Source organism: Phocaeicola plebeius, assembly GCF_003437535.1.
Lineage (GTDB): Bacteria > Bacteroidota > Bacteroidia > Bacteroidales > Bacteroidaceae > Phocaeicola > Phocaeicola plebeius_A.
In genome coordinates, this window is sequence record NZ_QSQT01000004.1 from 1 (window position 1) to 57,671 (window position 57,671).

Genomic DNA, 57,671 nt, shown 5'->3' on the forward strand with positions numbered 1-57,671 from the left:
TTCATAAAAAACACCCCAAAAGTTTTGTGTCTAACTTTTGGGGTGCAGTACATATCGGGGTGGCTTCTTTTTCTTATTTTTTACTTATAACCTAATACTATATTTATGAGGCATCTATATTTGGGTATAGTGACATTGTTTTTGGTTATTCTAAAGACCTATTCACAAAATCCTATTATCAGTCATTCTTTTACAGCTGACCCTACAGCCCGTGTATTTGACGGGAAAGTTTATTTATATCCGTCACATGATATAAAAAGTCCGGTTGAACGTCTTAAAGATTGGTTTTGTATGGAAGATTATCATATATATTCCTCTCAAAATCTGGTAGACTGGACAGATCATGGGGTAATTCTTTCACAAAACAATGTCCCATGGGTGGATTCGGAGTCCTATTCCATGTGGGCTCCTGACTGTGTGTACAAAAATGGAAAATATTATTTTTATTTTCCTGCAAAACCTAAAAATATGAAAGTCTTTTCCGTGGGAGTTGCAGTGTCGGATACTCCTTATGGCCCATTCATGCCAGACTGGAAGCCCATAGAAGGCATACAGGGAATTGATCCGTGTGTGTTGATTGATAAACAGGGAAGTGCATATATTTATTGGGCTGGGAATGGTCTGCGTATGGCAAGGTTGAAAGATAATATGAAGGAGTTGGCTTCTGCTCCAGTTCTGATAGAAGGGCTTCCTGAGGGATTTAAGGAAGGCCCGTTTGTATTTGAAAGAAACGGAAAGTATTACCTTACTTTTCCCTGGGTGAAGGATAAGATGGAGACATTGGCATACGCAATGGGAAATTCACCTTCAGGCCCATTTGAATTTAAAGGCATTATTATGGATGAGTCTCCCACTGGATGTTGGACAAATCATCATTCAATTGTGGAATATAATGGACAGTGGTATCTTTTTTATCATCATAATGACTTTTCTCCTGAAGCTGATAAGCGGCGTTCTGTTCGTATTGATTCCTTAACTTTTAATTCTGATGGAACGATTGTGAAAGTAAAGCCTACTTTACGCGGAGTCGGGATTACGGATGCGCGTATGAAAATACAGATAGATCGGTATAGTGCAATCAGTAAAGAAGGAGTGTCTGTTTCCTTTGTCAATGATGAAAATAAGTTCGAAGGTTGGAAGTGCCGATTGGAAAAAATAAAATCATGGATTCAGTACAACCGTGTGGATTTTGGTTCTCAGCCTGTGCAAGAAGTGAAAATGCGTGTGAAATCGGATAAAGGTGGGGTGGTGAAAATTGTAGCGGATGATGAAGATATAGCTACTGTAAAGATTCCTGCAGGCAAAGACTGGTGTGTGGTAAAGGCATGTGTGGAAAAGGCTCCGGTGGGAGTCTGCGATATACGGGTCTCTCTGCAGAAGGGGGCTTCCGTGGAAATTGACTGGATAGGTTTTGATGCTGTTCCATGGTCAGCGGGTGCTTTCGAAACGCGTAAGTATAGAAACTTTTTTGCCGAAATGGGTTATTCTCAGGCCGAAATAGATGCGAAACTGGAAAAAGTGTTTAATGATGTATTCTATGGGGTCAATAAAGTCTATTTTGAGGTCGGTGATTCCATGGCTTATATTAGTGACTTGAAGAATCATGATGTACGTACAGAAGGTCTGTCTTATGGAATGATGATTGCCGTGCAGTTTGACCGGAAGGATATATTTGACCGCTTGTGGCGATGGTGTAAGAAGTACATGCAGCACCAGAAAGGCATGTTTGAAGGTTATTTTGCCTGGAGTTGTCAGACGGACGGAACTCGTAATTCCGAAGGACCTGCTTCTGATGGTGAACTATATTATGTGACTTCACTTATTTTTGCGTCGAACAGATGGGGAAATGAATCTGGCATAAATTATTTAGCTGAAGCACAAAATATTTTAGATTGTTCGATGAAAAAGGTTGGAAAAGATGCGGTAACCCCATTTATAAATATAGAACATCAGCTGATTACATTTACTCCGACCCGCTTCGGTGCGAAATTTACTGATCCTTCTTATCATTTGCCTGCTTTTTATGAAGTGTGGGCCAGATGGGCTTATGATGGAAGGAGCCGTTTTTGGAGGGAATGCGCCGAGAGAAGTCGTGAGTACCTGCATAAGAGTATTCATCCGGTGACTGGCTTAAATCCTGATTATAATAACTATGACGGTTCTTTGTTGCATTCAGATGGGATAATAGGAGATGCCTTCCGTTTTGATTCATGGCGGGTGCCTATGAATATTGCTCTGGATTATTCTTGGGCATGTGCAGACAGAGAATGGCAGCAGGAGTATGGAAATAAAATACAGAATTTTCTGTATGGTCAGGGACTTTATGATTTTAAAGACCAGTATAATGTAGATGGAAGTCCGGTGAAGGAAGTCTTGCAGGCGGGTGAATATAAACAGTTGCGTCATTCATTGGGTCTTGTGGCTACAGCTGCGGCGGTGTCATTGGTTTGTACGGATGTGAAATGCGAAGAATTTGTCAAACAGCTGTGGGAAGCAAAACATGTACCTTATGAAGACGGATATCTGGATAAATATTATGACGGGTTGTTGCGTTTGTTTGCGTTTATGCATTTGAGTGGTCGCTATCAGATTATTTTTCCTCAATAGTTTGATTTCAACTTAACCTTGACACAAAAAGACTGTTTCAAACTGGAACAGTCTTTTTGTGTTTTAAGAAACAGAGTGATATTATTTAAATATACTGATTTAAGGTTATACTTCCTACTTGTCAAAGATGTATTTATAAAAAAGGTATAGGATGAAAATTTGTAAGTCATTTATTAAAGTAGATTGTAATGTTTGGTGATGATAAGAAATGAGGTCTTATTGAAAAGTGAAATTTATTATGAATTTATAAAAGATAGATATGAGATTTCATTGGAAATATTATTAATCCTAAAAATAAAACCTTCAATATTATGCTAAATATTGTAAATAGACAAGCGGCTTTGTTTTATCTATTAGCAGAATTTTGAAAATCTGATTCCTTTCATTTTTTAATTCCTTTGTGTTTTTAATTAAAATGTTTTGTTTATTGAATTGGACGTTAAAATGCATCAGAACACAATGAATGCGGGATATTTTGCCTTCAATTTTATGTTGTACAGCCTAAATGTATCGTAGAATAAAGAAAATGTTACACACGGGATAATGATGTAACATGTAATATAGGTGTTGGTAATGTGGTATAATTCCTTTTATTTATTAAGATTTACATTTGCATTGTGTTAAATGATTTATAATTGTGTAATCTTAAATGAAATGCGTATGGTTGTTAATAAAAAAGACGGAGGATAACGAAAGGATACTATTAGGTAACTCTTTGTAATTTTTTTATTTTTAATTATTTGGTATAATGAAAAACATAAGACAAAAGTTTCTCGAGAATAGTTCTTCTAACCAGAAGCTATTTCTCACGCGAAGCCGTATTTTCTTTTTACTTCTTTTTTTCTGTAGCGTTTCTTTAATGGCTCAGAATGGTGTTGTAGTGAAAGGAAAGGTGCTTGATGCAAATGATGAACCTTTGATTGGTGCAGCAATCGTATTAAAAGGTAATACGAATGTAGGAACAGTTGCCGATTTTGATGGTAATTTTACCCTTGAAGTTCCCAATAGAAATTCAGTCTTGACAGTCTCTTATTTGGGAATGACTCCACAAGATGTAAAGGTTAACGGAAGAACGATGATTGTAGTCGTGCTGCGTGAAGATACAGAAGTTTTGGACGAGGTTGTAGTAGTAGGTTATGGACAACAGAAAAAAGCATCTGTCGTTGGAGCTATTACACAGACTTCTTCAAAAGTACTGGAACGTGCCGGTGGAGTTTCTGATTTGGGATCTGCGTTGACTGGTAACTTGCCAGGTGTTGTTACTACAGCTTCAACAGGTATGCCGGGTGAGGAAGATCCGCAAATTGTCATTCGTGGTGCAAGTTCATGGAACAATAGCGCTCCGTTGATTTTGGTCGATGGAATTGAACGTCCGATGTCAGGTATCGATGTAAACTCTGTAGAATCTATTTCAGTGTTGAAAGATGCGTCAGCAACTGCTGTCTATGGTGTAAAGGGTGCTAACGGTGTCATCTTGATTACTACTAAACGTGGTAAGGAAGGTAAGGCAACTATTAATGCAGGTGGTAGTATGGCATTAAAGATGCCTTCCAAATTGCCTAACAAACTTGATTCATACGATGCATTCCAATTGCGTAATGATGCAGTAGAATATGAATTAGGTTTGACTCCTGATTCTTGGATGTACATGATGTCACAGGAACAAATGAATAAATATCGTAATCCTGCAAATCAGGCAGAAGCAGAACGCTATCCTAATATTGACTGGGCAGATTGGATGTTTAAGGATTATGCATTTTCTGAAAATGCCAATGTCAGTGTGAGTGGTGGTACACGTTTTGTGAAATATTATGCAGCCATTGACTATCAGCACGAAGGTGACTTGTTTAAGGAATATGATAATGGACGTGGTTATCAGACTACTTATGGTTATAACCGTGTGAATATGCGTAGTAACCTTGACTTCCAGCTTACCAAGACAACATTGTTAAAGACGAACCTTTCAGGTTCACATGGGGTAAAACAAGGACCTCGTACTAGTTATGAATATAACATCTGGGGTAGTGCTTATAGTACACCTCCTAATGTATTTTATCCTCAATATTCAGATGGTACATGGGGATATGACCCGATAAACAATGCCAATAACTCAGTTGCTCAATTGGCCTTGGCCGGACAGAATACACGTACAACTACTCGTTTGACAACTGACTTTACATTGGAACAGAAACTGGACTTTATTGTAAAAGGTTTAAGTGCCAAAGCTTCTATTTCATGGGACAATGTATTTTACGAACAAAACCGTGGTGTAAACTCAACTGATCAGGCGTTGTACAAATACATTAATCCAGAAACGGGTGCAGTCAGCTATAATCCAAGCCAGGGTAGTCATAACTTTGATTTCCATGAACAAGTTAACTGGATTGCTGAAGGTGGTTCTATTGATAATAATGCTACGGAACGTCATCTCTATTATTCTGCCCAGATTGATTATAACAATACATTTGGTAATCATACGGTAGGTGCTATGGGATTATTCAGCCGTCAGGAGCGTGCGAAAGGTAGTATTGTTCCTAATTATCGTGAGGACTGGGCTTTCCGTGTTACCTATAACTATGCCAATAAGTATTTCTTGGAATATAACGGTGCATATAATGGTTCTGATAAGTTTAGCGCTGATAATCGTTTTGTATTCTTTAATTCAGGTGCCATTGGCTGGATGCTGAGTGAAGAAAAGTTCATGAAGAAAATCAAGTTCCTTGATATGTTGAAGCTGAGAGCTTCTTACGGTGAAATCGGTAATGACGTAATCGGTGACGAATGGGATACAACCCGTCGTTGGCTTTATATGGATCAGTGGGAAACAGGAGGCAACATTGCAACTGGTTTGTATAATGTAGCAAGTCCTTATACTTTTTATCGTCAGAAGACTGTAGGTAATACGGATATTCATTGGGAAGTTGTTCGTAAATTTAACTTTGGTATTGATTATTCATTCTTAGACGGATTGTTTGCTGGTAATATTGAAATTTTTAGAGATAAACGTTCGGATATTCTTATCAGCGGTTCGGATCGTGCTATGCCTTCTTATTTTGGAGGTATTGTGAATGCACCTTGGGTGAACATGGGTAAAGTTAAAAACCGTGGTTATGAACTGGAACTTCGTATTAACAAGACTCTGAGAAATAGTTTGCATTTATGGGCTAATATGAATATGACTCATGCCGTGAATGAAATTATTGAAGCTGATGATCCAGAATTGTTACCCGACTACCAGAAGGATGCCGGAAAGTCAATTGGTCAGACTCATACTTATGTAGACCATGGTTATACACAGACTATGGATGATATTTACGGAAGTACAGCATTTGAGTCAAATGATGATCAGAAATTGCCTGGAACTTACTATATTCTTGACTATAATGGTGATGGAGTTATTAATTCTTACGACCAGATTCCTTATGGATATTCTAGCAGTCCTCAGAATACATACAGTGCTTCATTAGGTTTTGATTATAAGGGGTGGAGCTTCTTCGTTCAGTTCTATGGTGTAAATAACGTAACTCGTCAGGTAGTATTCTCTACATTTGGTCGGAAACAGTTGATTGCCTATGATGAAGGTTCTCGTTGGAGCAAGTATAATCCAAATCCAGATGTACCGATGCCACGTTTTGGTTCTACGACTAACAGTTATTATGATGCAGCTCGTTATTTCTATGATGGTTCATACATTCGTTTGAAGAATATAGAATTGTCTTACACCTTTACTAGCGGTTGGATCAAGAGTTTAGGACTTTCTAATTTGAAACTTTACGTTAATGGTAATAACCTTTGGGTATGGACTCGTATGCCTGATGACCGTGAATCAAATTTTGCAGGAACAGGTTGGGCTTCTCAGGGTGCTTATCCTACGGTGAAACGTATTAATTTCGGTTTAAAATTCACATTATAAAATGAAAAGTCAAATGAAAAGAAACAATATACGTACATTATTCTATGGGGGACTTCTTTCATTGTGCTGTGTAGGAATGACTTCTTGTGAAGATTATCTTGACAAAGCACCTGAAAGTAGTGTGAACCCTGAGGATGCTTTTAAAAATTTCCGGAATTTCCAGGGTTTTACGGAAGAACTGTATTACTGTATTCCTGATTTTGCACATGGCTACTGGAACAACTCATTCAACTGGGGAGAAGATGAACTTATCTCTTTTAGTATCGACTATCATATGGGATACAAGGTTGATATGGGAGATTTCTGGGGCTGGCAGTCAAGCTATGATGGCTGGCAATGCGGCTGGATGGACCGTAATAATACTGTCGCTAATTCTAGTGATCGTACGCAAAAATCTTTATGGCCATTGGCATGGTATGGTATTCGTAAATGTAATTTAGGCCTTGAGAATATTGATAAACTGGTGGAAGCCACAGAAGAGCAGCGTGACTTGATATTAGGCCAGCTTTATTTCTTCCGCGGATGGTTCCATTTTGAATTGATGCAGTATTTCGGTGGTTTACCTTATATTGATTCTGTACCATCTTCTTCTGAACCATTGCGTAACCCACGTTTGAGCTATCAGGAATGTGCTGACCGTGCAGCCGAAGATTTCCGTCGTGCAGCCGATCTGTTACCTATTGATTGGGATGATACTACTACTGGTAAGGCTACATATGGAAATAACCAGCAGCGTATCAATAAGATTATGGCTCTGGGCTATTTAGGAAAGAATTATTTGTGGGCTGGTAGTCCATTGATGAACTATGAGTCTCAGAATAGCAGAAGTTATAATGCGGATTACTGTAAGAAGGCTGCCGATGCTTTTGCAGAATTGTTGAATCTGGTAGAAAAAGGACAAACCCAATACGCCTTGGTCGACTTTGAACATTATACCGATATATTCTATACATTTAAACAGAATAGCAAGAACCCAGGTTCTACTGAAGCTATTTTCCAGACTCCGATGTACGACTGGTGGATGGGATCAGGCTGGTGTTTGGGTCCTCAATATGTTCCTTCTACTTTGGCAAATGAAACAAATGGTGTTGTTTTCTCGCCGACGGCTAATTATGTAAATTATTATGGTATGAAAAACGGTCTTCCGTTGAATGACCCGGATTCTCATTTTGATAAAGAACATCCTTGGCGTGATCGTGACCCCCGTTTCTATGCCGACATTACTTATGATGGACTGCAGGTAATTCAGAATACAGCTAAATTTACTTCAGAGCAAAAGGATAAACAAATTCAGTATGCCAATCTTTATACTGGAGGTAATTATCGTGATGTAAAAAATGAAAGTCGTACCGGATACTTGCTGCATAAGTTTACTCCACTTGTAGTAAATGGTTTTGATGAAGGCTTTCGCGATTATGGTGATGCTTTGACTATTCAAGTAAGTTGGATGCGTTTGTCTGATATTTATTTAATGTATGCTGAAGCTGTGGCCAATGGTTATGGAGGCCCATCTGCAAAAGCCGACGGTTTCTCTTTGACCGCTGTCGATGCTGTAAATAAGATTCGTGAACGTGCGGGTGTAGATGATGTTGCTAGTAAATACGCCGGCTCATTAGACGGATTTATGAGCGAGTTACGACGTGAACGTGCCGTAGAATTAGCTTATGAAGGACATCGCTTCAATGATTTGCGTCGTTGGTTACTTTTAACTGAGTATCCTTATACTATTAAAACTTCTCAGGAATTTGATCGCGTGGAACTGGATAAGGAAGATCCGACTCAAAGTCGCGTTTCTAATTTCAGAGAAGAGGTGATTGTAACTCGTAATTTCTCTGAGAAACATTATTGGTTGCCTTTGAAGGTTTCTGATGTGAATATTTATCCGGAATTATATCAAAATCCCGGTTGGTAATGCTCTTGAGAATTTTGAATGCTAATTAAAAAGGAATTAAAATGAAAAACATACGAATAAAGTCTGTTTTATGTGCGGCACTTGCAACTTCTTCATTGTATGTCGGCGCTCAAAATTTGCCGTCAGAATTGTTGGATGCCAGTTCAGATTCTTTATCTGTTGCTGAAGAGGAGTTAGTACAGGTTGCTTATAGAAAGGTGAACAAAAAAGACCTTTTAGGAGGAGTTTCTTCTGTAAATGTAGAAGAATTAATGAAAAAGGATTACTTCACATACAGCTTAGACGGCATGGAGAACATGGTTAGTGGCTGGAACGGAAGTAGTTTGTGGGGAATGGATTCTTATCTGGTATTGGTAGATGGAGTGCCCCGTGATGCAAACAACGTAATGCCTTCTGAAATTAAAGACATTACTTTCCTGAAAGGTGCTTCTGCTGTGGTTCTGTATGGTAGCCGTGCTGCCAAAGGTGTTATTTATATCACAACTAAACGTGGAAAGGAAGGAGATACTCGTATTGATGTAAGAGGTAATACCGGTTTTTTCGTTCCGAAAAGTTATCCGAAATATTTAGGATCAGCTGAATACATGACATTGTATAATGAAGCTCGTGTAAATGATGGCATGGATCCGTTATATAGTGATGTGGATATTTATAACCATGGTTCTGGAATAAACCCTTATCGTTATCCGGATGTAAATCTTTATTCTGATGATTATCTGAAAAAGGCTTACAATCAGTCGGATGTAACGGCTGAAATTTCAGGTGGTTCTGAAAAGGCACGGTTTTATACCAATATCAACCTTTATAATACAGGTTCATTGATAAAGGTAGGTAATGCGAAAGATGACCGTACAACTCGCTTTAGTGTACGTGGTAACATTGATGTGAATCTGGGACAATATGTTAAGACTTACGTGAATGCCAATGCTACTTTCTATGATGGACGTAGTGCCCGTGGTAATTTCTGGGGAGCTGCAGCTTCACTGAGACCTAACCGTATTTCTCCGCTGATTCCTGTTGATTATATTATGCAGAATAATACGGATGCATGGAATCTGGTAAATAATAGTCGTTACTTAATTGATGGAAAATATCTGTTAGGCGGTACACAAGTAGATCAGACTAATGAAATTGCCAATCTTTATGCGGCTGGTGTCAATACCTATACAAGTCGTCAATATCAGTTTGACATGGGAGTAGATGTGGATCTTTCTATGCTTTTGAAAGGTCTTTCCTTTCAGACTCGTTTTGCGATAGATTATGCAACAACCTACAATCGCTATTATGGTGATACTTATGCTACTTATGAACCTCAATGGGCTAATGTGAACGGTCAGGATCTGATTGTGGGCTTGACAAAGTATGGTGATGACGTACACGATGGTATTCAGCATATTGCCGATAGCTGGAATCGTCAGACTATGGCATTCTCGGCTCAGTTGAACTATAACAACAAATTTGCAGATAGTCACAATATTTCTGCTATGTTGATTGCAGCCGGATATCAGCAAGGTGAAAGTGCCGTATATCATAAAACCAGCAATGTCAATTTAGGTTTGCAGGTTGATTATGATTATTTGAGCAAATATTATATGAGTTTTGGAGGAGCTTTAATCCATTCTGCTCGTCTTCCGGAAAATAATCGTAATGCTTTCTCACCTTCACTTACTTTGGGATGGCGTTTAAGCAATGAAAGCTTCCTGGAAGATTCATCGGTTCTGGATGATTTAATGCTGAGTGTTTCAGGTTCGGTATTAAATACAGACTTGGGAATTGATGATTACTATATGTACCAAAGTAGCTACGACCAGGCTAATGGTGCTTGGTGGGGTTGGGCTGATGGTAACCAGAGCCATGCAACAGAAGCTAGACGCGGTAATAATTCAGATCTGTCTTTCATCAAGCGTAAGGAGATTAGCGTAGGATTACGCGGTTCTTTATGGAATAAGATGCTGACTTTTGATGCATCATTCTTTAAGAATAGCCTTGAAGGAATGTTGGTTCAACCTTCTAATAGTTATCCGAATTATTTTGTGTCTTATTGGCCCGAGAGTACTTTGCTTCCTTATGTGAACTATAACAATAGTACCCGTACAGGTTTTGATTTAGCATTGAATTTCAATAAGAAGATGGGTGAAGTTGATTTTAACTTGGGAGTAAATGCTACTTACTATACCAATGAGAATACAAAGGTAGATGAACTGTATGAAGATGCATATCGTTATCGTAAGGGCAAACCTACTGATGGTATGTGGGGATTACAGGCTGAAGGTTTCTACAACAATGAAGAGGAAATTCAGAATTCAGGAATCACTTCCTCTTTCGGTGAATTGAAACCTGGTGATTTGAAATATGTAGATCAGAATGGTGATAAGATTATCGATGAAAAGGATGAAGTTTATTTGGGCGAACGCTATGGCTGGCAAGGAACTCCGTTGACAGTAGGTTTGAACCTTACATTGAAATGGAAGAACTTTACTTTGTTTGCTTTAGGTACCGGTTATTGGGGGGCTTCTGCTTTCATGAGTGGTGATTATTATTGGGTATATGGAGATAAGAAGTATTCAGAAGTGGTACGTGGACGTTGGACTCCTGAAACTGCAGAAACCGCAACTTATCCACGTTTGACTACACAAACGGATAATCACAACTATCGTAATTCTGATTTCTGGATGTATAAGACTAACCGGTTTAATCTGTCTCGTCTTCAGTTGACTTATGATTTGCCTAAACAATGGTTGGGAAATTCATTTGTACGTAGTTTCTCAGTATATGCTTATGCAAGCAACTTGTTGACAATATCGAAAGAACGTGAAAAGCTGGAACTGAATACAGGAGCAGCTCCTCAGACTCGTTTCTACAACATTGGTTTCAAGATAGGTTTCTAAATTGATAAAATAAAAGTAGATTCTTATGAAAAAAATATTGACAGTTTTTGTCGCGGCTTTTTTACTGGTGGGATGCGATGATTTATTTACACCAGCAATTGAAAATAATAAGCAAGTTTCGGATGGCCTTGAAGATCCTTTGTATGCAGAAGGAATTTTGGCTAATGCTTATACTCGTAATCCCTACAATTCACAGTCATTTAATGATGTGGCTACAGATGATGCTGTAACTAACCAGACAAGTAACAGTTATCTGAAGATGGCTACTGGTTCATGGACATCAAATAACAATCCAATGGATCAGTGGGGATCTTGTAAGGCTGCTATTCATTACATTAATCTTTTCTTGACTCAGGTTGATCAGGTTTCATGGGTAAAAGATCCGGTTGTGAATAAAATGTTTTGTGACCGTTTGAAAGGTGAAGCTTATGGTTTGCGTGCAATGTTTAATTTTTATATGTTGCAGGCTCATGCTGGATACACAGAGGATGGTCGTTTGATGGGAGTACCTATTGTGGAGGAATTAGAAGATGAAACTTCTAATTTCAACTATCCGCGAAACACTTTTGATGAATGTATTCAGGCTATTTATGATGATGTTCAACGGGCTGAAGAGTTGTTACCGCTTGATTATGAGAATATCTCTTCCGATGCAGAAGTTCCGGAAGTATATCGTTCTGAAGGGGCTAATTTCAGCCAGTACAACATTGTGTTTGGTAACAATTTCCGTTCTCGTATGAGTGGACGTATCGCGTTGGCTTTTCGTGCAAAAGCTGCACTTTTAGCTGCCAGCCCGGCATTTGCAGAAGGTAGCAAAGGAACATGGGCAGAAGCTGCTGACTATAATGGTGAAATCCTGGATTTGATTGGTGGAGTAGCAGGTTTGGCAGCTCAGGGAAATACGTGGTATAAGAATGCGGATGAAATTAATAGCTTGACTGGAGGTTCTAATCCTCAGGAGATGCTTTGGAGAAATGGTAAGGATGCTACAGCTTATTCATTAGAGCAGGCGCAGTTCCCACCCAGCCTTTACGGTAGCGGTCAGATTAATCCGACTCAGAATTTAGTTGATGCTTTCCCGATGGCTAATGGTTATCCAATTGACTCTCCTGAAGCTGGTTATGATGACCAAAATCCTTATGCCAACCGTGATCCACGTCTGGCTCTCTATATTGTGGTGAATGGTACCGTTATGGGTACTGATGGCAAGACCATTGATACAAGTGTAGATAATACTTCTAACAATGATGGTTTGAATAAAGAAAATGGCTATTCTACCCGTACAGGTTATTATCTGCGTAAACATTTACGTGAAGATGTATATTTGAGCTCTACAACCACTACAGGACAGCCACATTATAGTCCGCGTATCCGCTATACTGAAATTTATTTGAATTATGCGGAAGCAGCCAATGAGGCATGGGGACCTACAGGTACTGGTTTACATGGTTATTCTGCTTATGATGTTATTAAAGCCATTCGTCAGCGTGCTGGAATTAAAGATGCTTCAGGAAATGATCCTTATTTGGAAAGTGTGAAGAATGATCAAGCTAAAATGCGTGATTTAATACGAAATGAACGTCGTTTGGAATTGTGTTTTGAAGGTTTCCGTTTTTGGGATTTGCGCCGTTGGAACATGGATTTGAACGAACCGGCAAAAGGAATACGTATTAGTGGAGGAACCTATCAGGTATTTAATGTTGAAAGCCGTACATATAATGATTTCATGCGGTTTGGTCCTATTCCTTATAGCGAAGTAGTGAAATTTGATGCATTGGAACAGAATAAGGGTTGGGATTGATTTTATGTGGAATAATTTTTAATGACTGAAAAAATGAAAAAACTATTTTATTTGTTTTCACTGTTAGCGTTGGTTTCTTTCTCTTCGTGTGAGAATGGGGATTGGTCTTTCCCTGACTATGGAACAACTACTGTATATTTTGCTTATCAGTATCCGGTGCGTACTATCGTTTTGGGTAATGATGAAGTTTTTGACAATACACTTGATAATCAACATAAATGTATGATTAAGGCAACAATGGGTGGTGTATATGAAAATCAAACATCGCCTGTGGTTGATATTGAAGTGGTAAATTCTTTGTGTGACAACTTGAAGTTCTCTACAGGAGAAGACGTGGTTCCTATGCCTGCTGAATATTATACACTTTCTTCTGACCAAATCACTATACCTCAAGGTCAGATTAGTGCGGGAGTAGAAGTACAGTTGACTGATGCTTTCTTTGCTGATCCTAAAGCAATAGAAACTACGTATGTAATTCCTTTGGTAATGTCAAATGTACATAATGCGGATTCTATTTTGTCAGGCTCTCCTTTAGTGGAAAATCCTGTTCGTTGCAACAAGTCAGACTGGAATGTATTGCCGAAAGATTACATTTTGTATGCCGTGAAGTATATTAATCCGTGGGATGCAGTTTATTTGCGTCGTGGGGTAGATCAAATTACTCAAGGTGGTGCTACTAATACAGTCGTTCGTCATACAGGTTCTGTTGAAAGTGATGAAGTTTGTGAATTGACAACTCGTTCATTGAAGGATGCTAATTTTGCTTTGACTCTTAATGATCAAAATTGCAACTTGATTCTTTCTTTTAATGATAATAATGAATGTACACTTTCTACAGACACTCCGGGCTGCACTGTTTCAGGTTCTGGTAAGTATGTAGAGAAGGGAGAAAAGAATTCCTTTAATAACAAAGATCGTGACGTCTTGTATTTGGATTATACAGTGGATTTAGGTTCTACTGTCTATGCAACTAAGGATACATTGGTTATGCGCGATCGTCAGGTTAAGGCTGAATGGTTTGATGTTACATATAATAAATAACCTTAAATTAAAGAAGACATGAAACAATATATGAAATTGCTTCCGGTATTAGCCTTAGGGATGGTAGTAGAATCATGTGTTGACGATGCCCTATTGCCCTATTCGGTTCAAAAACCGACAAGCGTTGCTCAATATGAATATTTGAATAATTATGACGTGTTGAAATCATATCTGGACCGTGCTAAAAATCCCAACTTCAAGTTGGGATTAGCGGCCAGTGTAAGTGATTTTGTTCAGCAAGGTGTAGTTTATGAAGCGGTTACTACAAACTTTGACGAGATGACTGCAGGCAATGCAATGAAATATGCCTCAGTTGTAGCCGATGATGGTACGATGAACTTTTCAACGGTTTCAAATTTTGTAGATGTAGCCAAAGCTGCAGGTATTACGATTTACGGTCATACATTAGGTTGGCATGCACAGCAGAATATGACTTATTTGAATGGGTTGATTGCTGATAAAGAAATCACAGTTGATCCAGGAGATGCCGAAGAGGTAAATGATGTGTATGTAGATTATTCTACACTAGGATCTTATACTTATTGGCATGGTGATAAAGTAGATGCTAGTATTAATTCTGATGGTAATTTGTTAATTCATAATCCGGAAGCTATTGAGAATTTTTACGAAATTCAATATCATGTGGCGAATGGTTTAGTTGCTAGTCCGGATATAGAATATACGGTTACTGCTAAGATAAAGGCTAGTGGCGATGGATATTTGACATGTTGTATTGGAGATTGGGGAGGACAACAAACTGCTGCTTTATCATTTACAACTGAATGGCAGGAAGTTAAACTTACATTTACAGGAGTGAATACAGCTGATGGTTTTGTGATGTTTCAATCTGGAAACTTTGCTGGAGATATAGAAATTGAATGGCTTAAAGTAACGCATAAAGAAGCACCGTCAATTTCACTTTGGAATAATATGCTTTTAAATAGTGACTGTGAAAGTGATGATACTTCTTGCTTTTATGCAACGGAAATGACATCTGGTCCTAAAGCTGCTACTTTTGGTGCTGCGGGAACAGGTGCTGATGGAGCTGGACGTGCTATTGTTGTTAAATCAGGAGATAATCCGACAAATACTTGGGATACTCAATTCTTTGTAAAGACTCCGAGAATGATGATGGCTGGCGAAAAATATCGTTTTAGCATGAAATATCGCGCAGATAAAGAAGCTGGATGTGAAACTCAGTCGCATAATGAACCTGGTGGATATGTTTTCTATAATATGTTTACTAATCCTACTTTCTCTACCACTTGGCAGGAATTTGTGTATGAAGGAACTATTTCTGAGGATCAAGCAGGTGCGAGTGGTATGAATACTATTGCATTTAATTTGTCTGTATTGCCAGAAGCTAATACTTATTATTTTGATGATATTAAATGGGAATTGGAGGAAAAAGGAAATACAATTCCTTTGACTCCTGAAGAAAAGAAAGATACGCTTACTTGGGCTTTGGATAACTGGGTTAAAGGTATGATGGAAGCAACAGGTGGCTATGTTACAGCTTGGGATTTGGCAAATGAAACAGTTTCTGGAGTAGATAATGACGGCGATGGTTTCTATGATTTGCAGTCATCTGAGAATGGAGATCCTACAACTAATTTCTATTGGACTGATTATTTAGGCGATATTGATTATGTACGTATTCTTGAATCAAGAGCACGTAAATATTTCAAGGAATATGGAGGCGATCCGTCTAAGTTGAAGTTGTTTATCAATGATTTTAATCTAGAGTCTTGGTGGGATGGTAATCAAAAAGTAAAGAGCTTGGTTGAATGGATTAGAAGATGGGAATCAGATGGTGTAACAAAGATTGATGGTATTGGAACCCAAATGCACGTAAGCTATATTTTGAACGAAGCAGATCAAAAAGCTCAAGAGGATGCAATCGTTAATATGTTTAAGATATTAGCTGAAAGTGGTAAGCTTATCAAAATCTCAGAATTGGATATGGGTATTGTAGACAAAGCTTTCGGTACTGCTATCAAGACTGAGAATGTAACTTATGAGCAACAACTGAAAATGGCAGAGTTCTATCAGTTTATTATCAGTAAATATTTTGAGATAATTCCTGTAGAGCAGCAATATGGTATTACTCAGTGGTGTGCTACAGATAGTCCGGCTGATTCTGGTTGGAGACCAGGAGAACCTACTGGTTTATGGGATAGCAGCTTTAAACGTAAACCGACGTATGCTGGATTTGCTAATGGACTTGCTGGTAAAGTTATAGCAGAGCCATCTGAAGAATTGAGTCAGGAAAAATAATTAAGCATTTGTAATACCAAAATTAGAAGTGTTTAATAGACAAAATTCAGAGTGATAATTTCACAAGAATAAAATTATACATGAAAGTTTCTCTTATTCCTGTTTTTGTTATTTGTAAAAGATGGGGATAAGAGAAATTTTCATAATATTGGATGTGGAATTGATTACGAGTCTTTGTTGTCGTTTTTTGAAATAAATGATTTTAAATTTATACCATGAAAATACATAGTCTAATTTGCTTTTTGCTTATAGTATGTTTGGATACATTTTCAGCAAATCGGTTTGTGGTTTTTGAAAAAGAAAGTAATGCGTTTTCTTTAGTATCTGATAACAAAATAATAAATATCCTTATAGATAAAGAAGATCAAAGAGGTATTCACATTGCTGTAGATAATTTATGTGAGGATTTTAGTCAGGTGTTTGGGATGGAGCCTCAGTTGACAACTGAAATTTCGGATGAGAATTGCATTATCGTAGGAAGTCTGAATTCAAAGTATATTAAGCAACTTATCCAGAAGGAGAAGCTCGAAAAGAAACAATTGCAAGGAAAAAATGAGAAATATATTATAACAACCGTTGACGCTCCTTTTAATGGAGTTAAAAAAGCATTAGTAATTGCTGGTAGTGACCGTAGAGGTACTATTTACGGTATTTATGAGCTGTCAAAACAGCTTGGAGTGTCACCTTGGTATTGGTGGATGGATGTGCCAGTAGTCAAGAGGGCAGAAGCTTATATATTACCAGGTATTTATACAGATGGAGAGCCTGCCGTAAAATATCGTGGTATATTTTTGAATGATGAAGCTCCTTGTCTGACAAGCTGGGTAAAGCAATATTATGGAACAGATTTTGGTGATCATCGTTTTTATGCCCAGGTTTGTGAATTGATTCTTCGCCTTAAGGGAAACTTTTTATGGCCTGCTATGTGGGGGTGGGCTTTTTATGCGGATGATTCTCTCAATAGTAAGACTGCGGATGAAATGGGGGTGATTATTGGCACATCACATCATGAACCTATGGCGCGAAACCATCAAGAATGGGCCCGTAAACGTAATGAATATGGTGCATGGAATTATTCGACGAATAAAAAAGTGTTAGATCAGTTTTTTCGAGAAGGTATTGAGAGGGTAAAAAATACTGAAGATATAATTACTATTGGCATGCGTGGAGACGGAGACGAGGCTATGAGTGAAGATACCAATGTAAAACTGATGGAGTCTATAGTTGAAAACCAACGTCGAATTATTGAGGATGTGACTGGAAAGCCGGCAAAGGAAACTCCTCAGGTATGGGCTTTATATAAAGAGGTACTTGATTATTATGATAAGGGAATGCGGGTTCCTGAAGATGTAATAATGTTGCTTTGTGATGATAATTGGGGCAATGTGCGTCGTCTTCCTAACGATAAGGAGCGTAAGCATCCGGGAGGATGGGGAATGTATTATCATGTAGACTATGTGGGAGCGCCCCGAAATTCAAAATGGATGAATATGACTCCAATACAAGGAATGTGGGAGCAGCTTCATCTTACTTATGAATACGGAGTGGACAAACTTTGGATACTTAATGTGGGGGATCTTAAACCGATGGAGTATCCTATTACTTTATTTTTAGATATGGCATGGAATCCGAATGATTATTCTGTTGATAATTTTATGCAACATCCTTATTGCTTCTGTGAACAAATATTTGGTAAAGGGCAGGCTGAGGAAGCAGCTCGGATTCTTAATTTGTATACCAAGTATAATGGTCGTGTAACGGCGGAAATGCTGGATTGTGACACTTATAATCTTGAAACAGGGGAATGGAAGCAAGTAGCAGATGATTATGTACGTTTAGAAGCTGAAGCATTACGTCAATATTTATCACTTGCTCCTGAATATAAGGATGCTTATAAGCAATTGCTGTTATTTCCTGTTCAGGCAATGTCTAATCTTTATGAGATGTATTATGCTCAGGCCATGAACCATAAACTTTATGAAGAAGGAAATCCGGAAGCTAATGATTGGGCTGACAAGGTAGAAGCTTGCTTTGCTCGTGATAAAGCATTGAGTGAAGACTATAATAACGTTATGAGCAATGGAAAATGGAAGGGAATGATGATTCAAAAGCATATAGGTTATACTTCATGGAATGATGACTTTTCAGTTGACAAACAACCGGAAGTATTTAGATTATCAGAGGAAAATGTAGGGGGATACATCTTTGAAGGAAGTGGCGGATATGTGGCTATGGAAGCTGGGCATTTCTTTGAAACCAAGTCTCCTGAGAGCCTCAAATGGCAAGTGATTCCCGATATGGGAAGAACATTGGGAGGAATCACATTAATGCCTTATACAAAGCCGGTGGAGGGTGCTACGGTTTCTTATAAGATGGTTTTACCAGAGGAGATAAAGAAGTGTAAGACTGTGAATGTCATTGTGGTTGTAAAATCCACGCTTGCTTTTCATAACACAGACGGTCATAGATATGCTATAGGTTTTAGAAATGGTAATAAAGTGACGGTGAATTATAATCATGATTTGAATGAACATCCTGAGAATATCTATACTACATTTTATCCTACGGTAGCAAGACGTGTAGTTGAAAAACAAGTGAGTCTTGATTTGCCTGTAAGTCAGGATGGTAGTTATATAATTGATTTTTCGCCTTTAGATCCTGCTGTGGTTTTAGAAAAGATTGTGGTTGATTATGGGGGATATAAAAAGTCGTATTTATACATGAATGAGTCTCCATGTAGAAGAACGAGGTAAAGTAGATATTTTATTTATGAGAGCAATTAGTTTGATGACTATTGATAATAAAACGGTTTTGATATGAGATATATTGTTTTGACTTTGTTTTTGGGTTTTTGTGGATTTCTGTTTGCACGAAATGATTTAGGAAAACAAAGATTGATTGTAACTACAGATTTAGGTGGAGCTGATCCGGATGACAAGCAATCATTGATACACCTTTTGGTATGTGCAGATAGAATGGATATAGAGGGAATCATCAGCTCAAATGCTTGGGTAGATGACCCGGATAGAACTTCAGATATAACAGAAGTCATAGATTGTTATGCAGATGCTTATCCTTTTTTAAAGAAACATGCAAACGATTTTCCATCACCTGATTATTTGAAGAGTATTGTAAAAAGGGGACAGGAAAAATCGAATATGTCAGGAGTTGGGGAAGGTAAGGACTCTCCGGGTTCTGAATTAATTATTGCGGCGGTAGATAAGGAAGAAGACGCTCGTCCTATCTGGCTTGCTGCATGGAGTGGAATGAATACGATAGCACAAGCTATTTGGAAGGTCCATTCTACCAGAAGTCCAGAAGAATTCCAAAAATTTGTAGCTAAAATTCGAATTTATGATGTGTTAGGGCAAGATGATGCTGGAGCTTGGATTGCTAAATCTTTTCCGGAAATCTTTTATATAAGAAATACGGAAATTTATGGATGGGGACCTGGTGATGAATGGATTAAAGATAATGTTCAGTCAAGAAAACCGTTAGGAGGTTGTTATCCAGACAGGATATGGGCCTCGGAAGGTGATTCTCCTTCTTTTTTATATGTATATGTGAATGGATTGAATGTTCCGGATAGCCTTGCGTACGGTGGATGGGGAGGCCGATTTAAAATGGAACGTACTGCAGGTATACGAGGAATGGATTTTATTGAAAAATCAGGTAAGAGTGAGAAAATTTATGATCCCTATTTTATGCATGCTAGTACGTCCGAGGGTATTGCTGCCATTAATAAATGGCGACAGCATATTTTGAATGATTTTGCTGCGAGAATGTGTTGGGCTACTACAGATAAATTTTCGGATGCTAACCATCATCCGGTCGTTGTCTTTGAGAATGATTCAACATTTAATTTTTTTAGTAAAACAGTTGAGGCAGGGGAAGTATTGCAGTTGGATGCTTCTTCATCGTATGACCCCGATGGAAATAATTTACATTATAATTGGTATGTGTATGAGGAGCCTGGTACGTATAAAGGTGTGGTAGAAATTGAGTCTGACAAGCAGGGAATGTGTGTGTTACACATTCCTGAAGATGCTACAGGTAAAAATTTTCATTTAATTTTAGAATTAAATGATGATGGTGTTCCTAGTCTTACTGGGTATCGAAGGTTTGTCATATATGTTAAATGATGAGAATAAAAAGAGGCTGCCCTTTTAAGCAGCCTCTTTTCTTTGAGTATAGAAGATATTTCTTATACTCTTTGTGGTTACTAATTTTGATTATAAAGCTTCCGCATCGTTGGAAGTAGTAGCATACAAACCAATCATTGCACCGGTAAATCCGCCAGCTACGTTGGTAGAAAGAATATCTCCGGAAACGGTTCCTCCTACGGTCTGGTAGTTATTATCTTTTACAGAGTAGCTGAATGTGTATTTATCTCCTTCTGCTGTTACGCGCAGACTGATTGGAGTGTTTCCTTCAATTTTTTCGCTGGCAATGGTTGAAGATTCTCCCTTTTCAGTACGTTGCAGTACGATACAGCTATCTTCTGCTTTTTTCGTTACCCCAAATACATAGTTGAATTTTTCGCTTTGATAGCAAGTAATTCCGGCGAGGTCTTTTTCTGTACGAGGCACATACTTCAGAGTAGTTGTAGCCGTGAAATTAAGGTGCTGCTGACGATAGAACAATGTAGAAGTAGGAAGAACTGCCTTGATATTGGTTTCGTAAGGTGTAATTGTTAGACCTTCCGCAGTAGTAGAAATGAATCCTTCTCTGGCACCTCTTACTCCTACCCAGCGGTAATCAAGTGAACTTCCGGTGAAAGTTTCCGTAAATGTAAAGTTTCCGTTAGGGAAATATCCGTTCTTTCCAGTTTCATTCTTCACACTTTGTGGCATAGCCAGTTTAGGCTGGATAGGCTCCAGACCGCCTTTGAATACAGGGAAAGTGCCACTCCAGTCTACGGGTAATATAAAGGTTTCACGTCCGGTATTTACTCTGTTGGCTTCATTAGGGCGAATAGCAAGGAATACGCCATAGTATTGTCCATCAGGACCTTCTACCAAATCAGCATGACCAGCCCAGTCTACTTTAAACGGACGTTCAGCCGGCAGATGTCTCTGTGACAGAATCGGATTCTCAGGAGCAGGTTTGAAAGGACCTTGAGGATTGTCACTGATAAAGATTACTTCACTGTGCCAGCCTCCGGTACCACCTTCTGCACACATCAGGTAGTATTTTCCATCTTTTTTGTAAAGATGTGGCGCCTCTATCCAGATAGGCTTTTTAGACAAATCTACTCCTCCGTTCACTACAACTTTGTCTGTACCCGGAATAATCTGGTCTTTTTCCAGGTCGTATTCCCAAACTTTAATAACTCTGTGTCCTTCGTATAATGGTTTTTCGGGTGCATCGTTGTGAGTGACGTATGCCTTGCCGTTGTCATCAAAGAAGATGTCGGGGTCAATGCCTTCAAAATTCAATTTGATAGGATCGCTCCAGCCTTTCATCGGGTCTTTGGTTTTCACAATCATATTTCCCATCCCTCCTGAGAACTGAGTTGTAATCATATAGAAGGTATCATTGTAGGAATTATATCGGATAGTCGGAGCATAAATACCAGCACTGATTCCGGAATCTTCTACCTTTAACTGTGAAGGGCGGTCGAGCACATGTCCTATCTGTTTCCAGTTTACTAAATCCGTAGAATGGAAAATGGGTACTCCGGGGTTGATGGCAAAAGAGGAGCATACCAGGTAATAGTCGGTTCCTTTCTTGCAAATGCTGGGGTCAGGGTAACATCCCTGTAGTATAGGATTATAAAATTCTCCTTCTGCCAGTGGATTCTTTTCATATACTACATCTTTCCCCGTGTAGGTAAATTGTGTGAACACTGGAGTACCCGGATCGGGCATCGTTACCTTGTTTCCACACGAGGCAGCGATGAGGCTTAGTGTTCCCAATGTGAGTAATTTAAATTGATTTTTCATGATTAAATAATTAGTTGTAAATAATTGAATGATTGTGTTGGTTAAATGAAGTATTTATGTAATCTTTCATTGGCAAATTTACTTGTTTTGTGTGGGGTATGTGTGACGGCATGTTGCATATCTTTTATTCTATGTTACGAGATACTGTTTTCTTTCCGATAGGATACGTGCTTATGTAATGACTTGTTTATTAGTTTGATATGAATGGGAATGTAATATGAGTATATGTAAAATGTACGTTTTGTAAATGCAATATCGCTTATGTGTAACGTGAACGAAAGTCCTGGTAACGTAATTTATTGTAATTTGTATGCTTGGTGCGTATTTTTGTATGGATTAAATTTTAAGTCTATGGATAAACATTCTTTTTTTATTGCTTTATGGGTTTTATGCTTTATACCCGTATCGTTATTTTCGCGTAGCAGAGTCGTAAATGATACAATCTTTAGTAAAAAGTTAAATGCAGAAAGAACATGCTCGGTGTATCTTCCTCCATCTTATGGAGAAGTTCCGGGAAAAAAATATCCAGTGCTTTATCTTTTTCATGGAATGTCGCAAACTAATCAAGACTGGGTATGGCGCGGACATGTGCAGGAGGTGGCCGACCGTTTGATATATTCACAGGAAGCCCGTGAGATGATTATTGTGATGCCTGATGCTGGTGGTGATATTTACAAGGAAATATGGAATGGTTTCTTTAATATGCCTGGCTGGCTTTATGAAGATTTCTTTTTTGAAGAATTCTTGCCTTATGTAGAAAATAAATATCACGTTATTGGGGATAAAGAGAATCGTGCAGTAGCCGGATTATCCATGGGAGGCGGAGGAGCTACCGGCTATGGGTTGTGGCATGCAGATAAGTTTGCTTCGGTGTATGCGATGAGTGCGCTGATGTCAATTCCGGAAGAAGGAGCAGCCCGTTTTGATAATCCGGACAGCAAGCTGGCTATTTTGACACGAGCTGTGATAGAAAGGAGCTGTATCAAGCGTGTGACGAATGCAGATGCAGGTACGATTCAGGCACTGAAATCAGTGAGATGGTTTGTGGATTGTGGAGATGACGATTTCTTGCTTGACCGAAATATCGAGTTCTTTCAGGCCATGCGCAAAGCGGGAATACCGTGTCAGTTTAGGGTAAGAGACGGTGGACACGATTGGGAATATTGGCATTCTGCTTTATATTTGTGTCTGCCTTTTGTTTCAGGAACATTCAGTAAATAATCACTGTAAGAATAGGCATCTATGAAGAAATTTCTGTACGTATGTGTGTTTCTGGCGACTTCGATTCTTGGTGTGTTTGCCAATAGTGCAGGGGATTTGAAGTTGTGGTATTCTGCTCCGGCACGTAATTGGTGGGAAGCATTGCCCGTAGGTAATTCACATTTGGGAGGAATGGTGTTTGGTGGAATAAATCACGAAGAAATCCAACTGAATGAAGAAACATTCTGGGCCGGCGGTCCATATAGCAATAACAGAGCTGGTGCTTCAGGCTATCTGGATGAGGTAAGACGGCTTATATTTGAGAATAAAAATTTGGAAGCCAGAACGCTGTTGGATGAAAAATTTATGACATCGCATCATGGAATGCGTTATTTGACATTGGGGAGTCTTTTGATGGATTTCAATTGTGAGGGAAAGATTGATTCTTATTATCGTGATTTGAATTTAGAAGATGCTACGGCTTCAGTACGTTTTCGGTGTGATGGTGTGGAATATACCCGTCGGGTATTTACGTCTTTTTCTGATAACGTCATGGTTGTAGAAATGGCGACAGATAAAGGTAATAAGAAATTGGATGTGGATTTGAGATATGCTTGTCCGCTGACTTCAGAGGTAAAGAGCGAAGGAGGCTATCTTATAATGAAGTGTAACGGAGCAGAGCATGAAGGTATTCCAGCTGCACTTCATGCGGTGGTTATGATGCGTGTGAAATCGGATGGAAAAATAGAATGTAAAGATGGATGCTTGTCTGTCAGAGGTGCATCTTCGGCTACCGTTTTTCTCAGTGCGGCAACTAATTTTGTGAATTATCAGGATGTGTCGGGAGATGCATACGCTAAAGCGCGCTGTGCCATTGAAGGGGCGTGGGATAAACAGAATAAAAAGTTGTACGATGAGCATAAGGCGATTTATTCTGCGCAATTTGGAAGAGTGGCTTTACATTTGCCATCTTCGGAATTTTCAAAGAAGGAAACGAATGTACGTATTAACGAATTCAATAAGGTAAAAGATTGTTCACTGGCTGCGTTGATGTTTCAGTATGGGCGCTATTTGTTGATTTCGTCCTCGCAGCCAGGCAGTCAGCCGGCTAATCTTCAGGGAATATGGAATAAGGATTTATATGCACCCTGGGATAGTAAGTACACAATTAATATCAATGCGGAGATGAATTACTGGCCGGCAGAGGTGACTAACTTGTCGGAAACTCATGTGCCATTTTTTCAAATGGCGCATGAACTTTCCGTAACAGGTAAAGAAACAGCTCGTGTGTTATATGGAGCTAAAGGATGGGTGGCACATCATAACACGGATATCTGGCGGGCTGCCGGACCGGTGGATTTTGCCGATGCGGGTATGTGGCCTAATGGAGGAGCCTGGGTAGCTCAACATCTTTGGCAGCATTATTTATATTCGGGTGATAAGAATTTTCTTCGTGAATATTATCCTGTGTTGAAAGGTACGGCTGATTTCCTCTTGTCATTTATGACTAAGCATCCTCGGTATGGTTGGAGAGTGACTGCACCTTCTGTCTCTCCGGAACATGGACCGAACGGAGTTTCAATTGTAGCCGGTTGCACGATGGATAACCAAATAGCTTTTGATGTATTGAGCAATACTCTTCTTGCTGCACGGATTATAGGGGATAGCAAGGCATATTGTGATTCTCTTCAGTCTCTGATAAGTCAGTTGCCTCCTATGCAAATAGGACAATATAATCAGCTTCAGGAATGGCTGGAAGATGTGGATGACCCGAAAGACCAGCATCGTCATATATCTCATTTGTATGGACTGTATCCAAGTAATCAGATTTCTCCTTACCGGCATCCAGAATTATTTCAGGCTGCTAAAAATACATTGCTGCAAAGAGGTGATATGGCTACGGGCTGGAGTATTGGTTGGAAAATTAATTTCTGGGCACGTATGCTGGATGGAAATCATGCGTATAATATCATTCGGAATATGCTTTCATTGTTACCTTGCGACAGTCTGGCAGGTAAGTATCCTTTAGGGCGTACGTATCCCAATATGTTTGATGCACATCCACCTTTTCAGATAGATGGAAATTTTGGCCTTACAGCAGGAGTGGCAGAAATGCTTTTGCAGAGTCATGATGGTGCAGTGCATTTACTTCCAGCCGTACCTGATGAATGGCAGGATGGAAATGTAAAAGGCTTGGTGGCACGAGGAGGTTTTGTCGTAGATATGGATTGGAAAAATGTGCATCTTACCAAGGCTGTAATTTATTCGCGGATAGGTGGAACTATACGTTTACGGTCGTATATTCCTTTGAAAGGCAAAGGTTTGAAGCGTGCTTCAGGGGATTGTCCGAATGAATTACTTTGTCAGGCTGAAGTTGCTTCACCTTTAATATCGAAGAAACTCTCGAATCCGGAAAAGCCTGAACTAAAGAGAATCTATGAATATGACTTGAAAACAGAACCGGGAAAGCGGTATGTCGTGTATGCAAAGTAAAGAATTAACAGAATGAATCATTTGTAATAGAATAAAATCATGAAAAAACACTTTTTGCTAGCTTGTCTGTTAATGGCTATGGGAGGCGTGTACCCTGACGTAGTCAATGCCCAGTGTGGTGACAATGGAGATGGAACTTTCTCTAATCCTGTATTTTGGGCAGATGTTCCTGATCCGGATGTGATACGTGTAGGGGATGACTTTTATATGGTGAGTACAACCATGCATTTGGTTCCGGGAGCGCCGATCATGCACTCAAAAGATTTGGTCAACTGGGAAATCGTAAGTTATCTGTATGATCGGTTGGATGATAAACCGAATTATGACTTGAAAGAAGGAACTGTATATGGACGTGGCCAGTGGGCTACTTCTTTGCGTTACCATAATGGAACATATTATGCTTATTTTTCTCCGAATGACACCCCTTACAAAGGATATGTGTATACTACTTCTGACCCTAAAAAGGGATGGACATTGTCGTCACGTATTCCTCATTTTCATGATGCATCTTTGTTTTTTGATGACGATGGGAAAGCTTATATCTTTTATGGTACCGGACAGTTGCGTGAACTGAAGCCGGATTTGAGTGATGTCATGCCGGGAGGTGTGGATATGAAGATATTCGAAAGAGATAAAGAGGAAAATGCTTTACTGGAAGGTAGTAGGGTGATAAAACACGATGGGAAGTATTATTTGCTGATGATTTCATGGCCTCGAGGAGGTAAACGCAGACAAGTATGTTACCGGGCAGATAAAATTACCGGTCCTTATGAGAAAAAGGTGATATTGGAAGATGCATTTGCTGGTTTTCCGTACGTGGCACAAGGTACGATTGTAGATGATGGAAAAGGAAATTGGTATGGAGTTATTTTTCAGGATCGTAATGGGGTAGGTCGTGTGTTGACTATGATGCCTTGTCGATGGGTAGACGGCTGGCCGATGTTAGGAGATGAAAATGGACATGTGCCGGCTACAATGTCTAAGCCTGTACAAGGATATTCTTCTGAAGGATTGGTAGTGAGTGATGATTTTAGTGGCGAAAAGCTAAAATTAAACTGGCAGTGGAATCATAATCCGATGAATGAATGTTGGTCATTGAATGCACGTAAGGGATATTTACGGTTGACGACCGGACGAGTTGTGGATAATTTGTTTGTGGCTCCTAATACTTTAACTCAGCGTATGGAAGGGCCGAAATGTTCTGGAGTGGTTTGTATGGACCTTTCGGGCATGAAGGATGGTGATGTGGCTGGACTGAGTGCATTTAATGGAGATGCTGGAATTTTAGCTGTCACTTGTCAAGGAAGCCAGAAGTATTTGACTATGAAAACAGAAAGTGTCAAATTGGATGAAAAAAATAAGTCTGTGACAGGTATTGATCGAAATGAAATTCAAAAGGTAGAATTGACATCGGATGTGATATACCTTCGTTTGGATGGGGACTTCAGATTGAATAAGGATATAGCTTCATTCTATTATAGTTACGATAATAAAGACTGGAAGAAAATCGGAACTGATTTTAAGATGATTTTTGATTATCGTCGTTTCTTTATGGGCACTAAGTTTGCTTTGTTTAATTATGCGACAAAGAGTCTGGGTGGTTTTGTTGATGTCGATTTCTTTGAATATCAGCATATAAAGAAATAATAGAACAGGTTTTGCAGCCGAGACTCTGATAAAAGAAAAGTGAGAAAATAGTGTGGCTGGTGGAATCTTTATGTTGCGCCTGCTTACAGAATGATGTGTAATATTACGTTTCCCTTTTAGTCGTTTTATCTGCACTAAAAGGGAAACATAAACAATAAAACTAATGTCTATGATTAAACGTGTATTATTGTCATCGTTTACTGCGATGATTTGTATGACAAGTTTATATGCAAGTGAAAAAGAGGTGCTGAGTCCTGATGGACGTTTGAAGGTAGTAGTGTCAGATGAAGGTGGAATTCCTTCTTATCAGGTATTCTATGATGGAGTAACTTTTATTGAGAAATCTCCGTTGGGTATGAAGACTACTATTGGTGATTTTACATCTTCTTTATCACTCGGTAGTGAAATCAAGGAGACCTCTATCCGGAAGAACTACCGTTTACCGAACATAAAAAAAAGTAAGGTGGAGTATGCGGCTGAATCAGTAGTCGTTCCATTTACAAAAGAAGGGAGAACTGCTTTTGATGTGGAATTTCGGGTAAGTAATAATGACGTGGCCTTTAGATATACCGTTTATCCTAAGAAGGATATTTTGTGCTGTGTGATACAGCAGGAAACTACGGGGTTTGTCATGCCGGAAGGTACGACTACTTTCTTATGTCCACAAAGCGGACCGATGGGTGGTTTCGCCAGAACTTCTCCCAGCTATGAAACTCCATATACAGTAGATGATACGATGGGAAAAAATGGTTGGGGAGAAGGATATACATTCCCTTGCTTGTTTAAAAATTCAGATAAAGGTTGGATTTTAATTTCTGAAACTGGAGTAAACAGTTATTATTGCGGTAGTCGTTTGATGGGGCATGAAGATGGGTTGTATACCATTGGTTTTCCGCAGGAAGGTGAATTTAACGGCAATGGCACGATTTCTCCGGGAATTGCATTGCCGGGTAAGACTCCTTGGCGTACTATAACCTTGGGTTCTACACTGGCTCCTATTGTAGAAACAACTGTACCGTTTGATGTGGTAGAGCCGTTATATGAACCGTCGAAAGACTATACCGCAGAATACGGTTGTGGAACTTGGAGCTGGATTATTGCCGGAGATGCCAGTATGAATATGGATGACCAAAAGCGTTATGTAGATTTTTGTGCAGCTATGGGATATCGTACGGTGCTGGTAGATGCGCTTTGGGATACACAGGTAGGTTATGATAAGATAGAAGAGCTGGCTGCCTACGCCAAACAGAAGAATGTAGGGCTATATTTGTGGTATAACTCCAATGGATACTGGAATGATGCCCCTCAAGGACCTCGTGGAAAAATGAGTAATATCATTGAGCGTCGGAAAGAAATGAAATGGATGCAACGTATAGGTATCAAAGGTATTAAGGTCGATTTCATAGGTAGTGACAAGCAGGTCACCATGCAGCTTTATGAAGACATTTTAGCTGACGCAAACGATTATGGACTGTTGGTTATTTTTCATGGATGTACCATTCCGCGTGGATGGGAACGTATGTATCCTAATTATGCGGCCAGTGAAGCGGTATTGGCCAGTGAAAACATGAATTTCTCTCAGGGAAGCTGCGATGCAGAAGCATTCAATGCATGTATCCATCCGTTTGTTCGTAATACGATTGGGAGTATGGATTTCGGAGGAAGTACTTTGAACAAATATTATAATGCGAAAAATGAACCGGGGGGACGGCTGAGAGTTACGTCCGATGTATTTGCATTGGCTACGGCAGTATTGTTTCAGAGTCCGGTGCAGCATTTTGCATTGGCACCTAATAACCTGACTGACGCTCCAGCTTGGGCCGTGGATTTCATGAAAAAAGTGCCTACTACTTGGGATGAGGTGAAGTTTATAGACGGTTATCCTGGAAAATATATTGTGATGGCACGTAAACATGCTGGTAAATGGTACGTGGCAGGAATTAATGCACAGGATGAAACTATTAAATTAAAGATAGATGTTTCAACTTTGTTTGCAGCAGGAGAAATCGTCAATTTGTATGAAGATAATGATAAACTGGCAGGCTCAGTCAAGGAACAGGTTATCAACAAGAAACAGACTTTGAATCTTTCTATTCCTAAAAATGGAGGTGTAGTGATTACCCGGAAGTAAATTGTTAATATTGGAATGATGATAAGGAATAAGATATTATTTTCAGTATTGGGAGGATTAATTTCTCCCATACTGATGGCACAGAATCCGATTGTACAGACCTGTTATACGACAGATCCTGCTCCTATGGTGCACGATGGCAGACTTTATGTGTATACAGGACATGATGAGGACAAAGCTGATTTTTTCTGGATGCAGGAATGGAGAGTGTATTCTACGGACGATATGGTGAATTGGACAGACCATGGCTCTCCGTTGGCCATAGAATCTTTTGAATGGGCAGATGACCGTGCATGGGCTGCACAGTGCGTAGAGCGTCAGGGTAAATTTTATTGGTATGTCTGTCTGCATTCAAAACTTACAGGAGCGATGGCTATCGGAGTGGCGGTAGGTGATTCTCCTGTGGGACCCTTCCGGGATGCCATCGGGAAACCGCTATGTGACGGCAGTTGGGATTATATTGACCCAACTGTGTATATTGATGATGATGGAAGGGCTTTCTTGTATTGGGGAAATCCGAATATTTATTATGCAGAATTGAATGAGGATATGATATCCATCAAGGGTGAGGTGAAGAAGCTGGAACAAACAGTGAACAGTTTCGGAGCTCCAAATCCGGATAAGCGTGTGAAGGGAGAAAAATACAAGGATATCTATACGGAAGGTCCTTGGTTTTATAAGCGAAAGGATAATTATTATTTGCTGTATGCGGCAGGGGGTGTTCCGGAACATATTGCGTATTCCATGAGTAAATCGCCCGTTGGTCCCTGGAAATATATGGGAGAAATTATGCCTTTGCAGGATACGGATTCATTTACGAATCATTGTGGGGTGATTGATTATAAAGGGAACTCTTATTTCTTTTATCATACCGGAAAATTACCTGAAGGTGGTGGATTCGGACGTTCTGTGGCTGTAGAACAGTTTGAATACAATGCAGACGGAACATTCCCTGTTATTAATGCTACGCAAGAAGGAGTAAAACCGGTAGGTTCTCTAAATCCTTATCAGCGAGTAGAAGCGGAGACTATGGCTTTTTCTGAAGGTGTGAAGACGGAGCCGAATGATCGGACAGGAATTTATGTATCAGACATTCATAATGGTGATTATATAAAGGTCAGAGAAGTCGATTTAGGCAAAAAGGGTGCCAGCAAGTTAGAAGTAAGTGTGGCCAGTGCATTGAGAGGCGGAATAATTGAAGTGTATGCCGACAGTATTGGTGGCACGTTGATTACAGAAATACAAGTACCTCATACCGGAGGATGGGAAGCCTGGAAGACTTTAGAAACAGCGGTGAAACAGGGTGAACAGGCTGTTTCAGGTACACATGATTTATATTTCTGTTTTAAGGGTAGAAAAGGCTGCAAGCTTTTCAATTTTGATTGGTGGAAATTGGTAGAGTAATTAGTTTTTAATGATACATAGGGAAAAATCGATTTGATAAACTTAAATATTGAATATTATGAATATTAGCAAGATTTTGTTACTGTGTAGTGGTTGTGGACTGTTGAATTGTCTGAATGTAAATGCTCAACGACCTATTATTCAAACGAAATATACTGCCGATCCGGCACCGATGGTATACAATGATACGGTATTTCTTTATACGACGCATGATGAAGATGATGCCGAAGGGTTTAAAATGCAGGATTGGTTGTTGTATACTTCTACCGATATGGTTAACTGGACTGATCATGGGGTTGTTGCTTCTCTCAAGAGCTTTGATTGGGTGAAGCGTGATAATGGAGCTTGGGCTGAACAGGTAGTTGAGCGCAATGGTAAGTTTTATATGTATTGTCCGATTCATGGAAATGGAATCGGTGTGCTTGTTTCCGACAGTCCTTATGGACCATTTAAGGATCCTCTAGGAAAGCCTCTTGTATGGCAGAAAGAACATTGGGATGATATTGATCCTACCGTGTTCATCGATGAGGATGGGCAAGCTTATATGTATTGGGGAAATCCCAATTGTTATTATGTGAAATTAAATGAAGACATGATTTCATATTCTGGAGATATTGTAAAGCTAAAAGAAACTCCGGAGCATTATCAGGAAGGTCCGTGGTTCTATAAACGTAATGGACATTATTATTTGGCTTTTGCTTCTACCTGTTGTCCGGAGGGAATAGGGTATGCAATGAGTGATAGTCCTACAGGACCATGGAAAACGAAAGGATACATTATGCGCCCTACGGAGAGAACCAGAGGCAATCATCCTGGTATTATGGATTATAAGGGGAAATCGTATGTCTTTGGATTGAATTATGATTTGTTAAAACTGGAAACGAATACTCATTATGAACGCCGTTCGGTGTCAGTGGCAGAAATGCACTATAATGAAGATGGAACTATTCAAGAAGTACCTTATTGGGCGGATACCAAGCTGGAGCAGATCGGTACTTTTAATCCGTTCCGTAAGGTAGAAGCTGAAACTATGGCTTGGGGATATGGATTGAAAACTGCTCCGAATGCAGATAAGTCTCTTTCGGTGGTAGATGTGAACAATGGAGAGTACATCTGTGTACGTGGAGTGAACTTTGGAAAGAATAAAGCTCGCTGTTTTGAAGTTTCCGCATTGCCTCTTGAGGGAGGAAATCTGAAAATTCGTTTGGATGCTCCGGATGGAAAGATTGTGGGAAACGTGAATATACCGCAGGGAAATGAAACATCTAAGTATGAACTTTATTCTTGTGAGGTCAATGCGGTCAGTGGCATACATGATTTGTACCTTAGTTTTGAAGGAGAGAATAATAAGGATTTATTTGAATTGGATTATTGGAAATTCTGATATTAGTTTACAGCATAAATAGAGTATATATGATAAAAAAGATTTTAAGAAAAGATATAAAGTTGTCTTTACTAAATATTCGATGGTGCAGAATTATGCAGGGAGTGGTTTTGTTGTCTGGTTTGGCAGTAAATGCACAAAACCCCATTATCCAAACATCTTATACGGCTGATCCGGCTCCTATGGTATACAATGACAAGCTGTACCTTTATACAAGTCACGATGAAGACGGTTCTACGTGGTTTACCATGAACGACTGGAAACTTTATTCCACGGATGATATGGTGAACTGGACCGAACATCCCACTCTTTTGTCATTCAAGACATTTGAATGGGCAGGTGGAGATGCATGGGCTGCCCAGTGTATTGAACGTGACGGTAAATTTTATATGTATGTACCTGTGACGGACCGTAAAGGTGAAACGGCTATTGGAGTAGCTGTGGCTGATAGTCCTTACGGGCCTTTTTATGATCCGATAGGAGCTCCTTTGGTACGAGCTGATTATGGCAATATAGATCCTACAGTCTTCATTGATGAAGATGGACAGGCTTATCTTTATTGGGGAAATCCGAACTGCTATTATGTGAAGCTGAATAAGGATATGATATCTTATAAAGGGGAGATACATGCGGTACCGATGAAGCCGGAAGCTTTTGGACGCAGGGAGGGAGATCCACAACGTCCTACTTTGTATGAAGAGGCTCCGTGGTTGTATAAACGTAAGGGAATGTATTACCTCTTTTATGCTGGAGGACCGGTTCCTGAACATTTAGCGTATGCTACAGCTGAAAGTCCAGAAGGCCCGTGGAAGTATGGAGGTACTTTGATGGCTACAGAAGGAGGAAGTTTCACCAATCATCCTGGAATTGCCGATTTCAGAGGAAAAACTTATTTGTTTTATCACGATGCTTCTCTTCCTGGTGGAAGTGGCTTTACTCGTTCTGTGTGTGTTAGGGAACTTGATTTCCAGTCTGATGGAAAAATTCCTTGCATGAAGATGGTGAAAGAGGGTGTTACGAAGAGTTTAAAACCTCTTTGTCCGTACCAGAAGGTGGAAGCGGAAACAATGGCATGGTCAGAAAAGATGAAGAGCGCTTATAATCCTCAGGTAGGAGTCTTTATTACAGCCTTAGCAGATGGAGCTTATACGAAAGTACGGGCTGTTGATTTCGGTGAGAAAGCTCCTTCTCGTTTTTCTGCTCGTTTGTCTACCACTCACAATGCGGAAATTACTATGGAAGTACGTCTTGACGGGCTGGACGGACAGGTGTTAGCTAAGATTAAAGTACCACGAACTGGGGGAAGTGATCGTTGGCGGATAATGGAAGAACAGATTCCACAGGTAACAGGTGTACACGACTTGTATTTTATTTTTAAGGGAAAGGCTCCGAAAGATTTGGCTTATTTTGATTATTGGAAGCTGAATTACTGATGATATTGCGTATGCTATGAACAGGGTTAATTTATTTTTATTATCCGTTTTCACTTGTGTAGGGTGGAGAGGAGAATGTTTGGCCGGGAATGATCCCGGCCTCTCGTCTACTAATGAGTTGCAGGAATGGACGTTGGAAAAGCAGGAGACTGAGCAGGTAACTTTTCGATTAGCAGACACTCTGTTGAAACTTCGTCCGCTGACCAACAACGCTGTAAGAGTGATTCGAAGCATGGGCATAGCTCATGAAGTTCCAGAATTAGTATATCTTCCAAAGAAGGTTCCTGATTATGTACTGAAAAAGGAGAAGGATAGTTATATTTTGTCTTTAAAGAATTTGAATGTCAGGTTTTCTGTATCTGACGGACGGATTTCGTTCCTTTCTTCTGGTGGCAAGGAAATTGTAGGAGAGGAGGCGAGTCTGATAGAGTCTTCTTCAGTGCAAGGAGAAAAAACGTATGTTTCTACGCAGACTTTTCATTCTCCGTTTGATGAGTGTCTTTACGGGTTAGGACAGTTTCAGGATGGTTATTTGAATGTGCGTGGTTTAACCAGAAGACTGACCCAGGTTAATACACAGATAGCCATTCCTTTTGTGATGTCGAATAAAGGATACGGACTTTTGTGGAATAATTATGGTTTGACAGATTTTAATCCTGCTTCTTCGGTAGTTGCACTTCAGAAAACGGGGTTGGGAGGAAATAAAGTAACCGTGAATGTGACTTCTACTGAAGGGGGGAAGGAGGAAGTGCGTGAAAGTAATGTATTTGTGGGTAAGTTGAAAGTAGAATTAGACGGACAGTATGCTTTGATGCTGGATGTGGGAAGTTTAATGGCGCGTAGACATAATCTGGCAATTGATGGGCATACGGTAGTCGACATGAATAATCTCTGGTTGCCACCTACAGTTTCCATATTGGTAGATTTAAAAGCGGGAGAGCATAATTTAAGGGCTGAATTGACTAAAGAGGATGCACCTAAAGTGTATTTTAGAAAAGTAGATGAAACTACTACTTTTCGCTCTCCGGTATCGAATGGAATAGATTATACTTTCTTTGCAGGAACAGCCGATGAAGTGATTGCTTCTTATCGGGAAGCGACAGGAGAAGTCCCTATGTTGCCAGCGTGGGCTTTGGGATACATTCATTGCCGGGAACGTTTTCATTCTCAAAAAGAAATTCTGGAAACGGCTTCCGAATTTCGAAGAAAAAAATTGCCGGTTGACTTGATGGTACAGGACTGGCAGTACTGGGGAAAATATGGATGGAATGCCATGCGTTTTGACGAGACAGATTATCCTGCACCTCGGGAAATGACCGACAGTCTTCACCGGATGGGCATGAGACTGATGTTGTCGGTCTGGTCGAAAGTGGACCAAAATTCTGTGTTAGGAAAACGTTTAGCTGATAAGTCCTATTACATACCAGGTACTCCTTGGGTTGATTTTTTTAATCCGGAAGCTGCTTCTTTTTATTGGAAGAACTTTCGGGATAGTCTGGTGCTTCCGATAGGAATAGATGCTTGGTGGCTGGATGCAACGGAGCCGGAAAATGACGATTTGGTAGGACGTAGGGTAAACCATTCCACTTTCCCCGGAGAAGTGTTCCGGAATGTGTATCCACTTGTGGTCAACAAAACGATATATGAAGGTTTACGAGGTCTTTCCACTGATGAGGGAAAACAAAGTGATTCTATTTCTCGGACTATTCTGCTTACCCGTAGCGGATTTCCTGGCATTCAGCGATATGGGGTTGCTACTTGGTCAGGAGATGTCGGGAATGACTGGGATACATTTCGTCGTCAGATTGTTGCAGGACTGGGTATTTCTGTTTGTGGTCTGCCTTGGTGGACTTATGATGCTGGAGGATTCTTTCGTCCGGGCGATGCACAGTATACAGATGCACATTTTCATGAGCGTTTTTCCAGATGGCTTCAGACTTCTGTCTTTTTACCTTTGATGCGTGTACATGGGTATATGACCAATACTGAGTTTTGGAATTATGGAGATAAAGTGACGGATATGGCTCGTAAATCATTGGAGCTGCGTTACCGCCTTTTACCATATATCTATTCTGAAGCAGCATGTGTCTCATTGGGAAATGGTACGATGTTACGTCCTCTGATGATGGATTTCCCTCAGGATACTCAAGCTTTATCTTTGAAATATCAATATATGTTTGGTCGGTTTCTGCTGGTTTCTCCTATAGTGGAAGAGGGACCTGTCGTGTGGAAGACATACCTGCCTGCCGTTCAGGGTGGATGGTATGATTTCCATGACAACCAGTATATGTCAACGGGTTGGGTTCAGACTTCAGTCTCTCCGGACTACATTCCTGTATTTGTCAAGGCTGGCACTGTCTTGCCTTTGTCATCAGGATATGCAGAAAATGCGCAGAAAGCCTTGAAATCAGATTTGGAGATACGTGTTTATGCAGGAACAGATGGAACCTATCAATTGTATGAGGATGAAGGTACAGACTACAACTATCAAAAAGGAGGATATTCTTGCATTCGTCTGTTTTGGGATGATGCGCATTCCATTTTGATTATTGGTAAACGGAGTGGTCAGTATGAGGGGATGGAACCGGTGCGGAACCTTAAGATTGTAAAAATAGCCTTGTCCTCAGATGGAAAATCGAACGTAACAGAAAAGTCTGTAGTCTATAAGGGTGAGGAGTTAAAAATAGCTTTTTGATAAAAATAAATAGAGATAACTGTTGAATATAAATTTTGAACTAATGGAAGTGAAAAGAATGTTTGTGACATTGACATCATTGATGGCTTTGTCTTTGGGACCTGTTTCTGCACAGGCTCAGACTGGAACCGAGAAGGTGAATGAGAAGTTTCATATCTATCTTTGTTTAGGACAGTCGAATATGGAGGGAAATGCAAAAATAGAAGCGTGTGATACGGTGAATGTAACTCCGCGTTTCAAGGTGCTTCAAGCTGTAGATTGCCCGGATTTAGGACGGGAAAAAGGTAAGTGGTACACTGCTGTTCCTCCTTTGGCAAGATGTGGAACGGGTTTAACTCCAGCAGACTATTTTGGACGAACATTGGCAGATAGCCTTCCAGCTGATGTAGAAATAGGTGTTATTAATGTGGCTGTGGGAGGATGTAGAATAGAATTATTTGATAAGGATAATTATGCTTCGTATGTGGCCGGATCTCCAGATTGGTTAAAAAATATGGTCGCTGAGTATGATGGAAATCCTTATGCAAGATTAATCGAGCTTGCTAAACAAGCTTCTCGGTGTGGAGTTATAAAAGGTATACTTCTTCATCAAGGAGAATCCAATACCGGAGATCCGGATTGGCCGATGAAGGTAAAAAAAGTATACGATAATATTCTTTCAGACCTTGGTTTGCAGCCTAACTCATTGCCTCTTTTAGTTGGTGAGCTTGTTTCTGAAGGGCAAGGGGGAGCTTGTGCATCGATGAATCCGGTGATTCAGAAATTACCTGAAACGATTCCTGTAGTACATGTGGTTTCTTCTGAAGGATGTGAGGCCGTATCCGATCGATTGCATTTTAGTGCAGCTGGCTATAGAGAACTTGGCAAGAGATATGCCCTTACCATGCTTGAACTTTTGAAAAAGAGTAAGTAATAGGGTATTATACGAAGAGAGGAGATAGACTCGGTCAACCCCGTCTATCTCCTCTCTTTTTATTCATCTTTCTTCTCCTCTTCTTTTTCTTTACAGCGTTCCGTATATTTACTGGGGGATACTCCGTACAATTCTTTGAATGCATTGGAGAAGTAAGTTGTATTGTTGAAACCTACCAGTTGGGCTATTTCAGACATACTGTAATTCTTCTCAGATTTCAGCAGGATTTCAGCTTGTTTCAGTCTGATATTCCTGATAAAATCCCGGGTAGACTGGTTGGTCAGTTCTTTTAGTTTTCTGTATAGGTGTACACGACTTATACCCACTTCGGCTGCAATCATTTCTGCATTTAAATCTGGATTATTCAGGTTCTTATTGATTACTTTTAGAACCTTTTGCATCAGCTTTTCATCTGCAGACTGAGGTTGTGCCACTTCAATATTGTCGTTTTGTTCTTGTTTTCCGCTAAAGTTATTGCGTAATATTTCTCTGTTTTTAATCAGGTTTTCAATAGTTGTTATTAAAATATCCAGGTTGAAAGGTTTGGCTATATAGGCGTCTGCTCCTAGGGAAAGTCCTTCGATATAATCCTTTTCACTGTTTTTGGCGGTAAGAAGGATTACCGGGATATGATTGGTTTTGATATTCTGCTTTAATTTACGAAGCAACGTGATGCCGTTCACTTCTGGCATCATGATGTCACTTAGAACCAAATCAGGCATGTGGTGCATAATAAGGTCGAGTGCTTCCTTCCCGTTGCTACAACTTAACACACGGAAATGACTTCCTAATTCAGTGAGCAGATAATTTCGTATCTCATCTTCATCTTCTACAATTAATATAGAATGCTTTTTCCTGATTACTTTTTTAGTGCCGTCTTCGCTATTTTCGTTTTCTTCAATAGAAGCCGGAATATGTTGCAGAGGCTGATCTTCAATGGATGGTTGCTCTGAAATATTCTTATTACTATTCTGATAAAGCTCTTCGGTTGACAGATGGCTACATCCCAATGGAATATGGATGGTAAAACTACATCCGGACTTGTTTTCATTGTTCTTGACCGTGATAGTACCATGATGCATCTTTATGAGCGACATAGATAGATGAAGCCCGATTCCGGTTCCTTTGCTTCGTGACCGGTCATCGCTTATCTGATAGAATCTTTCAAAAATACGTTCCATCTCACTTTCCTTTATGCCGGTTCCATTGTCTTCAATAATGATTTCTGCATAGTTATTCAATGGATAAACATTTGAAGAGTTATTGACGGAGTTGATATATATGTTGATTTCTCCTTCATTCTGGATATGTTTGAAGGAGTTTGAGAGTAAATTAAAGATTACTTTGTCAAAGTTATTAGGATCCAGCCAAACTTTCAGGCTCTCCATTTGGGTTATAATGTTTAATTTAGCTCCTTTAGCAGCTGCTTGATATGCAAATGTATTTTTTATGTCATTGATAAAGCTGATTAAATCCACTTCTGTGAAACTTAGCTTCATTTGGTTCTTATCTATCTTTCTGATGTCCATTAATTGGTTGATCAGGTTTAGAATTCTTTGCGCATTACGTTCTATCAATGAATAGCTTTTTTGTCTTTCGCTGTCATTATCTGTAGAGATTAATTTCTGTAATGGACTGATGATTAAAGACATCGGAGTTCTGATTTCATGAGAAATATTAATGAAGAACTGTAATTTACTTTCATTAATCTCTTCCAGATGTTTGTGTTTTAGCATCTCCTGTCTTACTCTGTATTTTTCTTTAGCCTGATGTATGAAGATGGCTATTATACTAATGATGATTAAGATATAGATAACCCATGCCAGACCGGAGTTGTACCATGCAGGATGTATATTAATGACTATTGTCTTTATTTTAGATTCAGAAGTGCCATTGATTGCTTTTACTTTAAATTCGTATTTTCCTACAGGAAGATTACTGAAGGAAACACGGGAGCTTCCTTTGGGCAAAGAGTTCCATGTTCCATTATTCATGGAATATAAATAGTTCTGTGGGGAAATGAAATTGTCTGTAGCAAATTCTATATAAAACGAATTGTCATAGTGGGACAGATTGATTTCTTGGGTATGAAATATATCATTATCTATCACATGATAACTTCCAGATTGGGTCATTTCGTTGACAGCTTTATCATGCAGATAGAAACCGGTAATTCTTATATTGCTTTGAAACTTCTGTGTTTCGATGTCATTCGGGTTAAAAAAGACAATGCCATTGGTTCCCCCAAACAGAATTTTTCCGTCGGGAGATATGCAATAGGCATTTCTTGAAAATTCATTATTGTATAATCCGTCTGATGCAAAGAAAGGAATAAACGATTTGTTATGTGAATTATATTTGGCAATTCCCTGACTTGTACTTACCCATATATCCTTGTTTTTATCCACAATGATTGATGAGATCAGATTATTGGGGAGTCCATTGTGAGTTGTAAATTTCTCAATTATATTCAAATTATAATCCATTACATAGATTCCTTCCGGGGTTCCTGCCCATATATGGTCGTCTGGCCCTTGTGCAATGGTATTTATACTTAAGCCTATGAGCACTTTTTCCTTACCTACGACTTTGAGCTTCTCAGTATCTATGCATTTAATACCATCATAAGTACCTATATACAATCGTCCGTTTGGAATATACAATAAAGTATTAATCCATTGATTGATTTCTTTCTCTGATAGAGCCTGATGTACTTTCAGGTCACTATAAGAAGCCGATGAAGCTGGTAAATCTACATAATAAAGCCCTGTTCCCATTGTGCCTATCCACAATCTTTTATGAGGGTCTTCTACGAATCTATATACTTTTGTTATTTCATTCCCTTCATTATTTCGCAGTGAAGTTTTTGAAAGTTTGTTTGTTTGCGAATCGAATACAGATATTCCACTAAGGTATGAACCTATCCATACCTTTTTATTGGAGTCTTCAAAAAGGCACATGACGGTAGGAGGAACATCCGGGTTTTTATCTTGAGTTAGATGTTGGATAAAGTTGTAGTTTTTGTCTAATAAATAAATACCATCATTGTCTGTACCTACAATTAGTTTACCCTTATCTGTGGTTTCGCACAAAGCTGTAATACAATTACTTCCTATGTAATTTCGGATAGATGAGAAGTTTCCGATGTAGTTAAACATATTCGCTTGTGAAGGAATAAATGCTACTCCTTTCTGGTAGATACCAATCCAAAGATTATTGCTGCTGTCTGTCAGCAAAGAATGTACTTTGCTTTTCTTGATGTTTATGTTGTCTATGTAAAAATCCGTGTTGGCTATGGATTTTTTTGAAATGTCATAAGCTACAATTCCTTCTCCATCAATGCCAATCAGCATGAGGTTCTCATTTTGTTTAAGAACTTTAATGGGGAAATTGGAATGAAATATTTGATGAAAGGTATTATCCGCCTGATTGTATATAAAAACTCCTCGTCCGCTGGTTCCTGCATATATATTACCATTTGAGTCTTCTGTACAACAATTGATAAATTGATTTCCATAGAGTTTTCCAAGAGTATAATGATGAATCTTTTTGTTTTTATCAATTCTGATCATACCATGATATTCCGTGCAAATCCATATATTCCCCTTACGGTCTTCCATGATATCATTGATTGTATGTCCAATTAAAGATGGATTCCAATTCTCAATTTGAATATTTCCTTTATGGTCAAAAGTGAGTTTTTTGATACCATATCCACTTGTACCAATTAAGATACTGCCATCGCTGAGTTGTGCGATACTTTTATTGTTGTATGATGAATTGGATTTTTTGATAGTCTTGAAAGAGTCGGATTTATATTCATACATTTGTAATCCTTTGGTGGAAAGTATGTATAGATGTCCTTTGGCGTCTTGAAAAGTTCTGTATACATGATTCCCAAGCAGTGAGGTGGAATCATTGAATTGGTTCTTATAGTTGGTAAATTTAGCTCCATCATATTTATTTAATCCATTTTCTGTTGCAACCCAGATGTAACCCTTAGCGTCTTGGTATATATGACTAATCATACTGCTGGATATATCTCCATGAGTTGAATATAACTTACAAAACTGTCCTTTACAAAAAAGAGGTAGAAAACACAGAAAGATGATTAAAATAAAGGTTTTGTTTTTCATTATCTGTATCATAAGTTTACACTTGGTTATTTCCCTAATGGATAAGTTTGTTGAAATGTACGTATTGTTAGTGATGCAAAGTAAATTCTTTTTTTTCATTTCTCAATGAAAAGTAAAGGAATTAAATAGATATTTTATAGAGTTTCTGGTATAGGGCGGTGCTTAAAATAAGCAGTGTATGTGGACGTTAATACCCTTATTGTAGAGATGGTGTAACATATACATATGCTTTTTGTTACAATAGAAAATGAAATGTAACCATAGATGTAAGCTTGGTATCCTGTCGGACATACGTATTAATAACCTTTCCGTATTTTTGTTACAGTGAAAAATACAATGAAAAGTATATGAAAACACATTTTATTATTAAACGTTTTTTATTAGGCTTAGCCTTGCTTGCTTCTTGTGATTTTGGAGCTTTTGCAAAGGTGGTTTTACCTGTGCTGGTATCAGACGGTATGGTGTTGCAGCGAAATGCTCCGTTAACAATATGGGGTAAGGCTGATCCGTCTGAGAAGGTTTGTGTAAAGTTTCAAAAGAAACAATATAAGGTAACGGCGGATGAGAATGGGAAATGGGCTGTAACACTGCCTGCCATGAAAGCCGGAGGACCTTACTCTATGACAATTAACGACATTGTTTTAAATGATATTCTCGTAGGAGATGTCTTTTTATGTTCAGGTCAGTCTAATATGGAACTTCCGGTTAATCGAGTGATGGATAAATATGCAGACGAGATAGAAGGATATGAAAATACCTCTGTTCGATATGTGAAAGTTCCTTATTCGTATGATTTTTCTCAACAGAAAGAAGATATTCGTCCTGTAACCTGGCGTCCGATGACGACCGAAAATGTAAAAGATTTTTCTGCGATATGTTATTTCTTTTCCCGGTTGCTGGAAGAAAAGACTAATGTGCCGGTAGGTATTATTAATGCAAGTTGGGGAGGTACTCCGGTGGAAGCTTGGGTTAGTGAAAAAGGATTGCAAAACTTTCCGGAGTATGTACATCAGAAGGCCTTGTATGAGGATACAGAATTAGTTTCTCGGATAACAGAAACTGAAAGGCTGCATCAACAGGCATGGAATAAAGTATTGTATAAGTCTGATGCAGGACTTCATGGTGTGACACCTTGGTATGCGGAGGATTATGATGATTCGGATTGGGAAAAGGTAGATATGTTTTCAGATAACTGGGCCATTCGTAATGGCCGTCCTTTGAACGGAGTTCATTGGTTCAGGAAGGACTTTTTTGTACCAGAGGACTGGAGTGGAAAAGAAGCCGTTTTACGCTTAGGGTGCATTGTGGATGCAGACTCTGTGTTTGTAAACGGACATTTCGTCGGCACTGTTTCCTATCAGTATCCTCCTCGTATTTATAAAGTACCTTCCAAGTTGCTGAAGAAGGGAAAAAATCAACTTACTGTACGGTTGTTTAGTTATGGAGGACGTCCTTCTTTTGTAAAGGAAAAGCCTTATAAGTTGATTTGTGACGGGAAAGAAGTAAATCTGGAAGGGGGATGGAAGCACAAAATAGGTACGGTGATGCCCCCTTCTCCTTCTTCTACAGCCTTTCATTACACTCCTGTTGGCTTGTATAATGGGATGATTTATCCATTACGTCATTATACGTTCAAAGGAGTGGTGTGGTACCAGGGAGAGTCAAATGTGGGCCGTTGGAGCGAATATTCGTCTTTGCTCGGTGCATTGATAGCCGACTGGAGAACACTTTTCAAAGATGAAACTCTTCCTTTCTATATCATTGAATTAGCTGATTTCCTGGCACCGGATGATCCGGGAAGAGCAGCATGGGCTGAGTTGAGAAAACAGCAGGCGAAAACAGCCCGTGAGAATACACACGTTACACTGATAAAGAATAGTGATACGGGAGAATGGAATGACATTCACCCTTTGGATAAAAAAACAGCAGCTACCCGTCTGGTGGAAGCAGTAATACAGAATGAAAAATAATAAACAGATATGAGTAAGATTCAGAATCAGAAAGTATCCATGGCCGAAAAGGTGGGCTATGGATTAGGAGACTGTTCCGCAAATCTGGTATTCCAGATGATGATGATTTACCAGACCAAATTCTATACGGATGTGTTTGGGCTGGAAGGAGCAATTGCAGGAACCGTCATGTTGGTAGCACGTATTGTGGATGCGTTTGTAGATCCCACTGTCGGTATTTTGTCTGACCGGACTCAGACGAAATGGGGAAAATATCGTCCATGGGTATTATGGACAGCACTTCCTTTCATGGTGTTCTATGTACTGGCCTTTTACAATCCGGGTATTGAAGAAAAAGGACTGGTAGCTTTGTATGCTACAATTTCATACACCTTGCTGATGACGATGTATTCTTTTAATAATACACCTTATTCTTCATTGGGAGGAGTTATGTCGTCAGATATTAAAGAACGTACCAGTATTACCTCTGTGCGTTTCGTCTTTTCTACGATTGCACAGTTTGTGGTACAAGGGCTTACCTTACCGTTGGTCAGCAAGTTTTCGGAAGGTAGTGACAAGGCACATGGCTGGCTCTGTACCATATCCTTGTTTGCTGCCGTAGGTTTCTTGTTTTTGGTGATTGTATTTTTCTCGGCAAAAGAACGTATTACTCCGCCTGCCAATCAGAAAAATGATACCCGTCAGGATATAAAAGATGTATTAAGCAGTGTGCCCTGGCGTGCCATGTTTGTCTTGACTCTTTTTGTGTTCATCACACTGGCTATGTGGGGAAGTGCCATGAACTATTATTTTGAAAACTATGTGGATAAGGCAGCTTTGTTTACTTTCCTGGATAATATCGGGTTGGTAGCCACTGACGGTGGAACTTCAGTCGGGTATCATATACTTGATGCTTTCGGGTTGATTGTAACTTCTCCGGACAAAGCATACGAAGTGGGCTTTGGCGTATTTAATATGGTGGGAGCTTTGGTTCAGTTTTTCGGCGTAATTTGTTTGTCAGAATTTTTAGCCAACAAATATGGCAAGAAGCGTACGTTTATCGTATGTCTTGCGCTGACGGCTATTTTCACGGCTTTGTTCTATTTCCCTTCAAAATACGATATTGAAATGATGTTCGTATTGAACTTCTTGAAGAGCTTGGCCTATGCACCAACGGTTCCTTTGCTTTGGGCTATGATTGCCGATGTGGCCGACCATTCGGAATATATCAATTACCGTCGTGCTACGGGATTTATCTTTTCGGGAGTGGTGTTTGCCCTGAAAGCCGGATTAGGTATTGGAGGAGCTGTATTGGGCTTCTTGCTGTCGGGATTTGGTTATGTTTCTGGAGCGGATATAGCTCAAAGTGATACAGCCGTTCATGGCATCATTCTTTCATCAAGTCTGATTCCAGCCGCATTCTTTTTTGTCGGTATGGTGGCATTATGTTTCTATCCTATCAGTAAAGAATACAATGAGAAAATGCAGGCAGAATTAACAGCTCGAAGAAGTAAAAGTGACTATTAATTAAGGAAAGAATATATGAAGAACAAACACATTGCATCATGGATGCTGTGCAGCCTGTTTATTATGGGATGCGGGAGTAAGGTTTCTGATACGGTTGTATCAGAGAAATCTTTGAAAGAGGTTGTAGGAGACAAGTTTTTAATGGGAGTAGCGCTGAATGTACGTCAGTCATCTGGTGCTGATACTTCAGCAGTGAAGATTGTGAAACAGCATTTCAATTCCATTGTAGCGGAAAACTGTATGAAGTGTGAGGAGATTCAGCCTAAAGAAGGAGTATTTCATTTTGAGGATGCCGACCGCTTTGTGCAGTTCGGAATTGACAATGGCATGACGGTGATAGGACATTGCTTGGTGTGGCATTCTCAGCTTCCGGACTGGTTCTGCGTAGATGAAAAAGGTCAGAATGTTTCTCCTGAAAAGTTGAAACAGCGTATGAAAACGCATATTCAGACCGTTGTAGGACGATACAAAGGAAAAGTAAAAGGCTGGGATGTGGTGAATGAAGCTATTGTGGAAGATGGCTCCTATCGCAAAAGTAAATTTTATGAAATCTTGGGAGAAGAGTTTATTCCACTGGCCTTCCAGTATGCGCACGAGGCTGACCCGGATGCCGAACTTTATTATAATGATTATGGTATGGACGTGCAGGGGCGTCGGGAAGGAGTTGTGAAGCTTGTCCGTTCATTGAAGGAAAAAGGATTGCGTATTGATGCTGTGGGCATGCAAGGACACATGGGAATGGATTACCCCGACATCCAGAAATTTGAAGAAAGTATGCTTGCTTTTGCTTCAGCTGGTGTCAAGGTGATGATTACAGAATGGGATATGAGTGCGCTGCCTACTGCACTTCGCAGCGCCAACATCTCGGATACGGTTGCGTTTAAGAAAACATTGAATCCTTATCCGCAGGAACTCCCTGATTCTGTCAGCCAGGCATGGAATAAAAGAATGCAGCAGTTCTTCCAGCTTTTTGAAAAACATGCCGATATTGTGACGCGTGTAACGGCATGGGGAGTTACAGATAGTGATTCGTGGAAGAATGATTTCCCGATTCGTGGAAGAAGAGACTATCCGTTGCTTTTTGACCGGAACTATCAACCTAAGGAATTTATACAGAAAATGATGGATGAGCAGTCGGATACGACAGCTATTGCACAGAAATAACGTTTAACAGGAGACGCTTTCAGTAAGAGTCTCATAAATCAATATAAAAATGAAAAAGGAAGAAAGATATTTGTTTCCTGCCGACTATATGGCAGATCCGTCAGTACATGTATTTAACGGACGTTTGTATATTTATCCTTCACACGACCGTGAATCAGGTATTCCTGAAAATGACAACGGTGACCATTTTGATATGAATGATTACCATGTACTGTCGACGGATGACGTGATGCATGGTGAAATCGTCGATCATGGAGTGGCTTTGAAGGTTGCTGATATACCTTGGGCCGGACGCCAGCTGTGGGACTGTGACATTGCCTGCAAGGATGGAAAATATTACTTGTATTTTCCGTTGAAAGACCGGAATGATATTTTCCGTATGGGGGTAGCCATTAGCGATAAACCTGAAGGTCCGTTTATTCCTCAGCCCGATCCGATTCGTGGAAGCTACAGTATTGATGCGGCAGTTTTCCGCGATGATGACGGAAGCTACTACATGTATTTTGGCGGAATCTGGGGAGGACAGTTGCAGCGTTACCGTGATAACAAAGCCATTGAAAGTCCATGTCTCCCGGCTGATAATGAACCGGCTTTGCCCAGTCGTGTGGTAAAATTATCGGATAATATGTTGGAATTTGCAGAAGAACCCCGTCCGGTCATCGTATTGGGAGAAGATGGCAAACCTTTGTTTGCAGGCGATCCGCATCGTTTCTTTGAGGCTTCGTGGATGCATAAATATAAAGGTAAATATTATTTCTCTTATTCTACGGGCGATACCCATCTGTTGTGTTATGCGGTAGGCGACAATCCTTATGGACCGTTTACATATCAGGGAGTAATTCTGACTCCGGTAGTAGGATGGACTACCCATCACTCTATTGCAGAATATAAAGGAAAGTGGTATCTTTTCCATCATGATTGTGTTCCTTCAGGTGGAAAGACCTGGCTTCGCAGTTTAAAAGTGGTTGAATTGGAATACGATGAAGAGGGTAAGATTCAGACCATAAAAGGAAGTGCGGATGAATAAAAAGTACTTGTTGGGTATATGTCTTTTGTCTTTCGGACTGACCTTATTTGCGGAAGATGGAAGTAAACTCTGGTTGCGACAGGCGTCTTGTGAAAAGGCGTCTGTCTGTTGTTCAATTTCTTCTCCTACCATTGCCATAGCTCGTGAGGAACTGGCTTCTTTATGGCGTGGAAAGGCGGTTGAACTACAACTGTTTGCTGATGAAGCTCATCGTAAGCTGGGGAAGGAAGGGTACACCATACGTACTTCCGATGAAAAGATAGTGCTTGGCTCTACTACTGAACAGGGCTTGCTTTATGCGGCCTATCATCTTTTACGTTTGCAGGCAGAAGGGGCAGATTGTACCCGTCTGGATATTGCAGAAGAACCAGCCTTCGATGTACGTGTACTGAATCATTGGGATAATCTGGATGGCACGATAGAGCGTGGATATGCCGGTAAATCCTTGTGGCAGTGGGATGAACTTTCAGATACTGTGTCGGCACGTTATCAGGAATATGCCCGGGCCAATGCTTCGGTTGGTATCAACGGGACAGTACTTAACAATGTCAATGCTTCGGTTAAAATACTTTCCAGCGAATACCTTGAAAAGGTACGCGTGCTTGCGGATATTTTCCGGCCGTACGGAATAAAAGTCTATCTTTCGGTCAACTTTGCTTCTCCCATGCAGTTGGGAGGATTGTCTACAGCCGACCCGTTGAATGAGGAAGTGGCTGAGTGGTGGAAGAAGAAGGTACATGAGATTTACAGTCTTATCCCTGATTTTGGAGGTTTTCTGGTCAAGGCTAATTCAGAAGGACAGCCTGGTCCGTGCGATTACGGGCGTACGCATGCCGAAGGAGCGAATATGATGGCAAGGGCCCTGAAACCCTACGGAGGAATCGTGATGTGGCGTGCGTTTGTGTACAGTCCGTCGGATGCCGACAGAGCCAAACAGGCTTATCTGGAGTTTAAACCTTTGGATGGAAAATTTTTGGATAATGTGATTGTGCAGGTGAAAAACGGTCCGATTGACTTCCAGCCGAGAGAACCTTACAGTCCGTTGTTTGGTGCGATGCCCCACACCCCGTTGATGGCTGAATTTCAGGTTACACAGGAGTACTTAGGGCATTCCAATCATCTGGCTTACCTGGCTACTATGTGGAAGGAGTTTTATCGTTATGTGTCTCCTGCTTCTTTAAAAGGGGTGGCTGGAGTGGCCAATATAGGTGATGATACCAACTGGTGCGGACATGATTTTGCGCAGGCTAACTGGTATGCGTATGGTCGGTTGGCATGGAATCCTTTGCTTTCTTCTGAAGAAATAGCTAAAGAGTGGCTGGCACAGACTTTTACGTCCGACCCTAAATTCGTAGAGCCCATGACGCAAGTCATGATGGATAGTCGGGAGGCGGTGGTAGATTACATGATGCCGTTAGGATTACATCATATTTTTGCCTGGAGTCATCATTACGGACCGGAACCCTGGTGTGAGGTATCGGGTGCTCGTGCAGATTGGTTGCCGTCGTATTATCATCAGGCAGACAAAAAAGGTTTGGGATTTGACCGGAGCCGTTCTGGAAGTGATGCGGTGTCTCAGTATCCAGACTCTTTAGCCCACGTATTCAATTCATTGGAGCTATGTCCGGAAGAATTTTTGTTGTGGTTTCATCATGTAGATTGGAATCATTCATTAAAGTCTGGACGTACTCTTTGGGATGAATTGTGTTATAAATATCAGCAAGGCGTTGATAAAGTGCGTGAGTTCCAGAAAGTGTGGAACCAGATGAAACCGTATGTGGATGAGGAGCGTTTTCAGGCGGTGGCTAAACGGCTGGATATTCAGGCGAATGATGCGGTATGGTGGAAAGATGCGTGTCTGGAATATTTTCGTACCTATTCTCACATGAAGTATCCTGAAGGGGTAGAGGCTCCTGTATTCAAATTGAAAGAATTGAAAAAGGTAAAATTACCGATTAGTAACTATGAATGCCCTTCGGCAGACATGCTTCCACGGAAAAACAGCTCTTTGGAATAATTCCGTTTATCTTGATTATCAATTAGTTATTGATTAAGGAGGGAATAGGGCTTTTCTATATAATAAAACGCAAGGACGTTTGATGTAAAACGTACTTGCGTTTTGTCTTAAATGCACTTGCGTTTTAGTTGAAACGCACTTGTGTTTTGAATAAAACCTCCTTGCGTTTTTTAGAAGCGGCAACGGATGTCAATTCCCACTTGTACGGGACGTCCTTTTTGCGCGAAGCCGCGGCTCATTGTTTCAAAGTAGAACGCCTGATAATCTTTGTTTAAGGCATTGTTTACCCAGAAACCGATTTGTCCGTTACCCTTGTTCAAGCTGAGTCGGCCGTTCAGTGTGCCGTAAAGTGCCTGACTGGCATTGTTTTGTTCTGTCCAATAGATACGGCCTGCAGCGCGATAGTTGGCATCCAGGGTGATGTTGTCTAGAATAGCGTTCTTGCGCAGCGGGAAAATGTATTGTCCGCCTACGGCAAATGTATGTTTAGGAACGAAGGGGACATAGTTGCCGTTATAATTCTCTGTTTCACTTATCACATAATCAGTGAAGGTGGCGTATGTATATCCGTAGTTTCCGTTCAGGCTGAACTGGTCAGTGAGCTGTGCGCGTAAGCTGGCTTCCGCACCTAAGCTACGGCTCTTTCCGGCATTTACCGTGATACGTCCCAATCCACTTTCTGCAAAGCGTGACAACTGCTGGTCGCGAGTGTCCATGTAGAAAGCTGAGAGGTCGGCTTGTAACTTTCCGTTGAACAAAGTCAGATGAGATCCGATTTCGTAATTCCATGAATACTCCGGCTTGTAGAGCGTGGCTGCTTTTACGTCTGTTTGCGGGCTTTGAGCCATACCGTTTAGAATACCGATAATATTTTGTTTCTGTTCATCCTTTATGGGCGCTGATTCGAGAGCTGGAATCGTTACGCCTGCTACGTCTTTCATCATACTTGCCTGCATGTCATTTTGCAGCAGGTCGGAGAACATTTGGATATTGTACCCTCCCGAACGGTATCCTTTGGATACACTTGCGTAGATGTTGTTACGTGAGTCAAAATCATATTGCAAGGCGAATTTAGGCAACAGCTGGATGTAGTCGTGCGACAGCTTTCCATCATAACTGTTGTTTACATTGAATTCTTTTGCCGGAATCATCTCTATTACTTTGTTGGATGGAGTCAACGTTCCGCCTAATGAGTAGGTATGTGTAAATTGGCAACCACTGTAGTAATCCAGTTTCAGGCTTTCATAATCCATACGGAGACCGGCAGTGAAAGAGAGTCCTTCCAGCCCGAACAGGTCGTTGAAAGTGGACTGGTGGAAAATGGCACCATTCAAAATCGGTGTGCTGAATTTTCCTGGAATTGCAAGTTGTTCACCGTTAATTATGTCATTGAAGTTTAACTTCATGCTCATGGGACCCATTGATATCGTGGGCATGTATTTATTGGCGTTTGTGTTGATGGTAGAATTCAACCAGTTTACTCCATCCTTCTGGAAGGTGACAGGAGCCTCTGTATCCAGCCACTGATAGAATCCGCTCACTCCGGTAGTCCACTGCCAGCGGCGTCTGGGTTTGGATTTCAATACGATTTCTTCGCTAAGTGTCTTGGAATTCTGCTTCTGCATCATGGTGTAGATGTTCTGCTCCGTAAAGTCCTGGTCCAGGTCCATGTGGTCGCGCAGGTACTGGAAACCGGTTACACTACTAAGAATGAAATTGTCGGCTTGATATTCCAGGTTCAGTCCGGTGTTCAGCAAGTTACGTTTGTATCCGCAGGCATTGTCGTAAGAGATACGGCCGATGTAGTCGGCACGGTCTTCTTCTCCGCTGACTTTACCTGTGTATTCATACGGATAGCCGCCCTGGTTGGTATATTCGTAGTTCACGGTAAAGTCAAGCTTCAGGTTTTCGGTCGGCAAATAAATGGCACGTATACGTCCACCAAACTCATTGTCCGTATCAATTCGTTTTCCATTATAGTCGTTTTTGAAGAAACCTCCTTTATGGTCATAAAATAATCCCACAGAAAAGGCAAACTGATTGGAAATACGATGGTAATGCGTAAGTGAGGCATTGTAATTGTTGTAGGTGGCAGCACCTAAACGAAGGTCTGTTCCCTGATACGTAAACGGTGATTTGGTAAACACACGGATAAGTCCTCCCATGGTATTACGTCCGTAGAGCGTTCCTTGCGGACCTCGCATTACGTCGATACGTTCAATATCAGAATAATTGAAATCGAAGGCCGATTTGTCGATAAAGGGAATATTGTCCACATAAAGTCCCACAGCCGGTGTATTGATGCGCGAGCCGATGCCTCGGATGTAAACCGAAGTCGTCAGTTTAGAACCATAGTCTGGAATGAATAAGTTCGGAACCAGTGCAGACAATGATTTTACAGAGGTTACCGAATTATTGCGCATTGCACTTTGTGAGAAGGAAGTTGACGAAGTGGCTTGCTGACGCAGACGGTTGTTCTCCTTCGGAGTAGCAATAACCACAACCTCTTCTATGTCAATAACCTTTGTTGTATCTTTAGGTAGAGAGTTCTCAGGTGATACCGGACCTGCCAAGGCGCTCTTTATAGAAACAGCCAGTAACGAAACAATAGCAATATTTTTTTTCATTCTGTTGAAAGATATAGTTTAGTTAACGGCTGCAAAGTAACGCCAATTTGCTTGGACGGGCAATCCTAATAAATGAGGATTTTGCTTATTTTTGTACGTAGTAATAGGATTAACGTATGAAAAGAATGAAACAATTTTTGAGTTTGGTAGCGGTATGTATTTTCTCGCTCTCCGCTTGGGCACAGGAAACTGTGGCTGTCAATACGGGAGATCTTATTTCTTCCGAAGTAAAGAATCAAACTGTGACTTTTCGTCTGCTGGCTCCTGAGGCCAGGGAAGTATGGGTAGAAACAGACTTCTTTGAAAAGTCCCGACAGCAGACTCCATTGGGAGAGGTAGAAATGGCAGGACGTCAACGGATGGAAAAAGGAGAGAATGGTGTGTGGAGCTATACGGTTGCTTTGCCTGCGCCCGAACTGCATACTTATTGCTTTTATGTGGATGGCGTGCGTATGCTTGACCCCTCCAATGTATATATGCTTCGTGATATAGCTACTTACATGAACTATTTTCTTGTGGATGGAGCTTTGTCTGAGAATTATTTTGTTCGGGAAGTACCTCATGGAACGGTTGCGAAGGTGTGGTATCCGAGCCCTTCTTTGGGGATGGAACGTCGTCGGATGATGGTATATACCCCAGCTGGTTATGAGGAAGGGACAAAACGTTACCCGGTTCTTTATTTGTTGCACGGGGCCGGAGGAGATGAGAATGCCTGGAGTGAACTGGGGCGTGCTGTACAGATCTTGGATAATTTGATAGCACAAGGAAAAGCAGAGCCAATGATTGTAGTGATGCCGAATGGAAATGGGGCACAGCAGGCTGTACCGGGGGAATATCCTAACAGCATGTACAAACCTTCTTTCATGAATCCGAAAACCATGGAGGGGTCTTATGAGAAAGCATTTCCGGATATTATGAATTTTGTGGAAAGTCATTACCGGACGATAAACGATAAGGCGCATCGGGCAATTGCCGGATTGTCGATGGGAGGATTTCATTCATTGTATATCTCTGCCAATTATCCGGACAAGTTTGATTATGTAGGACTCTTTTCTGCGGCAATTAACCGTGAGTCGAAAGGAGAGAACACTTATATCTATAAGAATCTGGAGGAAAAGTTAGCAACTCAGTTTGCGGCAGCTCCAAAACTGTATTTTATAGCTATCGGAAATGCAGATTTTTTATATCAGGACAATGTGGAGTTTCGTCAGTTGCTTGATCGTCATGGGTATAAATATGAATATGCAGAGACGGATGGCGGGCATGAATGGCGCAACTGGCGAAAATATTTGAATAATTGGTTGCCGAAGTTATTTAAATAAACTTTATATACTGTCGGCTTCTACGTATCCGTGCATGACCGCATAGATGGCCAGGCCGGATACGGACTTAATACCCAATTTTTCTGTGATGTTTTTCCGGTGGGAAATAACCGTAGTCAGACTAATGTGTAGCTTGTCTGCTATCTCTTTGTTAATTAACCCTTTAGTCACAAGCCTGAGCACCTCAATCTCTCGGGCACTTAGTTCATGTTCTGCATCGGTGGCGGGAGGCGTTACGGGATGATGCGTCAGCTCGTGGCCTCGTTTTCGGGTCTGCATGATGGTTTTTACCAGTTGCTCCTGTGGAAGAAGAATGTTCAGGCTTGGAATACCTGTCAGCAAGGGAGGTTCTCCTGCAGAGAGTACAATGCACTTGGGCTTTCTTTCTAAAAAAAATGACGTATGCTCAAAATACACATTGGCCGACACAAAATAATGTGCATACATGTCGGGTGTATCGTCTATCAGTTTTTCAAAAGAAGAAAACGTACGTATGACTGCCTCGGGAATAAGTTCTTCCAGAATCGTACGTAGTCCGAGGGCCGTCAGCGTGTTGGGCTCAATGATGGCTATTTCCGGCAGGTGGTGCATATAATAAGGTAATTAATGGTTTAAATAATTGGCTACGGCTTCAGCACATCGCTCTCCGTCAATTCCCGCTGAGACAATACCTCCGGCATATCCGGCACCTTCTCCACAGGGGAAGAGACCTTCCATGGTAAGATGTTGCAGGGTATCTTTATCGCGTACGATACGTACGGGGGAGGAGGTACGTGTTTCTACGGCAATCATGACTGCTTCGTTAGTGAGAAAGCCACGTGAACTCTTCCCGAAAAGCTGGAACCCTTTGCTCAGGCGTTCACTCAGGAAAGAGGGCATCCAGAAATGAAGGGGAGAAGATACTAATCCCGGACTATAAGAGGTAGCCGGAAGATCGTAGCTGAGTTTCTTTCGTGTGAAATCGACCATACGTTGCGAGGGAGCAGTCTGACGCATATTTCCCTGTTGCCAGCAGATTTGTTCCAGTTTTTCCTGGAAACGCATCATGGCTAATGTATGGATGGTACCTTCAGGCTGCTTTCCGTCGCGCAGAATCAGTTCTTCCGTCAGGCTTTCATTGGATTCGGGGAAAGGTTCCGCCTGGAGTTGCATTTCCGGGAGCAGAAGGTCTTCCGGACGTGTTTCTACCACCATACCCGAGTTGCTCCATTTGGTGCCTCGGTTGCTCGGACTCATACCGTTGACTACCAGTTGGTGAGGACCACTGGCTGCCGGTACGACAAATCCACCGGGACACATGCAGAAGCTGTACACTCCTCGTCCGTCTACTTGCTGTACGAAACTATATTCGGCGGCCGGAAGGTATTTTCCTCGTCCGTTTTTATTGTGATATTGTATCTGGTCAATCAGCATGGACGGGTGTTCCAGTCGCACACCGATGGCAATTCCTTTGGTTTCCAGTTGCACCCCATGGGCATACAACCAGCGATATACATCTCGGGCAGAATGTCCGGTAGCTAAAATGACGGGGCCTAAAAAGGTCTTTCCGGTATTCGTTTCAATGCCTTTTACCTTTTGACCTTCTATGAGTATGGATTCCATTCGAGTCTGGAAGTGTACTTCTCCTCCACAGGCCAAAATGGTGTTGCGCATGTTTTCGATGACTCTGGGAAGCTTGTCCGTCCCGATATGCGGATGAGCGTCCGACAATATGGTAGGACTGGCTCCGTGCTGGCAAAATACATTTAATATTTTTTCTACGCTGCCTCGCTTTTTGCTGCGGGTGTAGAGCTTTCCGTCGGAGTAAGCTCCGGCTCCACCTTCTCCAAAGCTGTAGTTTGATTCAGCGTCTACCTTGTGCTCCCGGCTGATTCGGGCCAGGTCTTCTTTTCGCTCACGTACATTCTTTCCTCGTTCTACCACAATAGGACGAAGGCCTAATTCGATGAGCTTGAGGGCTGCAAACAATCCTCCAGGACCTGCACCCACCACAATGACTGCAGGACGACCCTCTACATTGGGATAATCCGTACGTACAAATTCTTCCTCAGAGGGTGTTTCGTTGACAAATACACGAATGGTCAGGTTGACATAAATGGTACGTTGACGCGCATCAATGCTTCGTTTCAAGATACGTATGGCATTAATGGTACGTACGTCCAAACCTTTTTCTCGACCGATGTATTGTTTGAGTGATTGTTCGCTGGCTGCCTGTTCGGGCAGAATCCGGAGTTGGTATTCGTGAATCATATTTTTGTAACTTTTTTGCAAAGATAGGATTTCTGTTTTGTTCTTGCAAAAGGAAGTCAATGGGAGATTTTATACTGATTTAAGACTTTAATTCAGGGGAAATGGTAAATTTTTCTATATTTGTGGTCGATTTTTCCCAACATTTGTAAGTGGAGAAACGTTATTGATAATGATAGTTGAATTTTAGTTAAAATAAAATTATGATGTGTAAGGTGAAAAAAAATGTATCCTTTATGGGGCCTTTTGCTGTCGTTCCCGTTGTGGACGGTGTCATGTGTGGATAACAAGTATGATCTTGATAAGGACATTGACATGACAATTAATGTGGGAGGAGAGCATCTCACAATTCCTGCTGGTAGTTCAGATACCGCCTACTTAAGTAAAATTATTGAGGTGGAAGAAGGAGATATTCTTCAACCTGATGCTGCTACCCGTGTATACCATCTGACGAAAAGGGATGATATTGATGTGGATCCAACTACGGTGAAGGAGGTGACGATTAGTAGTGCAAATACTGATTTGAAACAAGAGTTAGTAGGTTCTGATGACGGTGGTTCTGGAAGTAAAACAACAGAATTGGATGTAAAAAATAATCTGAGAGCAGAAGCAAGTGATATAGATGAGGCTTTAATCGAATTAGGTGCTTTAGGAGCTAAAACACCTACGAGTTTAACTTTGGCATTTGAGTTCTTAAATACTGGGAACTTAACATTTGGCTCTGTAACTGCTAAAAATCTAGAAATTCAACTTCCAGATTTTTTGATGTTTGAAAAAGGAGAAGTAGAAGAAGGTAATAAACTTATTTTGAATAATGAGGAACTGAAAAATGCACAGAAGGTATTGCATGTAATCGGTTATCAGTTTGGGGGAAAGGCTGGAGAAGGAGAAATACCGGATAAAAATAGAACAATCACAATTAATGGATTAGTTACAATGCAAGGACAGGTGGTGACTTCGGGAATTAATGGTTCTGGTAGTTTGACTATGACTTTGGATGTTACTTTGGAAGAAATGACCGCAAACAGTGTAACCGGAGTCATTCAGCCTGAGATTAAAGCGGAAACTACTAATATAGAATTGAACGATTTGCCTGATTTCTTGAAAGATGAAGAAACTCGTATGGACATTACCAATCCGGTGATTCTGCTGAGAGCCGAAAATCAATTGGAGACACCGGTAGAAGTTGATGCCGTACTTACTCCGATGAAAGGTAATGCTCAGATTGATGGTAAAGAAGTAAAAGTGGGAAGCGGTTATGGCAAAACTCCTGTGGTATTAGCGTCGGGTAAAAATGTGATTGCTCTTTCTCGTACTGGTGAATGTACAATCGAGGGAGTGACGAGTAACGTGAAAGTAGAAGACATAAATGATTTGTTGGAAACAATTCCGGATGACATTGAGGTGGATTTACAGCCTGTTGTCCGCAATGAAGGTTATTATACTGCAGAATTGGGCAGAGCATACGAAATGCCTTCAAGTTATGAAGTAGATGTGCCGTTGAGTTTTGAGCAGAACTTAAATATTGTGTACAATGATTCCGTTCAAGATTTGAATAAAGACCTGAATGATTTGGATAAGGTAATTCTGAAAAAAGCCAATGTTCTTTTAACGGTAGATAATGCCATACCATTGAAATTGCAGTTAAAACCTGAAAACGTGTTGATTAAAGATGTGTATGGTAATGAGTTGACTGCTGTGAAGAAAACAATAGAAGAGGATAAACAGTATGTTACAGAAAGTACGGATGGAGAAAAACCGGTGACCAGCGAGCTGGTTTTGAATCTGACTTCGGAGGATACGGCGTTCTTGTCGAAGATTGATCGTATTTGCTTTAAACTGACAGCTGTTCCGGGAAGTGCTACTGGTGTACCTTTGAAAGATACGCAATGGCTGAAGGTAACAAGTATCAAATTGTCTGTACCGGGTGGTGTGAATGTGGATTTGAATTAATAATGAACGGGAAAAAAT

29 protein-coding genes and 1 pseudogene are annotated in these 57,671 nt (G+C 40.4%); 25 read left to right on the top strand and 5 right to left on the bottom strand.

What is annotated here, in order from left to right; translation table 11 throughout:
• Positions 1-105 precede the first annotated feature (105 nt).
• The 9 genes from DXD04_RS03085 to DXD04_RS03125 all read left to right on the top strand — a co-directional run bounded on the left by DXD04_RS03085 (position 106) and on the right by DXD04_RS03125 (position 20,581).
• A complete protein-coding gene (locus DXD04_RS03085; RefSeq protein WP_117670775.1) occupies positions 106-2,607 on the top strand; it encodes a glycosyl hydrolase family 8 in 2,502 nt (833 codons plus the stop codon).
• Positions 2,608-3,355: 748 nt separating this feature from the next.
• A complete protein-coding gene (locus DXD04_RS03090; RefSeq protein WP_409034794.1) occupies positions 3,356-6,520 on the top strand; it encodes a SusC/RagA family TonB-linked outer membrane protein in 3,165 nt (1,054 codons plus the stop codon).
• 13 nt (positions 6,521-6,533) lie between these two features.
• Positions 6,534-8,432, top strand: coding sequence for a RagB/SusD family nutrient uptake outer membrane protein (locus tag DXD04_RS03095; RefSeq protein WP_117670967.1), 1,899 nt, complete (start codon positions 6,534-6,536; stop codon positions 8,430-8,432).
• A gap of 41 nt (positions 8,433-8,473) precedes the next feature.
• On the top strand, positions 8,474-11,320 hold the full coding sequence (locus DXD04_RS03100; protein ID WP_117670777.1) for a SusC/RagA family TonB-linked outer membrane protein: 2,847 nt from the start codon (positions 8,474-8,476) through the stop codon (positions 11,318-11,320).
• A 25-nt stretch (positions 11,321-11,345) separates the two neighbouring features.
• Complete coding sequence (locus tag DXD04_RS03105; protein WP_117670779.1) at positions 11,346-13,121, top strand: RagB/SusD family nutrient uptake outer membrane protein; 1,776 nt, start codon at positions 11,346-11,348, stop codon at positions 13,119-13,121.
• Between the two features lie 21 nt (positions 13,122-13,142).
• Positions 13,143-14,162, top strand: a complete 1,020-nt coding sequence (locus tag DXD04_RS03110; protein WP_117670781.1) for a DUF5627 domain-containing protein — start codon at positions 13,143-13,145, stop codon at positions 14,160-14,162.
• An 18-nt stretch (positions 14,163-14,180) separates the two neighbouring features.
• The gene (locus DXD04_RS03115; RefSeq protein WP_117670783.1) at positions 14,181-16,439 is read left to right on the top strand and encodes an endo-1,4-beta-xylanase; all 2,259 of its coding nucleotides are present in this window, start codon (positions 14,181-14,183) and stop codon (positions 16,437-16,439) included.
• A 215-nt stretch (positions 16,440-16,654) separates the two neighbouring features.
• Positions 16,655-19,192 (top strand): glycosyl hydrolase 115 family protein, encoded by a 2,538-nt coding sequence (locus tag DXD04_RS03120; protein ID WP_117670785.1) that lies wholly within the window; start codon positions 16,655-16,657, stop codon positions 19,190-19,192.
• Positions 19,193-19,255: 63 nt separating this feature from the next.
• On the top strand, positions 19,256-20,581 hold the full coding sequence (locus DXD04_RS03125) for a nucleoside hydrolase-like domain-containing protein (RefSeq protein ID WP_117670787.1): 1,326 nt from the start codon (positions 19,256-19,258) through the stop codon (positions 20,579-20,581).
• Positions 20,582-20,671: 90 nt separating this feature from the next.
• Here DXD04_RS03125 and DXD04_RS03130 read toward each other — a convergent pair whose 3' ends face one another.
• Complete coding sequence (locus DXD04_RS03130; RefSeq protein WP_259299507.1) at positions 20,672-22,309, bottom strand: glycoside hydrolase family 43 protein; 1,638 nt, start codon at positions 22,307-22,309, stop codon at positions 20,672-20,674.
• Positions 22,310-22,735: 426 nt separating this feature from the next.
• Here DXD04_RS03130 and DXD04_RS03135 point away from each other — a divergent pair, with 426 nt between their 5' ends.
• From DXD04_RS03135 to DXD04_RS03175, 9 genes and pseudogenes are all read left to right on the top strand, one after another.
• Entirely contained in the window at positions 22,736-23,605 is an 870-nt protein-coding gene (locus tag DXD04_RS03135) for an alpha/beta hydrolase (protein ID WP_117670791.1), read from the top strand.
• A 21-nt stretch (positions 23,606-23,626) separates the two neighbouring features.
• Complete coding sequence (locus DXD04_RS03140; protein ID WP_117670793.1) at positions 23,627-26,077, top strand: glycoside hydrolase family 95 protein; 2,451 nt, start codon at positions 23,627-23,629, stop codon at positions 26,075-26,077.
• A gap of 78 nt (positions 26,078-26,155) precedes the next feature.
• Positions 26,156-27,724: a glycoside hydrolase family 43 protein gene (locus DXD04_RS03145; RefSeq protein ID WP_259296020.1), complete on the top strand. Its 1,569-nt coding sequence runs from the start codon at positions 26,156-26,158 to the stop codon at positions 27,722-27,724.
• Between the two features lie 169 nt (positions 27,725-27,893).
• On the top strand, positions 27,894-29,855 hold the full coding sequence (locus DXD04_RS03150; RefSeq protein ID WP_373102911.1) for a glycoside hydrolase family 97 protein: 1,962 nt from the start codon (positions 27,894-27,896) through the stop codon (positions 29,853-29,855).
• Between the two features lie 18 nt (positions 29,856-29,873).
• Positions 29,874-31,259 (top strand): glycoside hydrolase family 43 protein, encoded by a 1,386-nt coding sequence (locus DXD04_RS03155; RefSeq protein WP_373102988.1) that lies wholly within the window; start codon positions 29,874-29,876, stop codon positions 31,257-31,259.
• Between the two features lie 58 nt (positions 31,260-31,317).
• Positions 31,318-32,643 carry a glycoside hydrolase family 43 protein gene (locus DXD04_RS03160; protein ID WP_117670801.1) on the top strand — a complete coding sequence of 442 codons (1,326 nt, stop codon included), beginning with the start codon at positions 31,318-31,320 and terminating at the stop codon, positions 32,641-32,643.
• A gap of 95 nt (positions 32,644-32,738) precedes the next feature.
• Positions 32,739-34,076: a glycoside hydrolase family 43 protein gene (locus DXD04_RS03165; RefSeq protein WP_117670803.1), complete on the top strand. Its 1,338-nt coding sequence runs from the start codon at positions 32,739-32,741 to the stop codon at positions 34,074-34,076.
• Between the two features lie 16 nt (positions 34,077-34,092).
• The gene (locus DXD04_RS03170; protein WP_117670805.1) at positions 34,093-36,771 is read left to right on the top strand and encodes a glycoside hydrolase family 31 protein; all 2,679 of its coding nucleotides are present in this window, start codon (positions 34,093-34,095) and stop codon (positions 36,769-36,771) included.
• Between the two features lie 82 nt (positions 36,772-36,853).
• A pseudogene (locus tag DXD04_RS03175) lies at positions 36,854-37,675 on the top strand (sialate O-acetylesterase); the annotation flags it as partial.
• Between the two features lie 68 nt (positions 37,676-37,743).
• Here DXD04_RS03175 and DXD04_RS03180 read toward each other — a convergent pair.
• Positions 37,744-41,832: a hybrid sensor histidine kinase/response regulator transcription factor gene (locus DXD04_RS03180; RefSeq protein WP_181977104.1), complete on the bottom strand. Its 4,089-nt coding sequence runs from the start codon at positions 41,830-41,832 to the stop codon at positions 37,744-37,746.
• A 335-nt stretch (positions 41,833-42,167) separates the two neighbouring features.
• Between DXD04_RS03180 and DXD04_RS03185 the strand changes: the two genes are divergently transcribed.
• The 5 genes from DXD04_RS03185 (at position 42,168) to DXD04_RS03205 (ending at position 49,504) form a co-directional block, all read left to right on the top strand.
• Positions 42,168-43,790 carry a sialate O-acetylesterase gene (locus DXD04_RS03185; protein ID WP_117670809.1) on the top strand — a complete coding sequence of 541 codons (1,623 nt, stop codon included), beginning with the start codon at positions 42,168-42,170 and terminating at the stop codon, positions 43,788-43,790.
• A gap of 9 nt (positions 43,791-43,799) precedes the next feature.
• A complete protein-coding gene (locus DXD04_RS03190) occupies positions 43,800-45,296 on the top strand; it encodes an MFS transporter (RefSeq protein ID WP_117670812.1) in 1,497 nt (498 codons plus the stop codon).
• A gap of 63 nt (positions 45,297-45,359) precedes the next feature.
• A complete protein-coding gene (locus DXD04_RS03195; RefSeq protein WP_229035231.1) occupies positions 45,360-46,460 on the top strand; it encodes an endo-1,4-beta-xylanase in 1,101 nt (366 codons plus the stop codon).
• A 49-nt stretch (positions 46,461-46,509) separates the two neighbouring features.
• The gene (locus DXD04_RS03200; protein ID WP_022054755.1) at positions 46,510-47,487 is read left to right on the top strand and encodes a glycoside hydrolase family 43 protein; all 978 of its coding nucleotides are present in this window, start codon (positions 46,510-46,512) and stop codon (positions 47,485-47,487) included.
• Positions 47,480-49,504, top strand: coding sequence for an alpha-glucuronidase (locus tag DXD04_RS03205; protein ID WP_117670816.1), 2,025 nt, complete (start codon positions 47,480-47,482; stop codon positions 49,502-49,504). Before DXD04_RS03200 ends, DXD04_RS03205 begins: the two co-directional genes overlap by 8 nt.
• A gap of 170 nt (positions 49,505-49,674) precedes the next feature.
• On the opposite strand, the gene DXD04_RS03210 is transcribed toward DXD04_RS03205, so the two are convergent.
• Positions 49,675-52,131: a TonB-dependent receptor gene (locus tag DXD04_RS03210; protein WP_117670818.1), complete on the bottom strand. Its 2,457-nt coding sequence runs from the start codon at positions 52,129-52,131 to the stop codon at positions 49,675-49,677.
• A gap of 125 nt (positions 52,132-52,256) precedes the next feature.
• On the opposite strand from DXD04_RS03210, the gene DXD04_RS03215 reads away from it, so the two are divergent.
• On the top strand, positions 52,257-53,453 hold the full coding sequence (locus DXD04_RS03215; RefSeq protein ID WP_117670971.1) for an esterase: 1,197 nt from the start codon (positions 52,257-52,259) through the stop codon (positions 53,451-53,453).
• Between the two features lie 3 nt (positions 53,454-53,456).
• Here the strand turns inward: DXD04_RS03215 and DXD04_RS03220 are convergent, their stop codons facing one another.
• Positions 53,457-54,044 carry a response regulator transcription factor gene (locus DXD04_RS03220; RefSeq protein ID WP_022054759.1) on the bottom strand — a complete coding sequence of 196 codons (588 nt, stop codon included), beginning with the start codon at positions 54,042-54,044 and terminating at the stop codon, positions 53,457-53,459.
• A 12-nt stretch (positions 54,045-54,056) separates the two neighbouring features.
• The gene (locus DXD04_RS03225) at positions 54,057-55,703 is read right to left on the bottom strand and encodes an NAD(P)/FAD-dependent oxidoreductase (protein ID WP_117670820.1); all 1,647 of its coding nucleotides are present in this window, start codon (positions 55,701-55,703) and stop codon (positions 54,057-54,059) included.
• Between the two features lie 222 nt (positions 55,704-55,925).
• Between DXD04_RS03225 and DXD04_RS03230 the strand changes: the two genes are divergently transcribed.
• Positions 55,926-57,653, top strand: coding sequence for a hypothetical protein (locus tag DXD04_RS03230; RefSeq protein WP_117670822.1), 1,728 nt, complete (start codon positions 55,926-55,928; stop codon positions 57,651-57,653).
• The last annotated feature ends 18 nt before the right edge of the window (positions 57,654-57,671 follow it).

Coding starts and splice junctions, on each gene's coding strand:
- DXD04_RS03085 (WP_117670775.1), top strand. CDS start 106: ATGAGGCATCTATATTTGGGTATAGTGACATTGTTTTTGGTTATTCTA.
- DXD04_RS03090 (WP_409034794.1), top strand. CDS start 3,356: ATGAAAAACATAAGACAAAAGTTTCTCGAGAATAGTTCTTCTAACCAG.
- DXD04_RS03095 (WP_117670967.1), top strand. CDS start 6,534: ATGAAAAGAAACAATATACGTACATTATTCTATGGGGGACTTCTTTCA.
- DXD04_RS03100 (WP_117670777.1), top strand. CDS start 8,474: ATGAAAAACATACGAATAAAGTCTGTTTTATGTGCGGCACTTGCAACT.
- DXD04_RS03105 (WP_117670779.1), top strand. CDS start 11,346: ATGAAAAAAATATTGACAGTTTTTGTCGCGGCTTTTTTACTGGTGGGA.
- DXD04_RS03110 (WP_117670781.1), top strand. CDS start 13,143: ATGACTGAAAAAATGAAAAAACTATTTTATTTGTTTTCACTGTTAGCG.
- DXD04_RS03115 (WP_117670783.1), top strand. CDS start 14,181: ATGAAACAATATATGAAATTGCTTCCGGTATTAGCCTTAGGGATGGTA.
- DXD04_RS03120 (WP_117670785.1), top strand. CDS start 16,655: ATGAAAATACATAGTCTAATTTGCTTTTTGCTTATAGTATGTTTGGAT.
- DXD04_RS03125 (WP_117670787.1), top strand. CDS start 19,256: ATGAGATATATTGTTTTGACTTTGTTTTTGGGTTTTTGTGGATTTCTG.
- DXD04_RS03130 (WP_259299507.1), bottom strand. CDS start 22,309: ATGCCCGATCCGGGTACTCCAGTGTTCACACAATTTACCTACACGGGG.
- DXD04_RS03135 (WP_117670791.1), top strand. CDS start 22,736: ATGGATAAACATTCTTTTTTTATTGCTTTATGGGTTTTATGCTTTATA.
- DXD04_RS03140 (WP_117670793.1), top strand. CDS start 23,627: ATGAAGAAATTTCTGTACGTATGTGTGTTTCTGGCGACTTCGATTCTT.
- DXD04_RS03145 (WP_259296020.1), top strand. CDS start 26,156: ATGGGAGGCGTGTACCCTGACGTAGTCAATGCCCAGTGTGGTGACAAT.
- DXD04_RS03150 (WP_373102911.1), top strand. CDS start 27,894: ATGATTAAACGTGTATTATTGTCATCGTTTACTGCGATGATTTGTATG.
- DXD04_RS03155 (WP_373102988.1), top strand. CDS start 29,874: ATGATAAGGAATAAGATATTATTTTCAGTATTGGGAGGATTAATTTCT.
- DXD04_RS03160 (WP_117670801.1), top strand. CDS start 31,318: ATGAATATTAGCAAGATTTTGTTACTGTGTAGTGGTTGTGGACTGTTG.
- DXD04_RS03165 (WP_117670803.1), top strand. CDS start 32,739: ATGCAGGGAGTGGTTTTGTTGTCTGGTTTGGCAGTAAATGCACAAAAC.
- DXD04_RS03170 (WP_117670805.1), top strand. CDS start 34,093: ATGAACAGGGTTAATTTATTTTTATTATCCGTTTTCACTTGTGTAGGG.
- DXD04_RS03180 (WP_181977104.1), bottom strand. CDS start 41,832: ATGATACAGATAATGAAAAACAAAACCTTTATTTTAATCATCTTTCTG.
- DXD04_RS03185 (WP_117670809.1), top strand. CDS start 42,168: ATGAAAACACATTTTATTATTAAACGTTTTTTATTAGGCTTAGCCTTG.
- DXD04_RS03190 (WP_117670812.1), top strand. CDS start 43,800: ATGAGTAAGATTCAGAATCAGAAAGTATCCATGGCCGAAAAGGTGGGC.
- DXD04_RS03195 (WP_229035231.1), top strand. CDS start 45,360: ATGGGATGCGGGAGTAAGGTTTCTGATACGGTTGTATCAGAGAAATCT.
- DXD04_RS03200 (WP_022054755.1), top strand. CDS start 46,510: ATGAAAAAGGAAGAAAGATATTTGTTTCCTGCCGACTATATGGCAGAT.
- DXD04_RS03205 (WP_117670816.1), top strand. CDS start 47,480: ATGAATAAAAAGTACTTGTTGGGTATATGTCTTTTGTCTTTCGGACTG.
- DXD04_RS03210 (WP_117670818.1), bottom strand. CDS start 52,131: ATGAAAAAAAATATTGCTATTGTTTCGTTACTGGCTGTTTCTATAAAG.
- DXD04_RS03215 (WP_117670971.1), top strand. CDS start 52,257: ATGAAACAATTTTTGAGTTTGGTAGCGGTATGTATTTTCTCGCTCTCC.
- DXD04_RS03220 (WP_022054759.1), bottom strand. CDS start 54,044: ATGCACCACCTGCCGGAAATAGCCATCATTGAGCCCAACACGCTGACG.
- DXD04_RS03225 (WP_117670820.1), bottom strand. CDS start 55,703: ATGATTCACGAATACCAACTCCGGATTCTGCCCGAACAGGCAGCCAGC.
- DXD04_RS03230 (WP_117670822.1), top strand. CDS start 55,926: ATGTATCCTTTATGGGGCCTTTTGCTGTCGTTCCCGTTGTGGACGGTG.